This is a genomic window from Agrobacterium sp. O3.4, assembly GCF_041414895.1.
GTDB classification, from domain to species: domain Bacteria; phylum Pseudomonadota; class Alphaproteobacteria; order Rhizobiales; family Rhizobiaceae; genus Agrobacterium; species Agrobacterium cucumeris.
Map to the genome: position 1 here is coordinate 1,703,683 of NZ_JALPZP010000001.1, position 54,182 is coordinate 1,757,864.

Genomic DNA, 54,182 nt, shown 5'->3' on the forward strand with positions numbered 1-54,182 from the left:
TTCGATGTGCGAAGGCGGCGATGTCTTCTTCATCCTCACCAATGACGGCGATGCCAAGGATTTCCGCATTGTGGAAGCGCCGGTCACGGCACCGGGCAAAGAGAACTGGAAAGAGATCGTCCCGCATGAGCCGGGCCGTCTCATTCTTTCCGTCGATGCTTATGCCCGCCACCTGATCTGGCTTGAGCGCCGCGACGGCCTGCCGCGCATCGTCATCCGCGATCGTCGCACGGGCGAGGAACATTCCATCGCCTTTGCCGAAGAGGCCTATTCGCTCGGCCTGCATGGCGCGGCGGAATATGACACCGACGTCATCCGCTTTTCCTATTCCTCGATGACGACGCCGAGCCAGCTGTTCGATTACGACATGGTGACGCGCGAGCGTACGCTTCTGAAGACGCAGGAAGTACCCTCGGGCCACAATCCTGATGATTACATCACGCGCCGCATCATGGCGCCCGCCCATGATGGCGAACTGGTGCCGGTCTCGCTGCTTTACCGCAAGGATGTGGCGCTTAACGGTTCCGCCCCCTGCCTGCTCTATGGATACGGCGCTTACGGCATCACCATTCCCGCCTCCTTCTCCACCACCACACTGTCGCTCGCCGACCGTGGTTTCATCTATGCCATCGCCCATATTCGCGGCGGCAAGGACAAGGGTTTCGAATGGTACGAAACCGGCAAGATGGAAGACAAGCAGAACACCTTCAAGGACTTCATCGCCGCTGCCGATCATCTGGTTCAGGAGAGTTTCACCTCGTATGAGGGCATCATCGCCGAAGGCGGCTCGGCCGGCGGCATGCTGATGGGGGCTGTCGCCAACATGGCGCCGGAAAAATTCGCCGGCATCATCGCCGCTGTTCCCTTCGTGGACGTGCTGACCACCATGCTTGACGACACGCTGCCGCTGACCCCGCCGGAATGGCCGGAATGGGGCAATCCGCTGGAATCGGCAGAGGAATATGGCTGGATCGCCGCCTATAGTCCCTATGACAATGTCAGCGAAAAACCCTATCCGCCGCTGCTGGCGCTTTCCGGCCTCACTGACCCGCGTGTGACCTATTGGGAGCCGACCAAATGGGTGGCGAAGTTGCGCGAAAAGACGACGGGGGAAGCGCCGATCCTGCTCAAGACCAACATGGCCGCCGGCCATGGCGGCAAGTCCGGCCGTTTCCAGCGGCTGGAAGAAATCGCCTTCGAATATGCCTTCGCGCTGAAGGTGGCCGGCAAGGACGCCGTGTGAGACCTTGATTGCGAAACGGGCGGCGACGGAGCCGCCGCCCGATCCAAAACAGTACGAAAATACCTTCAAAAAACCTCTTTCTGAATATTTTTTCCACAAAAATGCACCGTTTTCTTTTCCTTTAACTTCACTTTGCAGCTTCGTGGATTTTTATTTCGAATTACTGAAAATCATAATAGACTTGAGTAAATCTCAAATATATTTCATGTATTACACCACCTGAAAAAATGTTCCGAAAATCGAACGCATGGCTGCGATGCGCCATTTTGCGTTGCAATATCACTTTTTGGCCGTATTATGCCGGTCGTTGACATATTCATGCGCCTTTCCGCCGCGTTTTTCGCGGCAATCCTGCAGCACGTCTTGCGGATATTCTTGACGCCGGTTTTTTCGGCTTTTCCATGCGCCATGTCAGTTCGCCCTTGGCAATCCGGGCTTTGCAGTGCTCCCGCTTTGCCAATTGAAAACACTGCATCAGACTTGGGGGTCTTACACATGAAGAAACTCCTCGCCTCGACCATTCTCGTAACGGGCTTTATCATCGCTGCCGGTGCAGCAAATTCCGCCAATGCCGCCGAAGAATGCGGCAGCATCTCCATCGCCGAAATGAACTGGGCATCCGCCGGTGTCGCGGCTTACGTCGACAAGTTCATCATGGAAAACGGCTATGACTGCACGGTCAATGTCGTCAGCGGCGATACCATGCCGACCTTCGCCTCCATGAACGAAAAGGGCCAGCCGGACATGGCGCCCGAATTGTGGGTGAATGCCGTGCGCGAGCCGCTCGACGCCGCCGTCAAGGACGGTCGCATGATCGAAGCATCGAAAATTCTTTCCGAAGGCGGTATCGAAGGCTGGTGGATCCCGAAATTCATCGCCGATGAACATCCCGACATCAAGACCGTCGAGGATGCGCTGAAACATCCCGAGCTCTTCCCCGCCCCGGAGGACGCCAGCAAGGGCGCCGTGCACAATTGCCCCTCCGGCTGGAACTGCCAGGTGACCACCACCAATCTCTACAAGGCACGCGAAGGCGACAAAAAGGGCTTCACGCTGGTCGACACCGGCTCCGCCGCCGGCCTCGACGGTTCGATCGCCAATGCATTCGAAAAGAAGCAGGGCTGGCTCGGCTATTACTGGTCGCCCACCGCCATTCTCGGCAAATACGAGATGGTGAAGCTGGATGACGGCGTCGAACTCGACCGCGCCCATTTCGACGAGTGCACCGCCAAGGTCGATTGCGCCGATCCCAAGGTCAACGCCTATCCGGTGGCCGATGTCTTTACCGTCATCACCAAGGACTTCGAAGGCAAGGCCGGCGTGACGCTGGACTACATCAAGGCCCGCAACTGGGACAACAAGATGGTCGCCGAAATCCTTGCCTGGATGGATGAGAACCAGGGCACCAACGAGGATGGCGCGGAATATTTCCTCGAGAACCATGAGGAAATCTGGACGAAGTGGGTTCCGGCCGAGGTGGCGGAGAAGATCAAGGCTTCGATGTGATTGGTTGATGGGGAGTCGGCGCAAGCCGCTTACCCCCCTCTGCCCTGCCGGGCATCTCCCCCACAAGGAGGGAGATCGGCTGGGCGCACCCTTCTCACAAATCCGCAACGTGTTTGATGGGCGAGACCTTTCCGCAGGTCGATCTCCCCCCTTGTGGGGGAGATGTCCGGCAGGACAGAGGGGGGTGCCCGCGCACTCCAACCTCCAACCACCCATCCCTCAATAAACCAAAGGGAAAACAACAATAATGGCCCTCTGCAATTACCTGCCGGACCTGCTCTGCAAGTTCCCGGCAATCGACAACTCCACGATGCGTGTGGCACGCAAGACCATCGACGATGGTTTTCGCGACATCGTGCGCAATTACGGCGATGCGATCGATGTCGTCGTGCATCCGCTGCAGCTCTTCCTCAATTCCTCGGAGCGGCTGTTCATCCAGACGCCGTGGATCATCACGATGCTGGTCATTCTCGCCATCGTGCATCTGGCCGGGCGCAGCTTCAAGATCACCGGCGGCACCGCCATTTCCCTGCTGATGATCGGCGCGGTCGGCCTCTGGCGAGACGCCATGACGACACTGTCCATCGTCGCCATCGCCACCCTGATCGCCATCGTCATCGGCCTGCCGCTCGGCATCCTGATGGGCCGTTCCGAACGCCTGCAACGCCTCATCAATCCCGTGCTCGACGTGATGCAGACCCTGCCCAGCTTCGTTTATCTCATCCCCGTGGTGGTGATTTTCGGCATCGGCAAGGTTCCGGGCCTGATCGCAGTGGTGATCTATGCCATTCCGCCCGTCATCCGCCTGACCAGCCTCGGCATTCGCCTGGTGGACCGCGAAGTGCTTGAGGCGGCCGATGCCTTCGGCTCCTCCAATGGCCAGAAGCTGTTCAACGTGCAGCTGCCGCTGGCGCTGCCCACCATCATGACCGGCATCAACCAGACCATCATGATGGCGCTCGCCATGGTCGTTGTCGCCTCCATGGTCGGTGTCGGCGGGCTCGGCAAGAACGTGCTGCAGGCCATCAACAACCAGTTCTTCACGGTGGGCTTCCTGAACGGTTTCGCTCTGGTCGCCATCGCCATCATGTTCGACCGGGCGAGCCAGGCTTTTGGCAAGCGCCTGCAGAAATACCGCGAGGTCTCCCATGGCTAAAAGCATCGAAATCCGCAACCTCTACAAGATCTTCGGCAAGCATCCCGAGAAATATCTCGAAGCGGTGCGGTCGGGCATGGGCAAGGTGGAGCTGAACGACAAACACAACCACGTGCTTGGCCTCAACAACATCAATATCACCATGCCGGGCGGCAAGATCACCGTCGTCATGGGGCTTTCCGGCTCCGGCAAGTCGACGCTCATCCGCCACATCAACCGGCTGATCGACCCGACAGCCGGCGAGGTTCTTTATGACGGCGAGGATATCTGCGGCATGAGCACCTCGGCGCTCAGGAAATTCCGCCGTCACAAGACGGCAATGGTGTTCCAGAAATTCGGGCTGCTGCCGCATCGCACCGTTCTGGAAAACAGCGTCTACGGTCTCGACATCCAGGGCGTACCGCGCAAGGAAAGCGAAGAAAAGGGCCGCTACTGGCTGGAGCGTGTCGGCCTCGCCGGTTACGAGGATTATTATCCGAACCAGCTCTCAGGCGGCATGCAGCAGCGTGTGGGCCTTGCCCGGGCGCTTGCCAATGACGCCGATATCCTCCTGATGGATGAAGCCTATTCGGCGCTTGATCCACTGATCCGCGTCGATATGCAGACCATGCTGCTCGATCTGCAGCAGGAGCTGAAGAAGACCGTGGTGTTCATCACCCACGATCTGGACGAGGCTTTGCGGCTCGGCGACCACATCGCCATTCTGAAGGACGGCGAAGTGGTGCAGCAGGGCGACGGCCAGAGCATCATCCTGTCTCCCGCCGATGGCTACGTCACCGACTTCGTGCGCGACGTCAATCGCGGCCGCGTGCTTCAGGCCACCACGGTCATGGAGCCGCTGGACAGCAAGCCGCAGGGCATGTCCGTGCCGGAAAGCGCGACGCTGGAGACCATTGCCCGCGATATGTCGGAAGCCAACGAGACACAGGCGCATGTGGTGGATGAGGACGGCAAAGCTGTCGGCTCGATCGGCCTCGATACGCTGGTGGCGGCCATGGTGACGCCCGCCCCGCAGGAGGCGGAGGCAACGGTTGAGGTGATGACGCCTGCGCTGCAGAAGACCGAGATGGTGGAGGAGCCTGCGAAGGTGCGGGAAGCGGTTTTGCCGGTGGAGAAGGAAACGGCATAGTCTGATAAGTTCCGGGGTTCACCCCTTATCTCGCACTGGTCATCCGCCATCCCTTACCCCCACCCTCCGCGTCATCCTCGCCTCAAGGGCGAGGATGACGCGGAGGGTGGGGCGAGGCCTGTAACAGTGTCGGCATGATGTGACCTTATTCGTCTTCGTTGCGCGATCACGGAGGATCGCCTCCCCTTATTCGCCTCTTCCCGCAAAAACGAAGCACCACTTCACCGCCTGTCAAGCCGGGACAGTCGTTGCAACGCAACAAGCGCAAGTTTCAGACAAGTCGCCGCCGTTAACCCTTCGTTAACTTTTGAACGCGGAATCACCGACATGCAGATCGAAAGCAATATCGGCGGATACAATTATCAGGGACGTATCCGCGAGATCGAAAAAACCGGCAGCGCGCAGAGCACGCCGGAGGAGCAGGCCGTCAAACGCGGCCCCGGCAACCCGACCGTTTCCAGCACCATTCTTTCACATTCGCTGGCCAACGTGTTGTGGGCCGTGGGCAATGGCAGCGCGCCGGCCTATCAGGATACGCCCGCATTGGCTTCCGCCGAGGACAAGGCGGAAGCACAGGCCGAGTGGGTGCGCAGCGCCTATTCCGAATACGAATAGGCGATTCTTCTCAGGCCCTTGCCGGGCTGACCTCCACCGTCACATGCGACAGTTCTTGTATGGCCGCAAGTTTCCGCTTGTAGAAATCGGGCGCCTTCGGTGCCTGCGACTGGATCGCCACAATAGCGGCGTGATGCCCCGGCCCCACCTGCCAGACATGCAGGTCGGTGATGCGATCCTCTTCCGTCTCGACGCTTTCACGAATTTCCTGCGGCAGGTCTTCCGTCTGCGGCACGGCATCGAGCAGGGTTGTCGCCGTCGAGCGAACCAGACCCCATGACCAGCGGGCGATGACCAGACCGCCGACAATGCCCATCAGCGGGTCTAGAAAGGACCAGCCGTTCCATTTGCCGAGCAGCAGCGCGACGATGGCGAGAACCGAGGTCAACGCATCCGCCAGCACATGCAGATAGGCGGCGCGCAGATTATTGTCCCTGCCACCCTTTGCTGCGCCATGGTCTCCATGATGCGCGTGGCTGCCATGGCCGTGATGGGCATGCGAGCCGTGCCCATGCCCGTGATCATGATGATGGTCATCCTTCAAAAGCACAGCGCTGACGAGATTGACGGCAAGCCCGATGACGGCGACGAGGATCGCCTGGTTGAAGTCGATTTCAACCGGATTGACGAGGCGCATGGCACTTTCGACGGCAATCAGCAGTGCCACCACCGCCAGCACGATGGCGCTGGCAAAACCTGCGAGATCACCGAACTTGCCGGTGCCGAAAGTGAAGCGCGGGTTGCGCGCCTCGCGCCGGGCATAAAGATAGGCGAGCGCCGAAATCAGCATGGCGCCCGCATGGGTGGACATGTGCCATCCGTCCGCTGTCAGCGCCATGGAGCCGAACCAGTGGCCGGCGACAATCTCTGCCACCATCATCACGGTGGTCAGCGCGATGACCATCCACACGCGCTTTTCATTGCGCTCATGGTTCTGGCCGAGAAAAACATGGTCGTGGCCGGTCGCGGCGGGGAATTCGGATGTCGTCGTCATGTCGCTAATCCTGTTCGATCTTCAAGCTAGTCTTTCCACGCATGGCCTTTCCCAAAGTCGCGGACAGTTTGGAGGGCCTGCTAGCGGATGTAGGTCTTCAGCACCTGGGCCAGCTCTTCCGCTGCCCGCGCCCGCTCGTCTTCATTTTCGGCATGCACCACATGTTCGTGCAGATGCTCCTGCATCACCTCCCCCGTCAGGCCGGAAAGCGCGCCGCGCACCGAAGCCAGCAATTGCAGCACCTCGCCGCAGGGCTTGGCATCATCAAGCGCCCGCTCCACCGCTTCCATCTGCCCTTTCAGGCGGCGGATGCGGGCGAGCAGCTTGTCCTTGTTGCGGATCGTATGGGACATAAGCACCTCATATAGTATAGGGGGGTATACTATATTACGTCAATTTTTCGTTCAAGTCCTGCGCGACGCAATCCTCGCGAATGTTTCGGCCCCTAAAAATACCCCATCAGAACTTGGGGACTCAGTCATGACGACTATCGCAGCAACCACCACCAGCTATTATGCATCTCCGGTCCGGACCCTTGAGCCGACGAAAAACAAGGAAACCCACTCCACCACCGAAGCCCTGCTGGAGTTGACCCGCGCCGCACACCGCGCCATCTCGAGCGCCGAGAGCGTCGCCACCGCGGTCGCGCCGGCTGCCGCCAGCGTATCGGCCGGCCTTGCCGCCGCATTGTGGAATCTCGACAGCGGCGTCTCCGATGCGGCCAAGCCGGCCTTTGAAATGGCGACCGCCGCCCAGCCTGAAGCCGCAGCCAATATTGAGAACGAAGTTCTGAAGGCATTGGCTGAGGCGCTGGGTGTGAACGAAGCGGCCTGACCCCATTGAACAGCAGGCAAAAAAGCCATATCTCTAGAGACTAGAGCATCGGATGATGAGCGGCGGAAGCACTCTGCCACGTCCGCGATATGGAGAAAGCCATGCTGTCCATTGGTGAACTGTCGAAACGCACCGGCGTCAAGGTGCCGACGATCCGTTATTACGAGCAGATGGGCCTCATCCGCGAGGCGGATCGTTCCGATGGCAACCAGCGCCGTTATGAAAAATCCGACCTCGAAAGGCTGGCCTTCATCCGCCACGCGCGCGATCTCGGGCTGAACATCGATGCCATCCGCGAGCTGATCGCGCTCAGCCAGCACCGGCAGATGCCGTGCGAGGGAGCGGATCGCATCGCCGCCGAACATCTGGCCGATGTGCGCGAAAAAATCGCCAAGCTCAGGAAACTGGAGCACGAGCTGGAACGCATCGTCGCCCATTGCGATGGCCATTCGATCGAGGATTGCTACGTTATCCGTGCGCTCTCCGACCACGGCATGTGCGGCGGCGAACACTAGGGCCGACCCGGAACAGGGCTGACATTCCACTGTCATCCGCGCCCTGTATGCGCTCTCTCCTGCTTGAAGAAGGGATGCCGGATGGCCGAAATATTTCCCGAAATCACTCCGTTCGAGACTGTTTTTCTTGAGGTTTCAGAAGGCCACCGGCTGCATGTGACGATTGCCGGCAATCCGGCGGGAAGGCCGGCGATCCTGCTGCATGGCGGCCCCGGCTCGGGGCTTTCGGCGACGGCCAGACGCTATTTCGATCCCGCCCATTACCGCATCATCCAGTTCGACCAGCGCGGCTGTGGCAAAAGCACGCCGAATGCTAGTGAGAGCCTGGCGCATAACACCACGCATCACCTGATCGACGACATGGAGGCCGTCCGCTGCGCGCTTTCGTTGGATGACTGGCTGGTTTATGGCAGCTCCTGGGGTGCCACACTCGCGCTGGCCTATGCGCAGTGCCACCCGGAGCGGGTGCGCGCGATGGTGCTGGCCGGCGTCACTACCACACGGCAAAAGGAGATCGACTGGCTTTACAAGGGGCTGGCGATGTTTCTGCCGCAACAGTGGCAGCGTTTCATCACAGCTATCCCGGATCATCTGCCGAAGGAAGATCCCGTCGGCGCGTATCTGCAGCTTTTAAACGATCCTGACCCCGCCATCCGCCGGATGGCGGCGCTTGAATGGCATTTGTGGGAGGCGGGCTCGATCAGTGCGGAGGCCAGCTCGGCCTTTCCGGAAAAATGGCGCGACGGCGATTATATCCTGACCCGCGCCCGTCTATGCGCCCATTATTTCCACCATGCGGCCTGGCTGGAGGACGGTGTGCTTCTACGCAATGCCGGCCTGCTCGCCGGCATTCCCGGCATGCTCATCCAGGGCATGCGCGACCTGCAGGGACCGCCCGTCACCGCTTACGAACTTGCCGCCGCATGGCCGGGAAGCGAACTGATTGCCATAGGTGGAGCGGGGCATTCCACCGGTGATGCCGGGATGGAAGATGCGATTGTTTCAGCAATCGCACGATTGCAAATTGAAGCCGCTTGACAGATTACGGATTCGGGCGCATTGCAATGACATGATCAACGAACGCGCACCCATCTCCTGCTCGTACTTTTGGGCCTACCTTTAAGGGCGGCTCGACAGATCATATTGTCAACAAGCCGCCGTCAGGCGGCTTTGTTGTTTTCAAACGTCCTGACGGCACAGATAAGACCAAAGGACCGAAAAAATGACCGAAGATAGCTCCCTTACACTGGAAAGACCGCCCGTCGTCATCATTCGCGGCGCCCGCAAAACGGATTTGCCCGAGCTTAACGAGATGATCACGCTGCTTGCCTCCTACCACGGCGATGCGGCGGCGATCACGCCGGCCAAGCTTGAGCGCGACCTGTTCGGCCCCCTGCCCTGGGTGCATGGTCTTGTCGCCGAAGCCGATGGCGCGCTGATCGGCTACGCGCTGCTTCTGCCGCTCTACAGGGCGCAGGAAGGCCGGCGCGGGCTTGAACTGCACCATCTCTTCGTGCGTGACGGCCATCGCGGCCACGGCACGGGCCAGCATCTGGTTTCCCGCGCCCGCGATATCGCCAAGCGGCTGGGTTGCGATTATCTTTCCGTCAGCGCCACGACCGGCAATGTGGCGGCACATCGTTTCTACGAAAACATGGATTTCGCGCCGCGTCCGGTCACCGGCATGCGCTACATGCAGTCCATCGCCTGATCACAACCGACGGAGACGGCCATGACACGGATCGCCATTGCGCTGGCGCAGGATTTTGCGGACTGGGAACCGGCGCTGCTTGCGGCGGCGGCACGCAGCTATCTCGGCGTCGAGATCGTTCATGCCACCCCGGACGGGCGGCCGGTAACGTCGATGGGCGGGCTAAATGTAACGCCCGAAACCTCCTATGACGCGCTTGATCCTGATAACATCGATGCGCTCGTCATTCCCGGCGGTCTCAGCTGGGAAAAGGGCACGGCCGCCGATCTTGGCGGGCTGGTGCAGCGCTTTCGCGAAAAGGACCGGCTGGTTGCCGGTATCTGTGCGGCGGCAAGTGCGCTGGCGGGCACGGGTATCCTGAACCATGTCGCCCATACCGGCAATTCGCTCGCCTCGCACAAGACCTATCCGGCCTATCGTGGCGACGGTCTTTATCGCGACCAGCCAAAGGCGGTCAGCGATGGCGGCGTCATCACGGCCGCCGGCAGCGCACCGGTCAGCTTTGCGGTGGAAATTCTGAAAAACCTCGGCCTCTTTGGTCCGGAAGCCGAGGCGGAACTTGGAATTTTCGCGGCGGAGCACCGGTAAGGCGCAGAGCCTTATTCCGCCCTCTCTCCGTGATACCGGCCCTGAGCCGGTATCCAGCCAGCCCAAGTCCTTGGGCTGAAAGGATTTCTCCCGCCGCGCAGACGCGCGTCGGCTGGATGCCGGATCAAGTCCGGCATGACGGTCGAGGAGAAGATGCCTCTCGCAAATCATCCTGCGCTATTCTCGATCAAGCACCCGGCACACACGCGCCGCAAACTCCAGCCCCTCGCCGGCAATCGCGCGGCGGATATCGCGGCTGTTCAAATGCAGGCTGCGGCCGGCGGGCAAGTTTGAGCGTTTGATCTTGGCGAGTGCCGCAGCGGCAAAGGCAGCTTCGTGGTCTTGAAAATAGGCAAGCGCCGCATCACGATCGGGACTTTTACCCAGAGCGGCCTTGAAGGCAAGGCGGTGCACGGCGCAGAAAGCGCCGTGACCGGGAACGGCAAAACGCAGCGCATCGAGTTCGTCACTCCACTCCGCTGCGTCCTGCATGGTTTCAAGCCGACTGGAAGCGTTTCAGGAAAAACGCGCTCAATGTTCCAAGCAGCGCCCAGAAAACGAAGCTGGTGATGGTGGCGGCAACAATGAACTGCCGTTCCAGCGGCAGCGGCGCCAGCGCATGTTCGCCTTCCGGCGGCAGCGGTGCGCCCACCACATGCGGTGCGACGATCAGCACCAGAGCCAGAACGATGGCCCAGGGCTCGCGGCGAAACGCGATCAGCGCAATGCCGCCCGCGGTTGCGATAACCGTCGAGAGCCACCAGATCTGCCGTGCCTCAAGTGCTGCGGCCGGGCTTCCCGGCAATTCCGGCGGCAGGCCGATCATCGGTGCGAGCATGACGGCGGCAAAACCGGCAACGCCCCACAGAAGACCTTCGCGCCAGCCGGCATCGGTGCCACGCAGCGAGATGAGACCGGTCAGAACAAGCGCGTAACCGATGGCCGTCAGCACATTGGCGGCAACGGTATAGGCGGTGCGCTCGAAACCATCGGCCGGAGCCCAGGCCTCGTCATTATGCTCATGGGCGGGAACCGCAGCGCCGGGTGCTGCCGCATCATGGCTGTGGGTTGCTTCGCCGCCGGCACTTTCAAAGGTTTCCGCCTGAAGGATGAGCGGCGTGGTGCCGAAAGCCTGCATGGCCGAGACGGCCAAACCGCCAACGATACCGACGAGAACGGCGGTAAAAACGATATTGCGAAAAAATGACATGCCGTTTCCCCTCAATGGCAGGGGAAGGCATTGGCATGACGTGTGTCATGCGCGGCATTGTGAACGGCTTCCACATGCGAAAAGCCGACAAAACCGACTACGAACAGGCCAAGCACGATCGCCGTCAGCGATTGCGCGAAGCTGCCCGTTTTTGCGGAAACGGCAGCATTCGCCGTATTCTGCTGGATGGACATGGTGACCCCTCTCCCGGCGCGACCCCGCGCCATAAGATACAGCCGAACGGCAAATAGCCGCGCAGCTGCATATGATACACTTCACCACGGGGATACGAGACTGAAACAGGGGTACCGAACCGACGACCCTGACATTCCGCTCTTCCGGACACCCCGCCGGCATGGACATTTCCGCGATGGCAGGTCTCCTGGCTTGCGGGTCAAAACCTGAAACACCTTCCCGGCATCGCCCTCGCCTTGAATGGGGGCGAGATGGCTTGCCAGTGGCATTTCGTTTCAGGCTCTCCGCTCACAGTTGCGGGGGCAGCCACGAATGAGGATTTCTCCCTATCGTGTTCCCTTTTCACCTTCCGGAACGCCCGGAAGGAACCATCACGCAGATGTTATCTGCCGGGTGGGTGCGGGAGTCAATGGCAGCGAGATCTTGGCATCGCCGGCAGCATCTCACTCGACGTCATCGTGGAGTTTAGCCCATTGCTGTGGGTTTTAGATTGGGAAGAGAAACCGGAACGAAAAAACACTCTCCCGTCATTCCGGCCCTGAGCCGGAATCCAGCCGACGTGCGTCTGAACGGCGAAAAAGCTCCCTCAGCCCAAGGACTTGGGCTGGCTGCATACCCGCTCAAGGCCGGTATGACGGAGGGGAGCTTCAAACTCCCTACCGAGACGGGATCGCCTTCAGATAGGCGGCAATCGCATTGCGGTCTTCGGCGGTCAGATGCGCCATGTTCTGCTGCACCTTGACCATGGAGCCGCCGACGCTGTCGAATTCCGGGGTGAAGCCGGTTTCCAGGTAGCCGGCAATATCGGCCGCCGTCCAGGCACCGATGCTCTCGGAGCCGGGCGTGATATCGGGGATACGGCCCTCACCTTCGGGATTGGGGCCGCCGGCCAGCCATTTGTCTTTCAGGAAACCGCCGAGAGCATCGCGCGGGGTGTGGCATTCGCCGCAATGGCCCGGCCCTTCGACCAGATATTGGCCGCGCAGCAATTCGGCATTGGCATTGGCAAGCTCGACACGCGGCGGGGCGGAGGTGTCGAAATACAGGAACTTCCAGCCGCCGAGCGCCATGCGCAGGTTGAAGGGAAACGGCAGGTCGTGATCCGGCGCATCATTCTGGCTGGCCGGCAGGGTTTTCAGATAACCGAAGAGGTCGTTCACATCCTTCTGCGTCATGCGCGCATAGGAGGCGTAGGGGAAGGACGGGTACAGATGTTCGCCGTTCTTTCCCACCCCGCGCGTCATGGCATCGCCGAATTCCGCCAGCGTCCAGCCGCCGATACCGTGCTGCGGATCAGAGGAAATATTGGGAACGTGGAAGGTGCCGAAGGGGCTTTTCAGCGGCTGCCCGCCGGCAAGCGTCCGCAGCGCGTCACCCGTGGTATCCGGTGCGGCATGACAGCTTGCGCAGCCACCCGCCCAGAACAGCGTTTCGCCATTGGCCAGATCCGGCTCGCCGAGGCTGACCCAATGGCTGGGCGCCTGACGCTGCGGCGCGGTAACCCAGGCGAAAATGCCGTAGCCGGCAACGGCTGCGATCACGGCCCCGCCCACAAGCTTCGTCCAAATGGAAGACATACCCCTCTCCCCATTCTCACCCGAGCTGATCAGGTGTCTTTCAAAGTGAAAAAACGCCGCCGGGAAGCGGCGTTTTGAAATTCGGGATTATTTCTTCAGACGATAGGTCTGGTGGCAGGTGCCGCAATCTGCGCCGAGCGTCTGCATGGCGGTGGTGACGCCCGCCTGATCGGTGGGGAGATTGGCAAGAACCGTGTCGGCATCAGCACCGAGCTTGGCAGCCTTGGCCTTGAAGTCTTCGAAGTTTTCCCAGATGGCGGGAGCAGCCGCACTGCCGGTCTCGGTGCCAGCGGGGAACTGTTCGGGGAAAGCCTTGGCATTGGTGCTGATGGTCGTCACGGCAGCCTTGACGGCCTCGGCGTCGAAGGGCTTCTGGCCCTTGGAGATGGCAGCCAATGCCCCCATGGAGCCGCCGATCTGCTTCATCATGCCTTCGCGTTTTTCGACTTCGCCGGCAGCGAAGACCGCTCCGGCGCAAAGACAGCCGAAAAGCATGGCCGCCGCGATGGTTTTCAGTTTCATACACTCTCTCCTTGATTCCGGCCGGGTGCCGGACGCTTGATGGAACGGCGCGAGGATGCCCTTTCCGCATGGCGAAAAGAAGTCACATTGCGGTGAATTCCGCCGTGAAAACAGAAGTCTAGAGTATCAGGCCGAAAAGTATCCGGCGGTTTTCCCGCAGGAACCCGTGACAAAACAACGGGGCTGAGGAGAGCATTCGGCGGCTTGCCGAGGAATGGTCTCCCTCAAGCGGCGGGGCCTGTTCCTCTTATTCACCGAGGCTCCAGGACAGAGCTTCCCAAAATGTCAGCAGGGCTGCGGCAACCAGCATGAAACCGGCAGCGCGACCGATGAAGATCGTGGCACCGGGTGAAGAAACCAGCCATTGCCGGCTTTTATCCGCCGTCAGCGCCAGCGCGCCATAAACGGTAAACTGCGTTACCGCCACCATCACCCCCATCACCAGCCCCTGCATCCAGATCGGACCATAGGCCGGTTTTAGAAATTGCGGATAGACGGCCATCATGAACAGATAGGCTTTCGGGTTGGAAAGGCAGGTCAGCACCGCCCGCCAGAACGCTTTTTTCGACGAGGCGCTCGCCTGCGCCTCATCGCCATTCACGACAATTGCGCTGCGCATCAGGCCGATGCCGATCCAGACCATATAGGCAGCGCCGACAATGAGAAGCGGCAGGAACAGCCCCGGCATCCAGGTGGCGAGCAGGCCAACGCCGGCCGCACCATAAAGCGAATGCACGATGCCGCCGGCGCTCATGCCGCTTGCGGCCGAGAGGCCGGTTTTCCTGCCGCCCGTCAGCGCGCTTGCCAGCACGAACAGCATGTCCATGCCCGGCAGGATGATGATGCCGAACAGGACCAGAAAGAATAGCCAGAGATTTTCGGCATAACTCATGTCAGTATCTCCCCAGACGGTTCATGGCACATTTAGGAATATGCATGTTTCTCAATGTGTTTTGCCGTTTATAGAAAAAACCAACTGACAGCATTATGTCAGTTGTCTTGAAAAAACGCCGGGGAAATGTCAATGCGCAAGGCCTCGAGACTGTTCGAGATCATTCAGATCCTGCGGCTGGCCCGCCGGCCCGTTACCGCCCAGATGATTGCCGAAAAGCTGGAAGTGACGGCGCGCTCGGTCTATCGCGATATAGCCGCCCTCCAGACCATGCGGGTGCCCATCGAAGGCGAGCGCGGCGTCGGTTATATTCTGCGCCCCGGCTTCAGCCTGCCACCGCTGATGTTTTCCATCGAAGAGACCGAGGCGATCGTGCTGGCGCTCGCCATGGTTGGCCGTTCCAGTGATACCGAATTGCGGCAGGCGGCGAAAAAGGCGAGCGACAAGATTGCCGCTTCCCTGCCTGAACCCCTGTCCAAAACCCTGTCGGCCAATGCCCTGCATGCCTGGGGCAGCATCGCGCCCGCACCTGCCGGCATCGATCTCGCCACCGTGCGGCGGGCGGTGCGCGATGAAGAGCGGCTGGAGATCAGCTATCGCGATGAAACCGGCACAGAGACCCGGCGGCAGATCCGCCCCATTGCCGTGATCTATTATTCGGAGACGGTGAATATCGTCGGCTGGTGCGAATTGCGGCAGGCGATCCGCAACTTCCGCTCTGACCGGGTTTTGACCTGCGAAAGCACCGGCAGTTTTTTCAAGCTGGAAGGTGAAAAGCTGCGGCAATTGTGGATGAGCGGCTGGCAGAGCAACCAGCCGGGCAGTCCATCCTCACAGCCGTAAGAGGCGATTCTCCTCGCGGCCGAAACCGCGAATGACGATCCGGTCTTCGAAAACATCGGCGATGGCAAAGGTGTTCTGGTCGGGCGTGTCCACCATGCCCTTGAAATTAACGAAGTGGGTGTTGCCCAGCACACCGTAATTGCCTTCGTGATTATGGCCATTGAACCATGCGACGGCCGAAGCATGGGCGCCGAGAAGATCGAGAATGCGCGGCGCATCCCACATGTTGTGAGCGTTTTCCGGATAAAGCGGATAGTGGCACAACACGACCACTTTTTCGCCGGCTGCATCCGATTTTTGCAGGACGCTTTGCAGCCATTCAAACTGCTCGTCGCTGAGTGAGGCGTTCCAGTCCTGTGCATTGATCGCGCCCGCTTCCTGCAGGTGCTTCAGCCGCTCCTGCGCAAGTGCACGACGCGGATCGCCGGGCGGCGGGGCGAAGAGACTGACCTCGTTGCCATCAAGCACGGCGAAGCGGACATTGCCGATGGCGAAGTCATGCCAGGGGGCCGGCATGCCAAGGCGGGCATGGATGGCGGTCAGATGTTCAGGCGCAACTGAAAAATCATGATTACCCGGCAACAGGACCGAGGGATGGCGAAGCCCGTCATAAACGCTGAGGATCGCATCGAAATTCTCGAAACCACGGTCGATGATGTCGCCGAGCGTCACCACAAAGGCGAGGTCCTCTTCGTTGAAGGCGGCCACCGCTTCGGAAAGCTTTTTCGGGCTTTCGGCGTAATAGCGCCCCATGTCCGGACGGGGATCGGCATTGGCATATTGGGGATCGGCGACGATGCCGAAGGAGAAGAGAGGCTTGCTTTTTTCAGTCATGATGCGCCGCGATAAACCCGGCTGATGACAGGCTTGTGACAAATGGCCGGAACGGCATGCCCCAAAAGCAGAACACCCGGCACAAAGGCCGGGTGTTCAAAAAATCCCGTTCGCCAAGCCTTACTTGGCAGCGGCTTCGTAACGCTCCAGGACGTAGTCCCAGTTGATGAGGTTATCAACGAAGGCTTCGAGGTACTTCGGACGCAGGTTGCGGTAGTCGATGTAGTAGGAATGTTCCCAGACGTCGACGCCGAGGATCGGCTCTGCACCGTGAACCAGCGGGTTTTCGCCGTTCGGGGTCTTGGAGATTTCGAGCTTGCCGTTCTTGACGGAGAGCCATGCCCAGCCGGAGCCGAACTGCGTGGTGCCGGCAGCGATGAAATCAGCCTTGAACTTGTCGTAGCCGCCGAGATCGGAAGCAATCGCCTGCTCCAGCTTGCCCGGCAGCTTGTTGCCGCCGCCGTCCTTCTTCATCCACTTCCAGAAATGAACGTGGTTGTAGTGCTGGGCAGCGTTGTTGAAGAGGCCGGCATTGGTGCCAAAGGACTTCTTCACGACTTCCTCGAGCGACAGGTCGGAAAGACCGGCTTCGGCAGCCAGCTTGTTACCGTTGTCGACATATGCCTTGTGGTGCTTGTCGTGATGGAACTCGAGCGTCTCGCGCGACATGTAAGGTGCAAGCGCGTCGTAGTCGTAGGGGAGTTCGGGAAGTTCGAAGGCCATGGTTTTTACTCCTTTTTGCAGCGGGTTACCGCTCCTAGAAACCGTGTGAGCGGACCATAGGAGCGAACCTCTGTTTGGGCAACCTGCGAAATATCAAAATGTTCCGACAAAAGAGAAAATTCGTCTCTGGCCAGCCGCCACCACATTTGTTTCACAACCCTGGCGTACCGTTTTCCACCCTATCGGTTCGCTTTTGCCGAAAATGCAGGAAGGAAATTCCATGACGCGCTTCATCACCCGAAACATTCTCTTCGTCGCCGCCTTCGCATCGCTGACACTGCCTGCCGCTGCATCTTCTGATGATGCGTGGAAGGAATTCGTGGCGGATGTGCAGACCGCCTGCCTTGCGGGCGCCAAGGACATGATCGAGGATGCCAAGGCGGTGGTCGATCCCGTCGGCAGCGAGAATTACGGCCTTGCCATCCTCACCGGCAAGGCGAAGGGCGCGGATGCGACGGTCAGCCATATCTGCGTCTATGACAAGAAGACCAAGGCCGTGGAGCTGGGCAGCGAACTTGCCGGCGATACGCTGAAGGTGGAAATTCCCGGCTCCACCAAACCCTGATCGGTCAGAAACGGGGCGTGGTGTCACCCTCGCCCAGTGATCGTTGCATCAGCACCGTATCGAGCCATTGGCCATGTTTCCAGCCGATGGATTTGAAAGTGCCGACATGCTCGAAACCGGCAGCGCGATGCACGCCGATCGAGGCGGCATTGGCGCTGTCACCGATGACGGCGATCATCTGGCGGAAGCCGCGCCCAGTCGCCTCCTTAATCAGCGCATCGAGAAGCTTGCGGCCGATGCCCATGCCTTTCATGGCCGGATCGATATAGACGGAATTCTCAACCGCCGCGCCATAGGCCGGGCGCGCACGATATGCGCCGGCATAGGCATATCCGGCTACCTTTCCGCCGACTTCGGCGACGAGATAGGGATAATTGCCTTCCACCAGAAGGCGGCGGCGCTCGGCCATCGTCTCGGCGGTCGGCGGATCGATCTCGAAGCTGGCGCGACCATGGAGCACGGCATCCCGGTAAATTTCGGTAATGGCTGGAATATCCGCCTCTTCACAGGGGCGGATCAAAAGGCTGGAAACGGTGGAAGGGGTCATTCTTGCTGTCCTGCGGATCATTCACGCCATCATTGTGCATTGCGGCGCAATCAAAATAAAGATTATCTATCTTATACAAACGATAAGGTTTTCTTTGATGATGGACCTCGATCTGCGGCAGGTGCGCAGCTTCATGGATGTGGCCGATCTCGGCAGCTTTTCCGCCGCCGCCGACAAGGCGGGGCTGACGCAGCCGGCCATCAGCCTGCATATAAGGTTGCTGGAAAAGCAGCTCGGCGTACGACTGATCGAAAGGGTCGGCAGGCGGGCGCAGCCGACGGCTGCGGGCCGGGATTTTCTCATCCATGCAAGACGGATCGCGGAAGAGGTGGCGCATGCCATCGAGACGGTTGCGCCGCATCGCAGCGGGGTGACGGGGCGGCTGCGCATCGGCACGGGCGCCACCGCCTGCATCTACCTGCTGCCGCCAGTGCTGGGCAAAATCCGCCAGGCCATGCCGGGTATCGACATCGTCGTGCAGACCGGCAATACCCACGATATTTTGCGGCTGCTGGAGGCCAATACCATCGACGCCGCCGTGGTGGCCCTGCCCGCCAGCGGCCGCAGCCTTGATATCAGCGACATCCATCTCGACGAACTGGTCGCAGTTTTTCCACGGGGCACCGGCGAAAAGACACTGAATGCCGAAACATTATCGAGGCAGCCGCTGCTGCTTTATGAGGGCGGCAATACGCGCAGGCTGGTGGATCAATGGTTTGCAGCGAGCGGCCGCACCGTGCAGCCAGCCATGGAACTCGGCAGTGTCGAGGCCATCAAGAAACTGGCGGGTGCAGGTCTCGGCCTTGCCATCGTGCCACGCATGGCCATGGAGCATGAAAGTGCGGCATCCGGGCTTGAGTGGCGCTCGCTCGACCCGCCGCTGGAGCGGCGGATCGCGCTGGCGCTCAGGCGCGACAAACATATGACCGCGCCGTTGCGGGCGCTTGCCGCTGCCCTGCCGGATGTGCGGAAACGGTGAGACCGCTCAGGCACGCAGTTCAAAATAAAAGCCGCGACAAGGACGCCCCGTCGCGGCTTCTGAAAACAGGGTTATTGAAGGCTCAGACGTCCGCGCCGAGACGCGCCCAATCCATGTAGAGATCCAGCGCCTTGCGCGCCACGGGACCGGCCTGCAGCTCGCGGTCATCGAGCTTCACGACCGGCGATACTTTCGAATAATTGCCCGAGCAGAAGATTTCATCGGCCTCACGGAAATCCTCGACCGACAAGGTCGCCTCGCGAACCTCGAAGCCGGCCTGGCGCAGCAGGCCGATCACCCGCGAACGGGTGATGCCGGCAAGGAAGGTGCGGTTCGGCACCGGGGTGAGGACGACACCGTCCTTGACCATGAAGATGTTGGCGGAGGCCGATTCGGCGACATTGCCGTTCATGTCGCGCATCAGGGCGTTGTCGAAACCGCGCGAACGGGCTTCCAGAATGGCGCGGCCGCTATTGGGGTAAAGGCTGCCGGCCTTGGCGTCGGTCATCGCGGTTTCCGGCGAAGGACGGCGCAGCGGCGAAACGGTAAGTGTTAGCGGCTTGCCGGCATCCATCGGCGCTTCGAACAGGCAGAGCGCAAAACGGGTGGAGCTGGCATCCGGTGCCACGACGCTGCCGGGCATGCCGTGTTCGGCCCAGTACATCGGCTTGATATAGATCGCCATCTTGCCGTCGAATTTCTTGACGCCTTCCAGCGCCAGGGCCTCGATCTCTTCCGCCGTCATGGTTGCTTTCATGCCCATATTAACGGCCGAGCGGTTGACGCGCTGGCAATGCAGATCGAGATCGGGCGCCACGCCATCGAACCAGCGCGCGCCGTCAAACACCGTCGAGGCCAGCCACATGGCATGCGAGGTCGGGCCGATGAGCGGCGGGTTGCCGGGCAGCCATTGACCGTCAACATAGGTCCAGGTGGTTGATCGGGGTGCGGTATCGACGCTCATGGCGGGCTCCTGTTTTCAAGCGTTTCCGTACGGCGAAAACGCTCCGTCTTTTTGTCTTGGCGCAATTCCCGGCGCAAAACGCTTTGCACTTTATTGGAAAAGCTCTGGAAATCGGCCGGAGTGAATGCCTGTCGCCCGAGGAGGTCAAGTTTTAATTGCCGCGATCTCAGATTTTGATGGAAAATAACAAAGCGACGCCCCGATAAAGATGTTTTATGAGGCGAAACAAAAGGTTGTTGAATAGGTTCATCACAATAATTCATGCATCGGATGATGGCGGCGTCATTTCGCCCGTGCGATGCTCCCGGTCTTACAGCTCTCTGGCAGGAGGAAATCATGGCATGGTCCGCCCAGCAATATCTGAAATTCGAAGATGAGCGGACACGTCCCGCCCGGGACCTTCTGGCGCAGGTGCCGCTGGAGCGGGTGCTGAACGGCTATGATCTCGGCTGCGGGCCGGGCAATTCCACCGAGCTTCTGACCGACCGCTACGGCGTCAATGTCATCACCGGCATCGACAGCGATGACGACATGCTGGAAAAGGCCGCCGACCGGCTGCCGAATACCCGTTTCGGCAAGGCCGATCTTTCGCAGTGGCGACCGACCCAGAAGGCGGACCTGCTTTATGCGAACGCGGTTTTCCAGTGGGTGCCCGATCATCTTGCCGTTCTTTCGCAATTGATGGATCAGCTGGAAAGCGGCGGGGTTCTGGCGGTGCAGATGCCGGACAATCTGCAGGAACCGACACATCGCGCCATGGAGGACACCGGCGCCAACGGCTCCTGGAAGGATACCTTTGTCGATGGCAGGCTGCGGCGCAAACCCCTGCCCGCGCCATCCGACTATTTCAATGCACTGGCGCCGAAATCCGCCCGCGTGGATGTGTGGCACACCATCTACAATCACCCGATGAAGGATGCGGAAAGCATCGTCGAATGGGTGAAGGGCACGGGGCTGCGCCCCTATCTCGCCGCCGCCGGTGAGGAAAACCGCGAAGCCTTCCTCAGCGATTATACGCAGCGTATCAAGGCGGCCTATCCGCCGATGACGGACGGCCGCCTGCTGCTGCGCTTTCCACGGCTGTTTGTGGTGGCGGTGAAGAAGTAGCGTCAGCCCGCGAAGGCATAGACCCTGAGACGGTGGTTGTCGGGGTCTGTGGCCGTGAAAGTGTAGCCGAATTCCATTTTCGCGGGCTGCTGCAGCATGGGGACACCTTTTGCCCGCCATCCGGCGAAAGTCTCATCCACCTGTGCATCGTTTTCGACACGGAAGGCAAGCTCGCCGCCACCGCCCGTCACCGATGCCTTCGGCTCCACCGTGTGGCGCGACCAGAGGCCGAGCTTCATGCCGTTCTGAAGAACGAAGAGCGAGAATGTTGGCGAAGATTCGACCGGCTCCGTACCCAGCAGGGCCTTGTAAAACTGCGTGCTGGCGGGTGGATTGTCGACGTAAAGGATGGTGAAATCGGGGTGGGTCATGGTCGTTCTCCTGTGTTGCGGATGAACGATGTCTAGACCCGCCTGTTGTCAGTTTTTGTCAGCATGATCCGGCCGTCGCCGCTGTTTTTCGCGCTCGCGCCATTCTTTCAGCAAGGCCTGCCGGCGGCGGGGATAACGGCTGCCCATCAGCCGGAAAGTTTCGATGCGATCGGCCCGGAAACTGCGAAAATCCTGCCGCGTTTCGCACCATGCCAGCACCACCCGCACCAGATCGAAAAAGGCGAGCGCGAAGGGCCAGATCACCCGCTCCGTCAACTCTGCCTTTTCGTCACGATAAGTCATCACGACCTTGCTCTCCTTGCGGATCGTATCGCGAATTTCGGCGAGATCGATGCGGATGGTTGCCACGGCTTGCCCGGGGCCGATGAGAAGCGTGGAATTGTCGAGTTCTTCGCGCAGGGCATCGGGAAGCACGGCGGCGATCTTGACGAGCGCGGCGCGGGCGGCCTCGGCCAGCCCCGCATCGGCACGGCCTGCTACCCAGCGCGAACCCAGCACCAGCGCCTCGATTTCCTGCCCGGAAAACATCAGCGGCGGCAAAAGGAAGCCGGGGCGCAGCACATAACCCACGCCCGCCTCACCCTCGATATCCGCGCCCTGCGCCTGAAGCGTCGCTATATCGCGGTAGAGCGTGCGCAGGCTGACGCCGGTCTGGGCGGCAAGGGCCGCACCGCTGACCGGCATGCGGTGGGAGCGCAGGATCTGCAACAGATCAAGCAACCGTTGTGAGCGTGACATGCGACATTTCCTTCCATCCGCATATTCAAATCCATACCGCGATATGATCTTCTGCCGCCGACTGTTATCGCCGCGCTTCTCCGCCCGCAATGGCGCGGATGAGTGACCGTGTCAAAACGGTTGAAACCGATTGCGCCGATACCAGTTAATGAAAGACGGCTTCCCGCCCGGCGTCCGCCGCCGGCCATGTTTTCAGCAAACAGGAGAGACATCCCATGTATGACGTCAGCGCGAATGGCGCGAATATTCCCGCCCTCGGTTTCGGCACCTTCCGTATTCCGGAAGACGATATCAGGCGCATTCTGCCGGAGGCGCTGAAGCTCGGCTTCCGCCATGTCGATACCGCCCAAATCTACAAGAACGAAGGCGCGGTCGGTGAGGTCATCGCTCAGTCAGGCATTTCCCGCCACGATATTTTCCTGACCACCAAGGTCTGGGTGGACCGTTACCGTCACGACGATTTTCTTGCCTCGGTTGATGAAAGCCTAGCGAAACTGAAGACCGACTATGTCGATCTGCTGCTGCTGCACTGGCCGAAAAGCGACGTGCCGCTTGCCGAGCGCATGGGCGCGCTGAATGCGGTGCGCAAGGCCGGCAAGGCGCGCAATATCGGCATTTCCAACTTCAATGTAGCGCTGACTGACGAGGCGGTGAAACTGTCCGATACGCCGCTTGCCACCAACCAGATCGAATATCACCCCTATCTCGACCAGACGAAGGTGATTTCGGCCGCACGCAAGCACGGAATGTCGGTGACGGCCTATTATCTGATGGCCGATGGCAAGGTGCCGAACGATCCCGTTCTGAAGGATATCGGCGCGAAACACGGCAAGACCGCCGCGCAGGTGACCCTGCGCTGGGCGGTGCAGCAGCCGGATATCGTGGCGCTTTCCAAAACGGCGACGGAAAGCCGCCTGAAAGAGAATTTCGATATTTTCGATTTCGCGCTGTCGGAAGAGGAAATGCGGGCGATCCACGCGCTTGCCAGGCCGAATGGCCGCATCGTCAGCCCCGGCCACCTCGCGCCCGACTGGGACGACTGAGGCGACGGGGCCATTCGGTCCCGTCTTATCGCTCGGTCAGGGCCAGCTTCGCACCCAGCGCCACGAAAGCGGCCGCGAAGCTGCGCCTCAGCCAGGCGAGGACCGCCGGGCGTGATATCACCTGACGCCTTACAGAGGCGGCAAAGCAGCCATAAAGCGCAAAGACCAGAAATGTCATCGCCATGAAGATCAGCCCGAGATCGACCATGCGCCATGTCGGCAAAGCCTCATCCGGCGAGATGAATTGCGGCAGGAAGGCGAAAAAGAAGATCGACAGTTTCGGGTTCAGCAGATTGATGAGGATCGCCTCGCCGATGACACGGGTGGCCTTCTGGGGCTCCCTCGTATCGTCGATCTTCAGCGCACCATCTTCCCGCAGCGTGTTCCACGCCATGTAGAGGAGATAGGCAACCCCCAGATATTTGACGATGCCGAAGGCCAGCGCACTGGTGTGCAGAATGGCGGCAAGCCCGGTGATGGCGGCAAGCAGATGCGGCACGATGCCAAGCGTGCAGCCGAAAGCCGCGATGATGCTCGCCCTTGCCCCTTGCGAAAGACCGGCGGCCAGCGTGTAGACCACCCCGGTTCCGGGAGACGCGGCGACGATGAAGGATGTGATGAGGAATTCGGGAGTCATGGTGTGGGTGTGTCCTCTTGCGGTGGAGGACGGGAGCATGATGGTGCGGGGGGTGGGTGTCTTGGATGAAATTGCAGGGTTGATGTCCGGAGGCTCCTTCCCCCTCATTCCTGTGCTTGTCACAGGAATCCAGTCGACGCGCGTCTGCGCGGCGGGGGAGCCCTTTCAGCCCAAAGACTTGGGCTGGCTGGATTCCTGTGACAGGCACAGGAATGAGGAAGAGGGGTGCGTCCTGCGCTCCCCTGAAACCCAAGACATGCCGCACAGAACCTTTCGCTTTTGGAGTAACCTGCCCTACGAAAGCGCCGCCCGGTAAACCGCAGGCGTAACCCCGAATTGCCGCACGAAGAACCGGTTCAGATGGCTCTGGTCGGCAAAACCGGCGATGAAGGCCGCCTCGGCGGGCGGTGTGCCTCTGGCCAGTGAATGGCGTGCCACATGCACGCGCCGCTGGAGAAGATAGCTGTGCGGTGTCAGGCCGGTTGCTTTGGCGAAGGCCCGCAGGAAGCGGAACTGGCTCATGCCGGCCTCCCCGGCCAGATCGGCAAGGCGGAACGGACGGGCAGGATCGTCATCGATGCTGCTTTTTGCGCGCTTTATATTCTCGGGTGCGGCGATTTCACCCGGCTTCGCCGCCGTTTCCATCGCGCCCGCCAGAAGCATCAGCAAGGTTTCATCGCCACGAAGGGTTTCGCCCGGCCGTTCCCTTGCCGTCATGGCTGCAAAGACAGCGTTGAACCGCTCCGCCAGCGGCCTGATATCGACGGGATAGGCGAATTCGAACGCGCCGCGATCCTTCTCGCCGATATCGGCAACGGCATCGCGAACGATATCGATGTCGAGATAGAGCATCCGCCAGGCACGGCCGCCCTCTCCAAGCGGAATGCCGTCATGCACCTCGCCGGGATTGACGGTGATGACATGGCCGGCGCCCGCCTCCACCATGCCACGGCCGGAGAGCGATTTCTGCGCGCCGCGCTCGATGAGGCCGATGCCGAACTGATCATGCATATGGCGCGGAAAGGAACGATCGCTATCCGCCGCCACGGCGGCGACACCAGGCATGCTGGTTTTCGGCATCAGAAACTGGCCTTGGGCCATGAAAGCGCGCGCTCCACGGGAAAGAGCGCGACGCTATCACAGGATGTCCTTGTGCGACAGACGCCGACACTCAAGGATGCATATGGTTGATCATGGCGAAGACCTGATCGAAATTGCCGTTCTGCGCGGCAAAACGCAAAGGCTTGCAGCGTTCCACCACAACTTCCTTCTCATCCGGGCGGTTCTTGAGAATATCCATCACTTCGGAAATGAACGCCTCAAGCGGCATGGCCCTTTCGTCAACGGCCTGCCCCTCGCCCATCAGCGTCGTCTGCACATAGGGCGGCACGATTTCGATGACCTCCACCGGCGTCTCCTTCAGCTGCTCGCGCAGTGCGACCGAATAGGCGTGGATGGCCGATTTGGTGGCGCTGTAGGTGGGGGTCAGCACCATGGGCACGAAGGCCAAGCCGGAGGACACCGTGAGCACGGTGGCGGCGGGCTGCTTGAGGAAATGCGGCAAAAGCGCCGCCGTCAGGCGGATGGGCGCGAGAAGATTGGTGGCAATGGTTTCTTCGGCCGTATCCAGATAATCCGGCGCGGCGGCGATGTCTTCCGGCCGCATGATGCCGGCATTGTTGATGACGGCGTTGAGGCTTGGATGGGCCTTCACCAGAGCTTCGGCAAACGCGCGGATGCCTGCGGCGTCCGTCGCGTCCATGACCATCGAGGCCATGCCGGGATTGGCAGCCGTCACCTCATCAAGCACGGCCTTACGGCGGCCGGAAATGATGACCCTGTTGCCAGCCTGATGAAACGCTTCCGCCAGCGCCCGGCCGATGCCGGAACCGCCGCCGGTGATGAGAATGGTGTTGCCGGTGATTTTCATTGCAGCATCCTTTGCTTGTTGGCTGAAAGGAAGTTAGCTATGATACTCTCCAATCGAAAGTAGGCACCCAAAAGATTTATACTTACCCAAAGGAGAGTGTAAGATGAAACGGCACGCCGCCGACCCGGCCATCGAGAGCCGGCGCAAGATTCCGCCGCCCACGGATACCGATCCGGTCATCGAGGCGCTGGTTCAGGATATCATCGCCAAGGTGGCGGACAAATGGACGATGCTCATTCTGGAGGTGCTGGAAGAGCATGGCACGCTGCGTTTCACGCAGATCGGCAAACATGTGGGCAGCATCAGCCAGAAGATGCTGACAAAAACGCTGAGACAGATGGAAAGCGACGGGCTGGTGCGCCGCACCGTGCATCCCGTCATCCCGCCGCATGTGGATTATGATCTCACCCATCTCGGCCGCACGCTCGGCAGCGCTTTTTGCGGCGTGTGGATCTGGGCGGAAACGCACCATGCGGACATAGAAGAGGCGCGGCGGCGGTTCAAAGAACAGCCACCGCGCCCCGCAATGGATTAATGTCGCCTTACGCGAACTGGCTGAGGCCCGGAACCGAGGCGATCACCTGGTCAACGGTCTCGTCACCGGCGTGCTGACGGGCAACGGCGATGGTTTCCTTGGCGAGCGTGGAAATCTCGCTCATGCCGATGCCCTGGCTCATCAACTGCTGGCCAAGACCCATGATGCCGCCGCCGCCGATCGCGCTCATCAGTCCGCCCAGCAGACCGCCGCCGCCATTACCGGTACCCTCACCGTTATATTGCGCCACGAGATCGCTGGCGCCCGGAATGGCTTCGATCATCTTGGCGATCGGGCCGTCGGCCGCCTCGCGCTGGAGAAAACCGAGAATCATGCCAACGGCCTTTTCGGCCAGCTGAGGGTCGATACCCGCCTTCGCGGCGATCTGATCAACGATTTCGTTCATTCTTGCCTCCTGTTGAAAAACGACGCCAACATCGAATAACTGACGTTAACGTCAACGTAAAACAATCTCATGCCGCATTCAAGCGGCCACGGATAGGTGCGGCAACTTTCATCAAGCGCTTTTTATTCATCGCCATCAAGCAGTTGTTGCGCCTTGAAACTGTCCTTATAAGATCATCACAACCAAACTATGAAAAGGCCGCGTTTACCATCAGCGGTCAAGGCACGCTCGTTACGCTTTTAATTCGGACATGACTTTTGTGAAATCCAGGGTGATTTTAAGGGTCATGCATCAGCCGCAGGAGAAATTGGTCGATGTTGCAGGACGGACAGCTCTATATCGGGACCAGCCGCAATCCGGATGACAGCCTGAACAAGGGCGAATATCTGGAACTGAAATTCGGCAACCGCCATGGCCTCATCACCGGCGCGACGGGAACGGGCAAGACCGTGACGTTGCAGGTTCTTGCCGAAGGCTATTCCAAGGCCGGCGTTCCGGTGTTCTGCGCCGATATCAAGGGTGACCTTTCCGGCATCGCGGCCGAGGGCGAGGCGAAAGACTGGGTGCAGAAACGCGCCGAGCAGATCGGCTTTACCGATTTCTCCTATGGCAAATCGCCTGTCATCTTCTGGGATCTCTACGGTGAAAAAGGCCATCGCGTGCGCGCCACCATCGCCGAGATGGGGCCACTGCTGCTTGCCCGGCTGATGGATGCATCGGAAGCGCAGGAAGGCGTGCTCAACATCGCCTTCAAGATCGCCGATCAGGGTGGGCTGCCGCTGCTCGATCTGAAAGACCTGCAATCGCTCTTGAACTATATGGGCGAAAACGCGTCGGCGCTTTCCAGCCAGTTCGGCCTGATTTCCAAGGCCTCGGTCGGTTCGCTGCAACGTGGGCTGCTGGTTCTCGAACAGCAGGGTGCCGCCAATTTCTTCGGCGAACCGGCGCTGAAGATTGCCGACATCATGCGCGTCGGCGCGGATGGACGCGGCACGGTTTCGGTTCTTGCTGCTGACCGGCTGATGATGAACCCGCGCCTTTACGCCACCTTCCTGCTCTGGATGCTCTCGGAACTGTTTGAAGAACTGCCTGAAGTGGGCGATCCGGAAAAGCCGCGTCTGGTGTTCTTCTTCGATGAAGCACATCTGCTGTTCAACGATGCGCCGAAGGTGCTGGTCGAGCGCGTGGAACAGGTGGTGCGCCTCATCCGCTCCAAGGGCGTGGGTGTTTATTTCGTGACGCAGAACCCGCTCGACGTGCCGGAAACCGTTCTCGCCCAGCTCGGCAACCGCGTGCAGCATGCGCTGCGCGCCTATACGCCGCGCGAACAGAAGGCCGTGCGCACCGCCGCCGACACCTTCCGCCAGAACCCGGCCTTCAACACCGCCGACACCATCACCACGCTCGGCACGGGTGAGGCGCTAATTTCCACCCTGCATGACAAGGGCGCGCCTTCCATCGTCGAACGCACCCTCGTGCGCCCGCCCTCCGGCCGCGTCGGGCCGCTCACCGATGCGGAGCGGAAGTCGCTGATCGATCTCAGCCCCGTCGCCGGCCAATATGACAAGGATATCGACCGGGAATCCGCCTTCGAAATCCTCGCCGCCCGGGCCCAGAAGGCAGCGGAAGCCGAAGCCGCCAAGCGCGCGGAAGAGGAAAATGCCGCCAATCAATCCGACAACGCTTCCGGACGCTGGCGCCTGCCCGGCTTCGGCGACGAGGAGCCCGCACCGGCCTCCACCGGCTCGCGCAATGGCGGCACGCGCAAGACCGGCTATCAGCGCGAAACGGTGATCGAGGCGGCGATGAAAAGTGCCGCCCGCTCGGTGGCGACCTCGGTGGGACGGGCGATCGTGCGCGGGATTTTGGGTAGTTTGAAGCGGTAAATATGGGTTGAAGCACCTATGGGGCCGGGCGCGTGCTGCTTGTTTCTTCTCCCCGCCGGGGAGAAGTCCCGCGGCAGCGGGATGAGGGGGCAAACTCTCCGCATATCGCTAGCGTAGCCCCCTCATCCGACCCTTCGGGCCACCTTCTCCCCGGCGGGGAGAAGAAATATGCCGCACCGTGGCGCCATCCTGTAACGGCCGCACCTGCGCAAAACCCATTGCCTCCCGTCACCAGCGCTGCTAATCATCAAACCGTTCAACTCGTATCAAGAAAGGAGGCTTCGCATGGATATTTCCTGCTTCTGGCGTTACCGCCAGATCCGCCACCTTTCTGCCCTGCAGATGCGTTTGCAGGGCTGACCGGAACTTCCAAAACTCTGGTTTGCCCAAAAGGCCGCGCGGAACGCAGTTCGTCTGCCATTACGCATGTTTTCATGACGGATCATCGCGACCGAACAACCCTGCCCGCATGTGGCAGCCAGCTTCGTCGTTGATCCGTTTCGCCAGAGATACATCATGACCCTTATCACGCTTCGAAACCTCGGAATCATTCTGGGCAAGCCGCTTTTTTCCGGTCTCAGCCTCACCATCCATGCGGGAGACCGCATCGGCATCGTCGCCGCGAATGGCTGCGGCAAATCCACCCTGCTCAATTGCCTTGCCGGCGAACTGGATGCCAGCAGCGGCGATATCACCCGGTTGCGCGGGTTGACGCAGTCCATCGTCCACCAGCATCTGCCCCCGGCCCTTCTCCCACGGACAATGCGGGATGCGGTATTATCCGCCCTGCCGGCGGATGTGATCGACAGCGACAGCTGGCGGGCCGACATCATCCTCGACGAGATGGCCGTGCCGGAAAGTTATCGCCATCGCCCGCTGCAGGCGCTGAGCGGTGGCTGGCAGCGGCTTGCCATGCTGGCGCGGGCGTGGATCACCGAGCCGGACCTGTTGCTGCTCGATGAGCCGACCAACCATCTCGACCTTGAAAAAATCAAGGTGCTGGAGGGTTTTCTTCAACAATTGCCACGCGATACGGCGGTGGTCATCGTCAGCCATGACCGCGCCTTTCTCGACAATGTCACCAAAACCACGCTGTTCCTGCGGCCGGAAAATTCCTCGCTCTTCCGGTTGCCCTATGGCCATGCGCGAAGGGCGCTGGAAGAGGAGGATGCCGCCGATGAACGGCGTTTCGAGCGTGACATGAAGACCGTGCAGCAGTTGCGCCGGCAGGCGGCGAAGCTCAACAATATCGGCATCAATTCGGGCAGCGATCTTCTGACCATCAAGACCAAGCAATTGCGCGAGCGCGCCGAGAAGCTGGAGGAAAAAGCCCGGCCCGCCCATCAGGATCGATCTGCCGGAAAGATCCAGCTCGCCAATCGCGGCACACACGCCAAGGTACTGGTGACGCTTGAGGATATTCCCGTCTCGACACCGGATGGCACCCTGCTGTTCCGCACCGGCCAGCAATTCATCCGCCAGGGCGACCGCATCGTCATTCTCGGCCATAATGGCGTCGGCAAGACACGGCTGGTTTCACTTCTGAAGGCGGCAATAAGAGCTGACGAGCCGGTGGCGGAGGGCATCAAGGCCACCCCTTCGCTGGTGGCGGGATATGTCGACCAGTCGCTCGCCGAAATCGATGATGCCAGCACGCCGCTGACACTCATCACACATCGGTTCGACATAGGTGACCAGCGCGCGCACGGGTTGCTGGCCGGTGCTGGCATCGACATGGAAATGCAGAAACGTCGCATCGCAACGCTTTCCGGCGGGCAGAAGGCGCGGCTTGCCATGCTGGCGCTGCGCCTGACCGAGCCTAATTTCTATCTGCTGGACGAGCCGACCAACCATCTCGACATTGAGGGACAGGAAGCGCTGGAGGCGGAAATCACCGGCCGTCAGGCCAGCTGCGTGCTCGTCTCGCACGACCGGAGTTTCGTGCGGGCGGTTGGAACACGGTTCTGGCTGATCGACAAACGCCGGCTGGTGGAAGTCGACGATGCGGAAGCGTTTTTCGCTTCGACATGACTGTTCTCAAAACGAAGGCCCCTCCCGCCAATTCAGTGGCGGGAGGGGCCTGCATCATTATTTCTTCTGCGACAGAAGTGAGAAGAAAGCGCCCTGCGGGTCTTCGCAGTTGACGATCCAGCTTTCGCCGGGAACCTCCATCGGACCGTTGACGACCTTGCCGCCGCCGGTGCTGACACGGGTGATGGCGTCATCAATACCGTCGACATTGAAGTAATAACCCCAATAACAGCCGGGCGCCTGCGGCATACGCTTCATCATGCCGCCTATGGCCTTGCCGTGCTCAGCGAAGATGCGATACGGCCCCATTTCGCCCATGTCGAAATCATGGTCCTTGGTCCAGCCGAAGACCTCGCCATAAAAGGCGGTCGCGCCATCCACATCGCCCGTCATCAGTTCATGCCAGCCGACATGGCCGAGCAGGCTTTGTGCGTCTTCGGGAAAACCGCCGCTTTCCATCGGCAGTGGCGTCATGATGCATAGAACCGCACCATAGGGGTCTGTCACCACCGCAAACCGACCGATTTCAGGAATGTCCTGCGGTTGGCGCATGACGGAGCCGCCCTTTTCCTCGAACTGCCTGGCCGAGGCATCGACATCGTCAACGGCGACATAAGCGGTCCAGTTCGGCGGAATGCCCTGCCCCTTGAGTTCCTCGGTCAGCTCCATGACGCCGCCCATGCCTTTGCCATTGGCTTCCAGCACCAGATAGGGCATTTCCGGCGAACCGAAATCCTTGGTCTGCCAGCCGACGACATGGCCATAAAAGCGGGCGGCCGCCTCCATATCAGGCGTCATCAGTTCAACCCAGATGAATTTTCCATGTGTATCGGACATCTTCGTCTCCTCAGGAGGTTTGGGTGTCTATATTTGGGATCGCCCGCCGCAGGACGCGGCGGCGCTTGTCGTTGCGGCAAGTTCCGGCAGGGCCTTACCCCTTGCGGCGGAATTCCGATGTCATGAAGGTCTTGAATGTGCCATCCGGCTGGCGGACGCTGCCGGAAAAGCTGCGATGATTGTCGTCATGCAGCACCAGCACGTCGTGATAGGTATCGATGCGGCCGGAACCGTCAAAGGCGGGGCCTTCGGCTTCCAGCGTCAGGGTCTTGCCGTCATCTTCCAGCCAGCCCTTGTAGACCCAGAGATGGGTCATCATCGAGCCTACCCAGGTGCCGACGAAATTGCCCTTTGCCGGGTCAAAACCGACCGTTATCACCGCTGTCATCTGGTCGCCGTCGGGCATCCTGCCGGTGCCCTCGCCGATGATCCACAGTCCGCCGATGGAGCGCACGGTTTCGGTGAAACGCTGGTTCGGATCATCAGGATTATATCCCTCATGGCCGGCAACCATCACCCAGTCGCCGACCAACCTCGACAGGAATTCATGTTCCTTCTGCGGCTTTACGCTTTCCATTTCCATTGTTGTCTCCTCCTAGTCTTCCCGTTTCAGTGGCAGCAGGCTGCCGCTTTCGGCGCGTCCTCATACTGATCGTGCCGGCGCACCCAATCCATTACCTCCTCTTCGTTACGGCCTTTTGGCACCAGATCGAGCAGCATCAGCGTGCCGAGCGTCTGTTCCGCGCCGCGGGCATAAGTGGAATAGGTGTGGTAGATCCTGCCGTCCTCGCCCCTGGCGAAAACGCTGATGCCGTGCAAATCCTTCAGGTCGCCATAGGGCGCCATTTCGCGATAGTTATAGGTAATTTCGCCGCTGGCCATATCCTCGTCGCGGAAGGAGGCCTGATAATCATAGTTGAAATCAGTGCCTTCGGCGGAAACCCAGGGGAATTTCCAGCCCATGCGGTGTTTGTAGCCTTCGATCTTTTCAAGCGGCGCGCGCGAGACCGCGACGAAGCTCGCATCGCCATGCCTGAGATGGACGAGCGCGCCATCGACGTGATCGGCAAAGAAGGAACAGCCAACGCAGCCCTCCTCCCAGTCAGGCGCCAGCATGAAGTGATAAACGATGAGCTGGCTGCAATCGCCGAACAATTCCTTCAGCGATTTCGGGCCGGAAGGCGCATCGAAAATATAGTCTTTCGTCACCTCTTCCCAGGGCAATGCGCGCCGCGCCTCGTTCAGCCGATCACGGGCGCGGGTCAGTTCCTTTTCCTTCACCAGCAGATCGCGGCGGGCCGCAAGCCACTCTTCATTCGAAACAACAGGATGAGACATGATCTTTCCTCCTTGGATCCGTCTTTCACCACGGCACCACTCCGCTCCTCCGGAGGGCACCGCCTATTTCTGCATTGAAAGTCATTTAAACCATCAGCGGAGCATCAAGTTCCGCTTGACTAATTAGGTTGATATCAACATATTTATCGCATGTCAAACGCCAGCGTGATTCCTTTTTCGACAACTCTTTTCGTGCGGGACGCCTGCCTTTGCCTGCATGCGCAACGCGCTGCACGGGCTTTGGCGCGACTGTTCGACAATGCGCTGAAGCCTGTTGGCATCAATAACGGCCAGTTTTCCCTGCTGATGTCGCTCAACCGGCCGGAGCCGCCGCCGATGGGGCCGGTCGCCCATCTTCTGGCCATGGACCGCACGACGCTGACGGCGGCGCTGAAGCCCCTGGAGCGGCGCGGGCTGGTCAGCATCGAACAGGACCCGAAAGACAGGCGCGGCAAACGGCTGCGGCTGACGGCGGATGGCATGGCAGTGCTGGCGGCAGCCTTTCCCATCTGGGAACAGACCCATGCGGAAATCGAAGCAAGGATTGGCAGCGGCGACCCCGACCGGCTGCGCCGCGATCTTATCGATCTAGGCTGACCGCACGACGGCATAACGCCACTTTTATCGGCCAGAATGTCATCGCGCCGTCGTGCTGGAAAACCAGACTAAGGACCCGACAACCCGGAAAATACAATCGAGGAGGAAAGATCATGCGTGCAATCGTTTTTGTAAAAGCCACCAAGAGCAGCGAAGATGGCGTCATGCCCACGACTGAACTCATGGAGGCAATGGGAAAATTCAACGAGGAGCTGGTCAATGCCGGCATCATGCAATCCGGCGACGGGCTGCACCCCTCCTCCAAGGGCAAGAGGGTTGTTTTTGATGGCGACAGCCGCACCGTGGTTGATGGCCCCTTCCCGCATACCAACGAGCTGGTTGCCGGCTTCTGGCTGTGGAATGTCAAGGACATGGATGAGGCGGTGGCCTGGGTGAAGCGCTGCCCCAACCCGATGCTGGAGCGCAGCGAAATCGAAATCCGTCCGCTGTTCGAAATGGAAGACTTTGGCGATGTCGTAACGCCGGAAATCGCTGCGCATGTGGAAGAGCTGCGCGCCCGTGTGGGCAAGCAGTAGCGGGGCTCAGGCTTACCATCGGGCCTGAACGCTGCCGCTTGTTTCTTCTCCCCGCCGGGGAGAAGTCCGCGGCAGCGGGATGAGGGGGCAAGCTCTCCGTAAATCTCTACCGTTGCCCCCTCATCCGGCCCTTCGGGCCACTTTCTCCCCGGCGGGGAGAAGAAAGAAGCGGCAGCGTCTGCTCAACCAGCGGCCGTCACCCCAAGAGGCCGGCCAGACGCGGGTCATTGGCAAAATCCGAGGCCAAAAACCCCGTGCGGCGCATCGGGAATTCGCACAGGGCCTGCACCCCGGTTTTAGACAGGTGAATGCGCCAGCTCATCCGCTCTACCGGCGTTTTGGCCGCAAAGGCCCTTGGCGACAAAATTGCGATGTTGAGGCCACCTGCGGGATCGCGCACCGAGCGGTAAAGGATGGCTTCAACCTTTGCCTCGCGCGCCTGCTCTGCCAATGCCTGGCACGGCTCGTAATTCGTGAGATCGGTCCACAGCGCCTCGTTACGGCTCAGCTCCGGTTTCGTCAGATCAAGTGCGGCATCGGTGGCAACGCGGGCGGCGAAGGCGGAATATTCGGCGGGATTGGCGGGCAGCGGTGTACCCGGCGATTCGGCATAAAACAACAGCCGGTAAAAGGCCATTTCGGCAAGCGCCGTCTCCACCCTGGCGGCGGCGTAATAAACACCCTCGGTGAAACCCGCCCGGCGAAAACGCGAGCCATAGGGATAAGCGGCGCCATAACGGAAAGGCGTGGCGAGAAGATAATCAAGACCGGCGCATTCGGGCGGAAACGGCCGCTTGCTCGTCTCGAGAATATCTTCCAGCAGCGATTGCTCCTCCACCGTATCCACCAGCTTCATGGTGGAAACCTGATGCTGTGCTTCCACCAGCCGCCAGTATTTTCCCGATGTGGCGCGTTTTTCAGACAGGAGCGCGTCGGGCGTCCAGATAGGAGAGGACATCGATCAATCCGGTAATGGTGGTCAGCTTTTCGGCAGGTACGGCGTTCAGCGCAACATTGTGATTGCGCAGCCAGTTTTTCGCAACGGCCTCATCACCGCCGGCAATCGCATCCAACGAGCGGAAAACCCGGATCAACAGCACCGCCAGCTCGAACGATTTGGCGCCCGGCTCCAGCAGGAAATCCAGTCTTTTCATGCGCGAGACGGTGGGGGCGGAAACGCCGAGAATATCCGCCATGCGGGCGGCATTCAGGCCCAGCCGTTCGGCAGCGGCGATAACGGCCTTGGTGACGACCCTGCCCTGCGCTGCAGGATCCATGGCAGTCTTGGCGTGAATATTCATGGCACACATCCTTTCCTTGGAAAGAATATAGCATATTTATTTCTACAGACAAGAAGGCCGGGGATAAACCCCGGCCCTGCTTTTCATGACTGCAATATCAGGCCACAGAAACCGGTACTTCCGTGGAGGTGCGCATGGCGTGGCTATAAGGGCAAACAATATGAGCGGCAGCAACCAGTTCCTCTGCCTTTTCGCGCTCCAGGCCGGGAATGTTGACCTTCAGCGACACTTCGATGCCAAAGCCGGTGCCATCTTCGCGCGGGCCGATACCGACGGTTGCCGTCACAGTGGTGTCTTCGGGGATCTTTACCTTCTGCTTGCCGGCAACCGCCTTCAGCGCGCCGAGGAAGCAGGCGGAATAACCGGCGGCGAAAAGCTGCTCCGGGTTGGTGCCGCGGGCACCGTCACCGCCCAGTTCCTTCGGAACGGTCAGCGTTACGTCGAGAACGCCGTCTTCCGACTTGGCGTTACCTGCACGGCCACCGGTGGCGGATGCTTTGGTCGTGTAGAGAATAGGCATGGCATTTACTCCCTTCGGGTTGGTGTTGAGTGTTTTATAGCGAACAATTAAATTGTGCGCAATATGATTTTGCACGTTGAATGAAATTTTGTTTTTTGCGATAGTTTTCACGAAATTTCGCCGCACATCCATGTGGCAGGAACCGAAAGCGGGGGCCGATTGTTCCCTCCCCGGTTTTATTTGGAGCAGGACTATGGGCGCAGAGGGCAACGACACGAAGATGGAAAGCCTGTTGAGGCTGGACCAGCAGATATGCTTTGCCCTTTATGGCGCAGCGCACGCTTTCACACGTGCCTATAAACCGCTGCTTGACCCGATCGGACTGACCTATCCGCAATATCTGGTCATGATGGCGCTGTGGGAAAAACAGACCTCCACGGTCAAGGCGCTTGGCGAAATGCTGGGGCTGGATTCCGGCACGCTGTCACCGCTGCTGAAAAGGCTCGAACATGCGGGCCTGATCACCCGCAAGCGCGGCACGGTGGATGAGCGGCAGGTGCTGGTGGCCTTAACGCCAAAAGGCGCCGACCTCAAAAAAGAGGGCGTGAAGATCATGGCGGCCATCGGCGGCGCCACCGGCTGCGGGCTGGAGGAGCTGGCACAGCTGCGGGATCGGGTGAACGCGTTGAAGGACGGTCTTTCGAAGTCTTAATACCCCTCAAAATCTGGGGTGTCGAAAGTATTTATTTACCAATTCCCGATAAAGTTGTATTTATATTTTATGCAGCTAAAATGACTTTTAGCAGCGTTTCCAGCCTCAAAAGCCGGTGAAGGCCTTTTGCGGCAGATTTCAAAAGGCATAGCTATGACTTTGATCTCTGCAAATTCAATGGCGCTGACCATTCTCAATCAAACTTTTTCGGTCCCCAAAATATCAGGCAACGACGCCGCGACCCCGATCCTCGGAATGGTAGCCGGAGGTCAGCAAAAAACTGCGCAAGCCATCGAAACGATTTTGACGCTCGCTTCGCAGGCTACCAAAGCAAAGCTGGAAACCGCCGCAAAAAAAGAGACCGTCTCCGCCGCCATTCCGCAAGCGACGATGAGCGCCATGAACGCCGCGGCCACGAATATGATGTCGTCCTATTACGTCAATCCGATCGAGCGCACCGCGGAAAACGCGGAGTTCATCGTAACCAACCTGATCACAAGAGCTGCGCGGGCAAGCCCCCGTTATGTACCTGAAATTATTGTGCCGCCGCGTGACGAATATAATGCGCAGTATGCTGAATGGGGCGCAAAACGCATCGCGAATGGTGAAGACGAAGCTCTGGTTAACAAGCAAGTCGAATATTTCACCAGCGATCGCGCCTATCAGGCCCGGCTGGATTTAGCTGCCCTGAGAACAGCGAACAACGGCTATTACAGCGAAGCATCACGCAGCGATATGTATTATAGCGAGAAAGCTCTAAAAGAATTTTTCGGCTCTGCCATAGCCCTCAAATTTGGGGAAAACGGACAAGTATCCGTAACTCCAGGTATTATTTACTATAATAACGGGCAGAAAATGGTTGATTATAAAGAAAACGGTGAGCTGGAAATATTTGATGAAAATGGAATTATGACAAAAAATTATAGAAAATCAGAACTTCAACCTTACTAGCGTGCTTGCTGCAACAAGTGTGAGCTGTATGTTCTCAGTCTACATGTTCGACGTTTATTCCAAACACAAAACCGATGCTACTTCTGCAGCATTTGATAAAAATTCAGTCAGGCTCCGCCGCCGGTGACGGAGGAGCCTGGTAGTTTATGCGTACACGCCAAACTCGAACATCGAATTGTTCAACGAGGCTGATGAAACCCCGTTCAAAATAACTTCGACATCGGCGACAGTTATACTCGCATATCCGGCAGAGTTATCGATAATCGTCAAGTCGCTGAAGTCATCGGCGATTGCGTTATGAAAACGTAACTTGTCGATCCCGAATTCAAAGTCTTCAACCAAAGTCACGGCAGCTTGCGTCACAAATTGGAAAGTGTCCGCGCCCACACCGCCCCAAAGAATGTCTCTACCCGCTCCCCCATCAAGAAGATCATCATTATCTCCACCAAATAGCTCATCGTTTCCAGACCCACCGCGCACCTGGTCATTTCCGGCTTCACCAAACAACTTGTCTGAGCCGTCTCCGCCGTTAAGCTGGTCGCTTCCGGGTCCGCCGTAAAGATTGTCATCGCCCGCATCACCGGACAGATTGTCGTTACCGCCCTGACCATCCAGATAGTCATTGCCGGTGCCGCCGAACAGCCAGTCATTGCCAGCGGCATTCAATTGCGCCGGCCAAGGATTTACATCGGTGGTATCGCCGTACAGCCTATCGTCGCCGGCATTGCCAAAGAGCAGATCGTCACCGCCGTCGCCTTCGACCCTCTCCCCAAGCTGACTACCGACGAATATATTGCTGTTCTCACGACCATAGATCGTCACGCCGGGCGACATATATGTCACGCTCGAAAAATCTGCCATTCCAGCGAAGTAAACTGGTTTTACAGGCCAGGAGGTAGCGCCGTTAAACTCAATACGCTCGACACCATCCAAACCGTTGTGATCAATCATCACAGCAGTCCAAGAATAGTAGTACTTCGGAGCGACGTATATCGTGTCTATACCCGCGCCACCGATAAATTTTTCCCAACCGTTTCGAATGCCGCCCAGAGTTCCGGTCTCGCTGCCGCCAAGCTGAAATACGTCGTTTCTCGCTACGCCATAGCGATCACCGTAAAAGATTTCGTAGGGACGTGTACCTACCTGCCAACTATAATCATGAACAACCCGTGTTTATTATAATAAAAAACCAACAAGAGTCACGTTATTTATAAATATACTATAGAACTGATTATCAGCACTAAAAACAATATTGATATATTAGAAATAAATAATGGCCACAACACGCTTCGTGTTGCAGCCATTATTCGTCAATTCATTTACCGGATGCCTTATTAAAGCGTCCAGTTAGACCTACTGCCAAACCACCACACGTGCCTTCTGCGGCACGCGGTCGTAGAGGTCTATGACGTCCTGGTTCATCAGGCGCACGCAGCCGGAAGAGACGGCCTTGCCGATGGAGTTCCATTCTGGCGAGCCGTGCAGGCGGTAGAGCGTGTCCTTGCCGTTCTGGAAGATATAAAGAGCGCGTGCGCCGAGCGGGTTCTTCAGGCCCGGCGGCATGCCGCCATTCTTGGACGAATATTTGGTGAGTTCCGGCTGGCGGGCGACCATTTCGTCCGGTGGGGTCCATTTCGGCCATTTCTGACGCCACTGGATGACGCCTTCGCCCGACCAGGCGAAACCATCGCGGCCGATGCCGACGCCGTAACGCATGGCGCTGCCGCCCTGCTCCACAACATAGAGGAAGCGCGAGCGCGTATCGACAACGACGGTGCCGGGGCGTTCGCCGGTCGGGTCGACGACCCGCTGGCGATAATAACGCCGGTCGATTTTCTGATAGGGTACGGCGGGAATGACGTAACCGCCATCTTCAACCGAGCCGTACATGACGGCCAGTTCCGCATCGCTGACGCCGGGCGAGAACATCTGGCGGAAATCGCTGCCGATGGCGCTCGCCTGCTGGCGGATGGCGTCTCCCGTGCCGGATGAAGCGCAGCCCGCCAGAAGCGAAGCGGAAGAGATGCCGAGAAGGGAAAGAAAGGTGCGTCTGGAAAGATCTGTGTCGGTGCTTGTCATAAGGCCGGTTTGTCCCACATTTCGAACGGCTATATCGCCGTTGTACGTCATTTGTTCCGTATCATGCGTATTGCGAAAATAGTTAACCGACCGCTAAAAGCCAGTCACAAGGCGCCGGTGGATTGGAGCTCGCATCTCTTTCTTTTAGAACGTGGTCAGATAACCACAATCTGCGCCCCTTTGGGCACACGCTCGTAAAGATCAATGACGTCCTGATTGAGCATGCGCACGCAGCCGGAGGACGTCGCCTTGCCGACGGACTGCCAGTCCGGCGTGCCGTGCACGCGGTAAAGCGTGTCCTTGCCGTCCTTGAAAATATAAAGCGCACGCGCGCCGAGCGGATTGTTGAGACCCGGGGTCATGCCGCCATTGGCCGCCGAGATGGAGGTAAGCTCCGGCTGGCGCTTGACCATTTCGTCCGGCGGCGTCCAGCGCGGCCATTTCGCCTTCCACTGGATCTTACCGCGGCCCGACCATGCATAACCATCGCGCCCGAGACCGACGCCGTAACGGATCGCCTTGCCGCCCGGCTGCACCAGATAAAGGAAATGCTGTTTGGTATCGACGATGATGGTGCCGGGCGCTTCCGCCGTCTGATAGCTTACTTCCTGCCGCAGATAACGCGGGTCGATGCGACCATAGGGAATAGCCGGCAGCGAACGGTCCTCGTCGCGGATCGGGCCATACATGACCCGATGCAGCGGATTGGAAACCGGCAGGCCATAGGTCACCATACGATCCGGGGCGAGCGGTGCGGCCTGACCCTGCACCTGCGGCGCGCTCAGGCCCTGCCCGCGCACCGGCGGGCCGTATTCCTGATGGAAGCGGGTTCTGAACAGATCCGGCGGACGCGTTGAAAGCTGGCCCGGCTGCGGCGGCAGTTCCGGCTGGCGGTTCGAGCTGACGGAATTGAAGTTGAAGACCGGCGCCGTTTCCCGCACGAAGACATCCGGGTCCATCCGGGTCGTATCCGTCACGAAAAGGCAGCCGCTGAGGAGCGGCAGAGCCACAAGACCCGCCAGAGAGGCCGCCCGGCGGCAGTGTTTCATAAAGAGTGCTGTCATCTGAACCGCTTCATGGAATCCAATATGGCTGCATGATGAACCGCGCGGCTGGCGCGAAGCTGGTGTGCACTTTTCAAAAAAAATCGGAAAATCGCATTTTTGCCCTTGAACCTCTAGTTGCTAGAGGTGCCAGATTGGCTGTCGACTGGAATTCAGGAGCGAAAACCATGAATATTTCGACACGCGGCAATCTGAACGGGGAATCGGGAGACCTGACCTTCACGGTCGGCGGCATGGATTGCGGCAGCTGTGCGGCGAAGATCGAAACCGCGCTCTCCCGCCTGCCCGGCGTTGCCGACGTCAAGGTGTCCGTTGCACGCGAAAGGTTGAACCTGTCGCTGGCGGAAGACAAGACATCGGTCGCAAAGATCGAGGATACGCTGCGCAAGCTCGGTTTCAAGCCTGCTTTGCTGCCGCAGGAGAAGGCTCCGCGCGAAAAGATCGCAGCGGAACCTCACGACCATGAACATGACCACGACCATTCATCGTGCGGAGGTCACCACCCTGCGGAAGCCGCCCCCAGCGTTGAGCAGAACAATGCCCTGACCTTTTCGGTCGGCGGCATGGATTGCGGCAGCTGCGCCGCGAAGATCGAAACCGCGCTCTCCCGCCTGCCCGGCGTGGCCGACGTCAAGGTATCGGTTGCGCGAGAAAGACTGAACCTTTCGCTTGTCGAAAACACGACCCCGACCGCAAAAATCGAGGATACGCTGCGCAAGCTCGGCTTCAAACCCGCCTTGCTGGCGCAAGACAAATCGGCGCGGGGCAAGGCGGAAGATAACGGGCACGACCACGGGTCCTGCAACGGTGATCATGATCATTCAGGCCACGATCACTCGGGCCATGACCACTCGGGCCATGATCATTCCGGGCACGATCATGCGGACCATGACCACGCCAATTGCGGCGGCCACGACCATGATCACGCCGGGCATTCGCATGCAAAGGCACAGCCCGCGACAGTCACGCCAAGCGCCGAGGTGGGACACGCCCATGGCGCCGATGAGAAGGGTGCATGGTGGCGCACGGCCAAGGCCCGCAACACCTTCACCGGCACCATTCTGGTCGCGGCCGCCTATGCGGCGGAACTCACCTTTCCGGCCTGGGGCGGTTATGCCTTCATCGTCGCCACGCTGGTGACGCTGTTTCCGATTGCACGCAATGCCTTCAACGCCGCCCGTTTCGGCGCGGTCTTCACCATCGAGATGCTGATGACCATTGCCGCCATCGGCGCGATCTTCATCGGCGAGGCGGAGGAAGCCGCCATCGTCGTGCTGCTCTTCTCGATCGGCGAACTGCTTGAAGGCTTTGCGGCCGCACGCGCCCGTTCCGGCATCAAGGCGCTTGGTTCATTGCTGCCGAAAACGGCGCTGGTCGAGGAAAACGGCACGCTCCGTCAGGTCGCTGCCGATCAGGTCCGCATCGGCCAGGTGGTCGTGGCCCGTCCCGGTGACCGTATCGCCGCCGACGGCGTGGTGATGGAGGGCGAATCGAGCGTCGATGAATCGCCGATGACCGGCGAGAGCATCCCGGTTGCCAAGGAAAAAGGCGCCCGCGTCTTTGCCGGTTCGATCAACCATGACGGTTCGTTGCGCATCCGTGTCGACCGCGCGCCGGAAGACAACACCATTGCCCGCATCATCACGCTTGTCGAGGAAGCGCAGGATGCGCGCGCGCCGACCGAACGCTTCATCCAGAATTTCTCGCGTTATTACATGCCGCTGATCGTGGCGATTTCGGCTCTGACCATCGTCGTGCCGCCGCTTGCCGGTCTCGGTGACTGGGATACCTGGATTTACCGTGGTCTCGCTTTGCTGCTGATCGGTTGCCCCTGCGCGCTGGTCATCTCCGTTCCCGCGGCAATAGCCTCCAGCCTTTCGGCTGCGGCACGCCACGGCATGCTGGTGAAGGGCGGCGCCGTCATCGAAATGCTGGCGCGCACCGAAACCGTCGCCTTCGACAAAACGGGCACGCTGACGCTCGGCGAACCTGTGGTGACCGACGTGGTGGCGCTTGACGGCAACGAGGCAGGGCTGATCGCCGAAGCCGCCACCATCGAGCATGAATCGAGCCATCCGCTTGCCAGAGCCATCGTCAACCACGCCGAAAAGGCCGGCGTGAAGCCGCTGCCCGGTTCCGACATCAAGGCGATTTCCGGTCGCGGCATGCAGGGCACCGTTGGCGGAAAGCGCCTGTTCATCGGCGCACCGCGCTTTGCAACCGAAGTCGGCACACTCTCGAAGGAGCTGGCCGACCGCATCACGGCACTTGAAAGCGAAGGCAAGACGGTGGCTGTGGTCATGGCCGGCGGTGCAGCGAGCGGTCTCTTCGCCATGCGCGACGAACCGCGCAAGGATGCGGCCGAAGGCATCAAGGCGCTGAAGGAGATGGGCATTTCCTCGCTGATGCTGTCGGGCGACAATGCCCGCACGGCGCGTGCCATCGGCAACAAGCTGGGTCTTGAAGCACGCGGCGAACTGCTGCCGCAGAACAAGGTCGAGGAAATCCGCAAGCTCGCCGCAAAGAAGACCGTGGTGATGGTGGGTGACGGCATCAACGATGCGCCGGCGCTTGCCGCCGCCAGCGTCGGCGTCGCCATCGGCTCCGGCACGGACGTGGCAATGGAAGCGGCGGATGCGGCGCTGATGCGCAACAATGTCGGCGATGCCGCCCGCCTCATCGGCCTCTCACGCGCCACCATGAGCAACATCCGCCAGAACGTGGCGATTTCTCTCGGCCTCAAGGCAGTGTTTCTGGTCACGACCGTCACCGGCCTTTCCGGCCTGTGGCTCGCCGTCTTTGCCGACACAGGTGCCACGGTGCTGGTGACCGCCAATGCCATGCGGCTGCTCGGTTATTTCAATCGCAGCAAAGCCTGACCACAGCCAAGTTCAAACCGGCCGAGCCTCCTCATTCGGGCTCGGCCGGTCCAACTTTCAGCATATTGACAAACTAATTGCGTACAATAAATACGGCGTACCGCCGTTCCCACGCGCGTGATAGTCGATTCCACACGCAGGAGCGCTGAACTTGTCAAAGCATGGCTATAACCGCATTGCTTATCGTGCGATCAAGATCGGCGGAAATATCGTCAAGGTTATCTTTTCCATCGATTTGTTTCTCCGGCCGGGCAGAAGAAAAACACTTCCCGATCATCGGCCTGCGCGACGCCAGCCAAAATCGGAAAAAGCCATTCCGCGCATCATCTGGCAGACGAATTACTCCAACCGCGTCACAACGCCGATCTATGCGAATTTCCTGTTCAATCGTTTGCTGACCCCGGAATTCGAATATCGTTACCATGATGACGAGGCGTGCCAGGCCTATATCGACCGCCATTTTCCCGGACGTTACGCCGATGCCTTCCGCCGGTTGCAAGTCGGCGCTGCAAAGGCGGATTTCTGGCGTGTTCTGGTCCTTTTACAGGACGGCGGCATCTATCTTGATATCGATTCCAATTTCGCGGCGCGCCCGGAAGATGCGATCAGCCCAGACGAAGAAGCCGTTTTCATCGCCATGAAAGACGGCGAAGTGACGAATTACTTCATGGCCTCCAGACCGGGTCATCCGGCGCTTAAACTAATTGCCGATCGTATTGCCCAGAATATCGAAGAAGGCACCCTCGTCAGCGTCTATGACATGACCGGCCCGACGGTGGTGCATGCCGTGGTCAAGGAACTCGGAGTGCCTGTTCGCAATTACCGGGAAATGTGTACCCAAGGGCAATTCACCAACAAGCGTGCCCAATATGCCGATAAAAAAGATGGCGCATGGTGGAAAGAGCAGGCCAAGACGTCGATCGTCAAAAATCAGGGCGCGCTGCCCCCGGCGGCAGAATAACGCGTTTTAGGCGAAGCCGTTAAAAAAGCGGATGCTTTCCACCACTGCGCCCGGAACCACGCCATTGTGGGTGCCGGGCAGCAGTTTTTTGTCCACCTTGAACCCGGACATCAGGGCACGATCCACGAACAGCTGGTGATCGGCATCGAAAGGCCGCTCTTCATCGCCGCGCAGCAACAGGGCCGGACATTTGAGGCTGGGGCCGAAACAGACCGAGGAGCGCATGATGAATTCGCGCTCGTCGGTTTCGTCGAAACAGATCTCGTCCGAATAGCGGTTGAAATAACGCCATGAATTGACGCCCGCCGACATGGGGGCCGCCGCACGGAATTTGCGGCTCATGGCGGCGAGCAATGTCAGCGTGCCGCCATTGGAATGGCCGGCGATGAAAAAGCGCTTTTTGTCTATGCCGGGCAGGTTTTCCAGATAGGTAGCTGCCGCCAGCGCATCCGCCGTTTCATTGTAGAAACCGGAATAATTGCCACTCTGGCCGTTCTCGCCCCGGAAAGACGGCAGCAGCACGACAAAACCAGCCTCCCAATAGGGCTTCATCAGCGCCCAGTGGCCGTCTCCCGTGGCATTGCCGCCGTGCAGGAAAAGCACTGCCGGCTTCGGTGTTTTGGACGGCTGATAGTGGGAGAGCCAGGCGACAAGCTCGATGGAACCATCCGGCCCGCCGGGATAGGTGACGCGTTCCGCGCCGGGCGGTGTGCCAAGCGCCGAGGATTTTTCCGGCGCGGCCATCTTGCGCAGCAAGCGGGTATGAAAATGTTGGCGGGCCTCCGCGTAATCCTGCCGTTCCAGCGGCGGAACCTCGGGGGCGACAATGCCGGCTTTCGCACCCTGCGGCAGAAGCGCTGCCACCGACAGGCCCATGGCGCCGGCAAGCAGGCCGCGCCGCGTCAGGCCCTGGCATATCACGCCGCTCTCTTCCTGTCCGAAGGCTGAGGAAAGAAAGCATTTATCGGCCATGGGTGCACTCTGAGTACGGGGATGGAAATGTTAGCAGTTCAGCACTGCGGCGGGAGACTGTCCAATCACGGATTCGCGAATGACAACAATGTATTCGCAGCCATCGTGGCAATTTCTGGACGGTGCAATGTTTCCTGCCTGATAACCGGCTCCCTCTCCGTCATACCGGCCTCAAGCCGGTATCCAGCCAGCCCAAGTCCTTGGGCGTACCCCCTTCTCGCCGCGCCGACGCGCGGCGGCTGGATACTGGCTCGGGACCGGAATGACGGAACTAGAGGCAGGGCGAGCTACAGTGAATTTCGAGACTGGCGCAGACCATCACACCGATCCCTCGACACCGTCAATCATCGCCACCAGCGTCGAAAGCCGGTCCGCTTCGGCCGGCAGCTTGTCGGCGCGCAGCCGCGCAATGCGCGGAAACCGCATGGCGACGCCGGATTTGTGGCGGGTGGAGCGATTGATGCCCTCGAAGGCCACTTCCAGCACGAAGCCGAAATCCGGCGTGGCCCGCACCGCCCGCACCGGGCCGAACCGCTCGACGGTGTTGTCGCGCACGAACTTGTCCAGCACTTCGAGTTCCGCATCGGTAAAACCGAAATAGGCCTTGCCGACCGGCACGAGCTGTTCGCCACCCTCGCCTTCCGCCCACACACCAAAGGTGAAATCGGAATAATAGCTCGATCGTTTGCCATGGCCGCGCTGCGCATACATCATGACGGCATCGATATTATAGGGATCACGCTTCCATTTGAACCATGGCCCCTTGGCGCGGCCTGCCTGATAGGCGCTGTCGCGGCGCTTGATCATCACGCCTTCGATCACCGGATCGGGCGGAGCGGCGCGCAACGTGTCCAGTTCCGGCCATGTGGAGAAGCCGATCAGCGGCGACAGGTCGAAACGGTCATGTGGTGCATGCTCGATGATATCGGACAACCGCCTACGACGTTCCAGATAGGTTTGTCCGCGGATGTCGTTCTCGCCATCGAACAGCAGGTCGTAAGCGCGGATGAAGGCGGGGTAATCGTCCATCATCTTTGCCGTCACCGTCTTGCGGTTCAGCCGCTGCTGCAGGTCGGAAAAAGTGCGCGTGAGATTGTTGGAGCGCACTGTCCCGCCAATCAGCAATTCACCATCCATCACGCCTTCGAAATCGAGGGCATCGAGCACATCCGGGAATGCCCCGGAAATATCGTCGCCGGAGCGGGAGTAAAGCTTTCGCGTCTCCCCGGCGCGGGAGAGCTGCACGCGAATGCCGTCCCATTTCCATTCGGCGGCATAATCGGCCGGGTCTAAGCCATCGAGATCGCCTTCGGCCACCGGTGTGGCCAGCATGACAGAATGAAAAATGGCGGGCGTGGCCAGCACCGGCCGGTCGGACTTGCCCTCCAGCCATGCAAAAAGCGTGGTGTAGGGCGGCGTCAGACCGTGCCAGAGGGTTTCGATTTCGGTGATATCCTTGCCCGCAAAATCCGCCAGCGCCTGCCGCGCCAACCGCGCCGAAACGCCGATGCGCAGGCTGCCGGTGGCGAGTTTGAGGAAAGCGAAGCGTGAAGAAGTATCGAGCCGGTCGAGCAGATCGCGCACCGCGCCGCGCACTTCGGTGCGGCCAAGCGAATTCATCAGCGTCACGACGTCGCCGAGACGCGGGTCCTGCGCCTCCGAATCATCAGCACCGCCGATATTGCCCCAGACCAGCGAGATGGTCTCGGCGAGATCGCCGACATAATCATAGGAATAACGAAACAGCACCTCGTCCATGCGCTCCAGCACCAGCTCGCGCAGCATGGCGGGCTTGACGCTTTTGAGGTCCAGCGTGCCGGCAATCGCCGCCAGACCGTAACCCCGGTCGGGATCGGGCGTATCGCGGAAATAATCGGTGAGAAGCTTCAGCTTGCCGTTGCGCGACGGAGTGAGGACAAGGCGGTCGAGAAGGGTGGCGAAGGCTTTCATCTCAATCCCCCTCGTCTTCGTAACCGACAAGATGCAGCGGCTTGGCGGCAATGCCCTGCAATTGACACCAGCGCACCAGCGCCTCTTCGCGGCCATGGGTGACCCAGACGGCCTGCGGGCCGATTTCCCTGATGGTCTCCAGCAATTCAGGCCAGTCGCAATGGTCTGATATGACCAAAGGCAGTTCCACGCCGCCCTGCTTGGCGCGTTGCCGCACCATCATCCAGCCGGATGCGAAGGCGATCAGCGGCTCGTTGAAGCGCCGCGCCCAGCGTTCCTGAAAGGCCGAGGGCGGGCCGACGACGATCGCGCCCTTGAAGGCGGCTGGATTGCTTTTTTCCAGCGTGGCGGGCCTCAGGTCGCCGAGATCGATGCCCTGCGAGACATAATAATCGCAAAGCCGCGCCAGCGCGCCGTGGATGTAGATCGGCTCGGCATAACCATTATCGCGCAATAGCCGGATGACACGTTGTGCCTTGCCGAGCGAATAAGCGCCGACCAGATGGGTGCGTTCGGGAAATTGTTTGATGGAAGTGAGCAGCTTGCCGATTTCCACGCGCGGCAGCGGATGGTGAAACACCGGCAGGCCGAAGGTAGCCTCGGTGATGAAGACGTCACAGGGCACCGTCTCGAACGGCGCGCAGGTGGGATCGATGCCGCGCTTGTAATCCCCCGATGCGACAATGCGCATGCCGTTCATCTCGACGGAGATTTGCGCCGAACCCAGCACATGGCCGGCCGGATGGAACCCGACGGTGACGCCGTTCACCTCCACCCTCTCGCCGAATGCCACCGCCTGCTCGCTGCCACAGAAATCCTCGCCATAACGAATGCGCATGATATCGAGCGTCTGGCGCGTGGCCAGCACCGAGCCATGGCCGGCACGGGCGTGATCGGAATGGCCATGGGTGATGAGCGCCCGCGCCACCGGGCGCACGGGATCGATATAAAAATCGCCCGCCGGGCAATAAAGGCCTTTGGGCGTGGAGTTCAGGAGCTGTTCCGGCTTCATATTCATTAAGATAGGGCCGCCCGCGCGAATGTAAAGTGCTGCGAGCATAACGCGGAACGGGCGTTAAATTTCCCGCAGGGGTGTTTTTGTTTTGCCGTCACCTCCCGGTCATTGCGGCTTTGAGCCGGGGCTGTATCGAGTTGCGGCCGTAGTTCGCACGCAACACCAGCGTAAGGCCGGCTTAGAGGACGACCATGAGTTTTGAGCTTGCGAAAATGTATCTATTTGGATACATTACATGATAAACAGTTTCGAGAAATCGGCAGAGTTCGACGAGTGGCTGAAGGCTTTGAAAGATCGCACCGGCAAGGTGCGGATTCTTCATCGCCTCACGGCAGCCGAGCACGGGAATTTCGGCGATTGTCAGCCGGTGGGTGAAGGCGTTTCAGAAATGCGTATCCACTTCGGTCCGGGTTATCGGGTTTATTTCACGCGTGTCGGCAAGAGGATTTATTTCCTCCTGATCGGCGGGAATAAGTCGTCTCAGAGGCGGGACATAAAGCGCGCAATCGCGATGGCGCAAGCAATAGGAGGGGATGGCCGTGACGGAATTTAGCAAATTTGATGTGTCGGACTATCTGGATAACGATGAAACCATGATCGAATATCTGGCAGTGGCGATGGAAGACGAAAACCCCGATGTGTTCATCGCCGCCCTTGGCGCAGTCGCCAGAGCTCGCGGAATGTCGCATGTCGCGGATGTATCGGGTCTCGGCCGGGAAAGTCTCTATAAAGCGCTTAAACCCGGTTCGAAGCTCCGCTACGAGACCGTGCAGAAAGTCCTGCATGCGCTCGGCTTCCGGCTGGCCGTTGAAAAATCATTAAACGCCGCGTAAGGCCGGCGTTTACACGCCCGCCCTCTCCATCTTATTCCCCCGCCGCTTCCGCCGGCTTCGCCTCAACCGCGGCCGGCAGGCGCACCGGTTTCAACATCAGCGCCGCCGCAAGGCCGATGGCAGCGGTTGCGGCGGCCGCGAAGAATAGCGGCGTAAAGGCGTCCGAATAGAGCGAAGCGACTGCGGCCTGCGAGGCCGCGGGCAGTTCGGCGAGCATTTTCGGCGTCAGTTCCTCTATTCTGCCGACGCCGGGGATATCCACCGCCACGCCCTTGAGGCTGGAGGTGACGATGGCGCCATAGACCGAGATGGCGATGGCAGCACCGCCCATGCGGGTCAGCGTCACCGCGCCACTCGCCGCACCGATATCCGCCTTAGGCGCGGAGTTCTGCACACCGATGATCGGCGCCTGCTGGCCGAGACCAACGGCGAAACCCTGCACCAGCATCAGCGCGGCGATCAGTGCCAACGGCGTGCCCGCGTGCATTTGCGTGAACAGCAGCATGGCGACGAGGTTGATGGTGAGCCCCGCCACCGAGAACGGCTTGTAGACACCGGTAATCGAAATCAGCCGGCCGGCCGATAGCGAGCCCATGACGATGCCGCCGGTAACGGCGATGAAGAACAGGCCGGCATGGGAGGGGGAAAGGCCGGTCGTGGTCTGCAGGAACAGGGCGTAATAATTGACCATGCCGATGCCGATGCCGCCGCTGGTCAGCGACACGATCATCAAGAGCGGAAAGGTCGAATCCTTGAACAGCCTGAGCGGTACGACGGGTTCCGGCGCACGGCGCTCCACCTGCACCCAGAGGAAGGCGGCGATGACGGCGAAGGCGATGATGCCGAGGCTTGGGGCGGCGATCAGCGAGCCGAACAATTCGCTGCTATCGGCCCAGAACACCACGCTGGCAATGGTGGCCGCCAGCAGCACCGCACCGAGATAGTCGATCTTCGGCTGGCGCGCCGGACGACGGTAAGGCAACATCAGCGCCAGGCCCGCAATGACGATGATGCCGAGCGGCAGGTTGATGAGGAAGATCGACCGCCAGCCGAACAGGTCGCTCATCGTGCCGCCGAGGATCGGGCCGACACTGCCTGACGCCATGATGGTGAGGCTGGAATAGCTCTGGTAACGGGCGCGTTCGCGCGGTTCGAACAGATCCGCATTGACGGAAAAGATCGACACCATGATGCCGCCGCCGCCAAGCCCCTGCAACACACGGGCAGCAATCAGGCTATCCATCGACCAGGCCAGACCGCAGGCGAGCGAGCCCAGCGTGAAGATGACCACCGCCGCGATCATCACATATTTGCGCCCGAACAGATCGCCGAGCTTGCCATAAACAGGCATGACCGCGCTGGTTGCCAGAAGATAGGCGGAGCCGATCCAGCCGAAGCGTTCCAGCGCGCCGAACTCACCGACGATGGTGGGCAGTGCTGTCGATACGATCTGGTTGTCGAGGGTGGCCATGAACATGGCCAGCATCAGAAATAGGAAAACGATGAGCCTGCGCCGATGATCCGACACAAGCGGCGCCACGGGGGCTGCGGACATATCCATGAAAAATCTCGTTGAGTTCCGGCATATTTGCTGCGACAATTTGTGTGCTATCAGCATATATATGTCAATGGCAAGTTTTTGACATCCATGCTATTCGCGCTAAATGTGATCGCGAACGCGCAAGAAAAGGAACGACCGAGAGTGGCGAGTGAGGAAAACTGGAACGAAGATCTGCCCGAGGACATCAAGCGGATCGGCAATACGATGACGCGCATGCGCATCATGATCGGTCGCCGCATCATCGGCCGCATGGCGCTTGCCAAGCTCGCTCCGGGTCTCGAACTCTCGCACATCGACGTTCTGGATATTCTGCGGCGCGCCGAAGGTGATGTCACCGTGGGTGCGATTGCCGAGGGCATGCGCATTGATCCCTCACGCGGTAGCCGCGTGGTGGCGGACATGGTGGGGCGCGGCCTGCTGAAACGTGGCGTTTCGCAGGAAGACGGCCGCCGCAGCATCGTCGAGATCACGCCGCTCGGCACCAGCCTGCTGCAGGAAATGCGCCGCACCAAGATGAGCGTCATCGAAGATGTGATGGATGGATGGCCGGCCGACGATGTGGAGACTTTCGCCCGCCTGTTCGAGCGGTTCATCGACCGTTTCGAATACCGGCTATCGCCGGATACGGACTTCCTGACGGATCAGAAAAAATCATAGTTGCCCCTGATATCTGCAACTTCACTTTAAAGCGGCGAGACCGTAACGTGCCGCCATCGAACAGGTTCAAGGGGTAATTTCGATGTTGACGATTTACGGTGTCTACCGGTCCCGCGCCACGCGCACACTTTGGCTGGCAGGCGAACTCGGCATAGAATTCAAGCATGTGCCTGTCATACAGGCCCGCCGTCTTGCCGATCCGCTCGCCACTGACGCGCCGCTCAACACGCTGTCGCCCGCGTTTCTCGCCGTCAATCCGATGGGCACCATTCCCTGCATCGAGGATGACGGCATGGTGCTTTACGAATCCATGGCCATCAATCTCTATCTGGTGCGCAAATATGGCGGGCCGCTCGCCCCGGTCGATCTGAAGGAAGATGCGGCGATGCTGCAATGGTCTTTCTTTGCCGCAACCGAAATCGAGACCAATTCGCTGAAAATTTCCTCCGCCATCGCCGAAGGCCTGTCGGAGAGCGACAGCGGCAAAGCGGTGATCGATGTTGCCGCACGGCTGCTGAAGCGCCCGTTCCGGGTGCTGGAGCAGCATCTTGTCCAACATGACTATCTGGTGGGGGATCGTTTCACCGTCGCCGATCTCAATGCGGCGGAAATCGTTCGTTATGCGCAGGGTCACCAGCCGCTGTTTGATGCCCATCCGGCGGTAAAGGCCTGGCTCACCCGCTGCCAGGCGCGCACGGCATTCAAGACCATGTGGGATACGCGCGCGGCCGAGGCGGCTTGACACGAGCTTTGCTTTGGGCGCGGACTGGAGACGTCCCTCCGTACTCAACGTCATCCTCGGGCTTGTCCCGAGGATCCAACCACGTCAAATAAAATCAATACGTTGCAGATCCTCGGGACAAGCCCGAGGATGACGGCAGTAACTATTGACCCCTCTCGCTCGCCAGCGCCCGCTGCACCGCCGGGCGGTCGTTCATGCGGCGGAAGTGGTCGTGGACTTTCGGGAAACGGGCAATATCCACACCGTCGCTTTCCAGCCAGCCGGACATGACGAAGAGATAGGGATCGGCCACCGAATAGGCCGTGCCCAGAACCCAGGGGCCATGCAAGAGGCCGTGCTCGATCAGTTCGAAGCACTCGCCCATGGTCTGCGGCACCTTCGCCTTCATATCCGCCAGCGAACTATCGTCGCTCGCCCAGCGGCTGCCACGCCGGCCATGGGCGTGGGCGACATGCACGGTGGAGGAAATGAAGGCGTTGAAGGACTGCATGACGGCGAATTCGAAGGGATCGTCAAGCGGTGCGAGCTTCTTCTCCGGCGCCATCTGGGCAATGAAGGCGAGAATGGCGGGCGTCTCGGTCAGCACGCCGCTTGCGGTGGCGAGCGCCGGCACGCGGCCTTTCGGATTGATCTTCAAAAATGTCTCGGAGCGCTGTTCGCCCTCGGCGAAATTGACGCGGTGGGCCGTGTAAGGCAGGCCGGATTCCTCAAGCACGATATGGCTGGCGCGGGAGCAGGAACCGGGGGAGAAAAACAGGGTAAACATGGATATGCGACCTCCAGGACAATGAAGGCGTCCACTTCCTCTTGCTGCGGACGCCGGGCCTTGCCGGCGGCCGGGGTTCGGCCGTCACGCGCAGGGCAAGCCATCATCGTGCCGGCAACCGGCGGCGTCAAAGGTTTTATCGTGTTTTTTAACGCCTGATTTTATAGCCCGACGACTCTGATATCACCGACATGGATGCCATTCCAATTGCGCATCTGCCGGTTGGCCATGCCTGTCAGAGCCTGCTGCTCGGCGCTGCCCTCATCAAAATAGCGGGCGAGCAGTGCCGAGACCATGGCTTCGGCCGCGCGCGTCGTGCCGTCCTCGCATTTCACCGCCATGGCTATGCCCTTTTCCGGCAGGGCCGCCACGAAGACACCTTCAGCGCCGGTCTTGGCGAAAATCTTGCCCGGTGCGATCTGCATCAGCCTGGTGCAGGCGCGGCCAGTGCCTGCCACGTAAAACGGTTCCGCCATGCAGGCCTCGATGAGACGATGCGAGGCTTTGGCGCGACCCGCTTCCAGCCCCCTGCCCGTCGCCATCCTGGCGAAACCATGCGCCAGCCCCGTGAGCGGCACCGCATAGGTGGGGATGGAGCAACCATCGACGCCGCAATTATCATCGCCGAGCGCCGCGCCCGTCAGGCTCGCCATCGTGGCGCGGATTTGCTTCTGCAGCGGGTGATCATAACCGACATAGCCCTTGGGGTCGGTACCCGTGTGGCAGCAGGCGCAGATGAAGCCGGAGTGTTTGCCGGAGCAATTATTGTGTAGCGCCGTCGGTTTTTCCAGCGTGCGGGCCTGATGGATGATGGTTTTCTGGTCGGATGACCAGTGCGCACCGCATTCCAGCGTATCGACATCCCTGCCGGCCTTCGCAAGCATGGCGGCGGCAAGTTCCACATGCGCGTCCTCGCCGGAATGGGAGGAGCAGGCAAGCGCCAGTTCACGATCGCCGAAACCATAGGCATCCGCCGCCCCGCTTTCCACCAGCGGCAGCGCCTGCATGGCCTTGCAGGCGGAACGCGGGAAGATGCCGCGCTCTACATCACCTGCGGAAAACACAATGCCGCCATCACCATCCACCACCACGGCAAGACCCTGATGGCGGCTTTCGACGAGGCT

General features: G+C 59.9%; 62 protein-coding genes and 1 riboswitch (2 of these 63 only partly in view). Of the genes, 28 read left to right on the forward strand and 34 right to left on the reverse strand.

All coding sequences use genetic code 11. The features are described from left to right. The 5 genes from M0412_RS08275 to M0412_RS08295 all read left to right on the forward strand — a co-directional run. Positions 1 to 1,243: the 3' portion of a S9 family peptidase gene (locus tag M0412_RS08275; protein WP_269698480.1), read on the forward strand. It extends 857 nt beyond the left edge of the window; only the last 1,243 of its 2,100 coding nucleotides appear in the window; the start codon falls outside the window, past its left edge; the stop codon is at positions 1,241 to 1,243. Between the two features lie 495 nt (positions 1,244 to 1,738). Further along, positions 1,739 to 2,749, forward strand: coding sequence for an ABC transporter substrate-binding protein (locus M0412_RS08280; protein WP_080817415.1), 1,011 nt, complete (start codon positions 1,739 to 1,741; stop codon positions 2,747 to 2,749). 247 nt (positions 2,750 to 2,996) lie between these two features. Continuing rightward, a complete protein-coding gene (locus M0412_RS08285) occupies positions 2,997 to 3,905 on the forward strand; it encodes a proline/glycine betaine ABC transporter permease (protein WP_065115145.1) in 909 nt (302 codons plus the stop codon). Continuing rightward, positions 3,898 to 5,034, forward strand: a complete 1,137-nt coding sequence (locus M0412_RS08290) for a glycine betaine/L-proline ABC transporter ATP-binding protein (RefSeq protein ID WP_269698481.1) — start codon at positions 3,898 to 3,900, stop codon at positions 5,032 to 5,034. Before M0412_RS08285 ends, M0412_RS08290 begins: the two co-directional genes overlap by 8 nt. Before the next feature lie 327 nt (positions 5,035 to 5,361). Beyond that, positions 5,362 to 5,649, forward strand: coding sequence for a hypothetical protein (locus M0412_RS08295; protein ID WP_269698482.1), 288 nt, complete (start codon positions 5,362 to 5,364; stop codon positions 5,647 to 5,649). A gap of 10 nt (positions 5,650 to 5,659) precedes the next feature. Here M0412_RS08295 and dmeF read toward each other — a convergent pair whose 3' ends face one another. Both dmeF and dmeR read right to left on the reverse strand, forming a co-directional pair. After that, positions 5,660 to 6,643 carry a CDF family Co(II)/Ni(II) efflux transporter DmeF gene (dmeF, locus tag M0412_RS08300; RefSeq protein ID WP_269698483.1) on the reverse strand — a complete coding sequence of 328 codons (984 nt, stop codon included), beginning with the start codon at positions 6,641 to 6,643 and terminating at the stop codon, positions 5,660 to 5,662. 80 nt (positions 6,644 to 6,723) lie between these two features. After that, positions 6,724 to 6,996 carry a Ni(II)/Co(II)-sensing transcriptional repressor DmeR gene (gene dmeR / locus M0412_RS08305; RefSeq protein ID WP_006312183.1) on the reverse strand — a complete coding sequence of 91 codons (273 nt, stop codon included), beginning with the start codon at positions 6,994 to 6,996 and terminating at the stop codon, positions 6,724 to 6,726. A 127-nt stretch (positions 6,997 to 7,123) separates the two neighbouring features. Between dmeR and M0412_RS08310 the strand changes: the two genes are divergently transcribed. The 5 genes from M0412_RS08310 to M0412_RS08330 all read left to right on the forward strand — a co-directional run bounded on the left by M0412_RS08310 (position 7,124) and on the right by M0412_RS08330 (position 10,291). Then, a complete protein-coding gene (locus M0412_RS08310) occupies positions 7,124 to 7,477 on the forward strand; it encodes a hypothetical protein (RefSeq protein ID WP_142839341.1) in 354 nt (117 codons plus the stop codon). A gap of 101 nt (positions 7,478 to 7,578) precedes the next feature. Then, positions 7,579 to 7,992, forward strand: a complete 414-nt coding sequence (locus tag M0412_RS08315) for a helix-turn-helix domain-containing protein (protein ID WP_046798602.1) — start codon at positions 7,579 to 7,581, stop codon at positions 7,990 to 7,992. An 81-nt stretch (positions 7,993 to 8,073) separates the two neighbouring features. Then, positions 8,074 to 9,030 carry a prolyl aminopeptidase gene (pip, locus tag M0412_RS08320; RefSeq protein ID WP_269698484.1) on the forward strand — a complete coding sequence of 319 codons (957 nt, stop codon included), beginning with the start codon at positions 8,074 to 8,076 and terminating at the stop codon, positions 9,028 to 9,030. Between the two features lie 184 nt (positions 9,031 to 9,214). Further along, positions 9,215 to 9,703: a GNAT family N-acetyltransferase gene (locus M0412_RS08325; RefSeq protein WP_003509304.1), complete on the forward strand. Its 489-nt coding sequence runs from the start codon at positions 9,215 to 9,217 to the stop codon at positions 9,701 to 9,703. A 21-nt stretch (positions 9,704 to 9,724) separates the two neighbouring features. After that, positions 9,725 to 10,291, forward strand: coding sequence for a type 1 glutamine amidotransferase family protein (locus tag M0412_RS08330; protein WP_269698485.1), 567 nt, complete (start codon positions 9,725 to 9,727; stop codon positions 10,289 to 10,291). Positions 10,292 to 10,468: 177 nt separating this feature from the next. Here the strand turns inward: M0412_RS08330 and M0412_RS08335 are convergent, their stop codons facing one another. The 6 genes from M0412_RS08335 to M0412_RS08360 all read right to left on the reverse strand — a co-directional run bounded on the left by M0412_RS08335 (position 10,469) and on the right by M0412_RS08360 (position 14,687). Further along, positions 10,469 to 10,783 carry a hypothetical protein gene (locus M0412_RS08335; protein WP_269698486.1) on the reverse strand — a complete coding sequence of 105 codons (315 nt, stop codon included), beginning with the start codon at positions 10,781 to 10,783 and terminating at the stop codon, positions 10,469 to 10,471. 4 nt (positions 10,784 to 10,787) lie between these two features. Further along, the gene (locus tag M0412_RS08340) at positions 10,788 to 11,501 is read right to left on the reverse strand and encodes a CbtA family protein (RefSeq protein ID WP_269698487.1); all 714 of its coding nucleotides are present in this window, start codon (positions 11,499 to 11,501) and stop codon (positions 10,788 to 10,790) included. A gap of 11 nt (positions 11,502 to 11,512) precedes the next feature. After that, positions 11,513 to 11,695 (reverse strand): CbtB domain-containing protein, encoded by a 183-nt coding sequence (locus M0412_RS08345; RefSeq protein ID WP_046798597.1) that lies wholly within the window; start codon positions 11,693 to 11,695, stop codon positions 11,513 to 11,515. Positions 11,696 to 11,855: 160 nt separating this feature from the next. Then, positions 11,856 to 12,084, reverse strand: a riboswitch (cobalamin riboswitch). A 268-nt stretch (positions 12,085 to 12,352) separates the two neighbouring features. Further along, the gene (locus M0412_RS08350) at positions 12,353 to 13,273 is read right to left on the reverse strand and encodes a cytochrome c (protein WP_269698488.1); all 921 of its coding nucleotides are present in this window, start codon (positions 13,271 to 13,273) and stop codon (positions 12,353 to 12,355) included. Between the two features lie 87 nt (positions 13,274 to 13,360). Beyond that, positions 13,361 to 13,795 carry a cytochrome c gene (locus M0412_RS08355; RefSeq protein WP_161991153.1) on the reverse strand — a complete coding sequence of 145 codons (435 nt, stop codon included), beginning with the start codon at positions 13,793 to 13,795 and terminating at the stop codon, positions 13,361 to 13,363. Positions 13,796 to 14,042: 247 nt separating this feature from the next. After that, a complete protein-coding gene (locus M0412_RS08360; protein WP_269698489.1) occupies positions 14,043 to 14,687 on the reverse strand; it encodes a LysE family translocator in 645 nt (214 codons plus the stop codon). 132 nt (positions 14,688 to 14,819) lie between these two features. Here M0412_RS08360 and M0412_RS08365 point away from each other — a divergent pair, with 132 nt between their 5' ends. Next, positions 14,820 to 15,530, forward strand: coding sequence for a YafY family protein (locus M0412_RS08365; protein ID WP_269698490.1), 711 nt, complete (start codon positions 14,820 to 14,822; stop codon positions 15,528 to 15,530). Here the strand turns inward: M0412_RS08365 and M0412_RS08370 are convergent. Continuing rightward, entirely contained in the window at positions 15,519 to 16,364 is an 846-nt protein-coding gene (locus M0412_RS08370) for a metallophosphoesterase (RefSeq protein ID WP_269698491.1), read from the reverse strand. The genes M0412_RS08365 and M0412_RS08370 overlap by 12 nt on opposite strands. A 120-nt stretch (positions 16,365 to 16,484) precedes the next feature. After that, positions 16,485 to 17,087: a superoxide dismutase gene (locus M0412_RS08375; RefSeq protein ID WP_003494380.1), complete on the reverse strand. Its 603-nt coding sequence runs from the start codon at positions 17,085 to 17,087 to the stop codon at positions 16,485 to 16,487. Positions 17,088 to 17,307: 220 nt separating this feature from the next. Between M0412_RS08375 and M0412_RS08380 the strand changes: the two genes are divergently transcribed. After that, positions 17,308 to 17,652, forward strand: coding sequence for a hypothetical protein (locus tag M0412_RS08380; protein WP_161991152.1), 345 nt, complete (start codon positions 17,308 to 17,310; stop codon positions 17,650 to 17,652). A 4-nt stretch (positions 17,653 to 17,656) separates the two neighbouring features. On the opposite strand, the gene M0412_RS08385 is transcribed toward M0412_RS08380, so the two are convergent. Then, the gene (locus M0412_RS08385; protein WP_269698492.1) at positions 17,657 to 18,199 is read right to left on the reverse strand and encodes a GNAT family N-acetyltransferase; all 543 of its coding nucleotides are present in this window, start codon (positions 18,197 to 18,199) and stop codon (positions 17,657 to 17,659) included. 97 nt (positions 18,200 to 18,296) lie between these two features. On the opposite strand from M0412_RS08385, the gene M0412_RS08390 reads away from it, so the two are divergent. Beyond that, a complete protein-coding gene (locus M0412_RS08390) occupies positions 18,297 to 19,178 on the forward strand; it encodes a LysR family transcriptional regulator (RefSeq protein ID WP_269698493.1) in 882 nt (293 codons plus the stop codon). Positions 19,179 to 19,260: 82 nt separating this feature from the next. On the opposite strand, the gene M0412_RS08395 is transcribed toward M0412_RS08390, so the two are convergent. Both M0412_RS08395 and M0412_RS08400 read right to left on the reverse strand, forming a co-directional pair. Beyond that, positions 19,261 to 20,142, reverse strand: coding sequence for a branched-chain amino acid aminotransferase (locus M0412_RS08395; RefSeq protein WP_269698494.1), 882 nt, complete (start codon positions 20,140 to 20,142; stop codon positions 19,261 to 19,263). Further along, positions 20,139 to 20,480, reverse strand: coding sequence for a hypothetical protein (locus M0412_RS08400; RefSeq protein WP_269698495.1), 342 nt, complete (start codon positions 20,478 to 20,480; stop codon positions 20,139 to 20,141). The genes M0412_RS08395 and M0412_RS08400 overlap by 4 nt, the downstream gene beginning before the upstream one ends. On the opposite strand from M0412_RS08400, the gene tam reads away from it, so the two are divergent. After that, on the forward strand, positions 20,479 to 21,249 hold the full coding sequence (gene tam / locus M0412_RS08405) for a trans-aconitate 2-methyltransferase (protein WP_269698496.1): 771 nt from the start codon (positions 20,479 to 20,481) through the stop codon (positions 21,247 to 21,249). The genes M0412_RS08400 and tam overlap by 2 nt on opposite strands. A 2-nt stretch (positions 21,250 to 21,251) precedes the next feature. Here the strand turns inward: tam and M0412_RS08410 are convergent, their stop codons facing one another. Together M0412_RS08410 and M0412_RS08415 are read right to left on the reverse strand one after the other, a co-directional pair. Beyond that, the gene (locus M0412_RS08410; RefSeq protein ID WP_269698497.1) at positions 21,252 to 21,620 is read right to left on the reverse strand and encodes a VOC family protein; all 369 of its coding nucleotides are present in this window, start codon (positions 21,618 to 21,620) and stop codon (positions 21,252 to 21,254) included. Positions 21,621 to 21,668: 48 nt separating this feature from the next. Then, positions 21,669 to 22,379, reverse strand: a complete 711-nt coding sequence (locus M0412_RS08415; protein WP_269698498.1) for a YafY family protein — start codon at positions 22,377 to 22,379, stop codon at positions 21,669 to 21,671. Positions 22,380 to 22,594: 215 nt separating this feature from the next. Here M0412_RS08415 and M0412_RS08420 point away from each other — a divergent pair, with 215 nt between their 5' ends. Then, the gene (locus M0412_RS08420) at positions 22,595 to 23,422 is read left to right on the forward strand and encodes an aldo/keto reductase (protein WP_142839324.1); all 828 of its coding nucleotides are present in this window, start codon (positions 22,595 to 22,597) and stop codon (positions 23,420 to 23,422) included. Between the two features lie 25 nt (positions 23,423 to 23,447). Here M0412_RS08420 and M0412_RS08425 read toward each other — a convergent pair whose 3' ends face one another. The 3 genes from M0412_RS08425 to M0412_RS08435 form a co-directional block, all read right to left on the reverse strand. Beyond that, positions 23,448 to 24,059, reverse strand: a complete 612-nt coding sequence (locus tag M0412_RS08425) for a LysE family translocator (protein WP_142839323.1) — start codon at positions 24,057 to 24,059, stop codon at positions 23,448 to 23,450. 294 nt (positions 24,060 to 24,353) lie between these two features. Further along, entirely contained in the window at positions 24,354 to 25,160 is an 807-nt protein-coding gene (locus tag M0412_RS08430; RefSeq protein WP_269698499.1) for an AraC family transcriptional regulator, read from the reverse strand. A 70-nt stretch (positions 25,161 to 25,230) separates the two neighbouring features. Then, positions 25,231 to 25,989, reverse strand: coding sequence for an SDR family oxidoreductase (locus tag M0412_RS08435; protein WP_269698500.1), 759 nt, complete (start codon positions 25,987 to 25,989; stop codon positions 25,231 to 25,233). Positions 25,990 to 26,092: 103 nt separating this feature from the next. On the opposite strand from M0412_RS08435, the gene M0412_RS08440 reads away from it, so the two are divergent. Then, complete coding sequence (locus M0412_RS08440; RefSeq protein WP_269698501.1) at positions 26,093 to 26,524, forward strand: helix-turn-helix domain-containing protein; 432 nt, start codon at positions 26,093 to 26,095, stop codon at positions 26,522 to 26,524. A 7-nt stretch (positions 26,525 to 26,531) separates the two neighbouring features. Here M0412_RS08440 and M0412_RS08445 read toward each other — a convergent pair whose 3' ends face one another. After that, positions 26,532 to 26,930: a DUF937 domain-containing protein gene (locus tag M0412_RS08445; RefSeq protein WP_046798576.1), complete on the reverse strand. Its 399-nt coding sequence runs from the start codon at positions 26,928 to 26,930 to the stop codon at positions 26,532 to 26,534. Positions 26,931 to 27,244: 314 nt separating this feature from the next. Here M0412_RS08445 and M0412_RS08450 point away from each other — a divergent pair, with 314 nt between their 5' ends. Both M0412_RS08450 and M0412_RS08455 read left to right on the forward strand, forming a co-directional pair. Further along, positions 27,245 to 28,816 carry a helicase HerA-like C-terminal domain-containing protein gene (locus tag M0412_RS08450; protein WP_269698502.1) on the forward strand — a complete coding sequence of 524 codons (1,572 nt, stop codon included), beginning with the start codon at positions 27,245 to 27,247 and terminating at the stop codon, positions 28,814 to 28,816. A gap of 516 nt (positions 28,817 to 29,332) precedes the next feature. Further along, positions 29,333 to 30,847 carry an ABC-F family ATP-binding cassette domain-containing protein gene (locus tag M0412_RS08455; RefSeq protein ID WP_269698503.1) on the forward strand — a complete coding sequence of 505 codons (1,515 nt, stop codon included), beginning with the start codon at positions 29,333 to 29,335 and terminating at the stop codon, positions 30,845 to 30,847. Between the two features lie 57 nt (positions 30,848 to 30,904). Here the strand turns inward: M0412_RS08455 and M0412_RS08460 are convergent, their stop codons facing one another. From M0412_RS08460 to M0412_RS08470, 3 genes are all read right to left on the reverse strand, one after another. Next, positions 30,905 to 31,684, reverse strand: coding sequence for a VOC family protein (locus M0412_RS08460; RefSeq protein WP_269698504.1), 780 nt, complete (start codon positions 31,682 to 31,684; stop codon positions 30,905 to 30,907). Between the two features lie 94 nt (positions 31,685 to 31,778). After that, entirely contained in the window at positions 31,779 to 32,267 is a 489-nt protein-coding gene (locus M0412_RS08465) for a DUF1579 domain-containing protein (protein WP_269698505.1), read from the reverse strand. A gap of 26 nt (positions 32,268 to 32,293) precedes the next feature. Continuing rightward, positions 32,294 to 33,022 (reverse strand): thioredoxin family protein, encoded by a 729-nt coding sequence (locus M0412_RS08470; RefSeq protein ID WP_142839315.1) that lies wholly within the window; start codon positions 33,020 to 33,022, stop codon positions 32,294 to 32,296. A gap of 150 nt (positions 33,023 to 33,172) precedes the next feature. On the opposite strand from M0412_RS08470, the gene M0412_RS08475 reads away from it, so the two are divergent. Continuing rightward, positions 33,173 to 33,619 (forward strand): MarR family winged helix-turn-helix transcriptional regulator, encoded by a 447-nt coding sequence (locus tag M0412_RS08475; protein ID WP_142839314.1) that lies wholly within the window; start codon positions 33,173 to 33,175, stop codon positions 33,617 to 33,619. Positions 33,620 to 33,732: 113 nt separating this feature from the next. After that, positions 33,733 to 34,155: a YciI family protein gene (locus M0412_RS08480; RefSeq protein WP_269698506.1), complete on the forward strand. Its 423-nt coding sequence runs from the start codon at positions 33,733 to 33,735 to the stop codon at positions 34,153 to 34,155. A gap of 196 nt (positions 34,156 to 34,351) precedes the next feature. Here the strand turns inward: M0412_RS08480 and M0412_RS08485 are convergent, their stop codons facing one another. The 3 genes from M0412_RS08485 to M0412_RS08495 all read right to left on the reverse strand — a co-directional run bounded on the left by M0412_RS08485 (position 34,352) and on the right by M0412_RS08495 (position 35,976). Next, positions 34,352 to 35,113 (reverse strand): RES family NAD+ phosphorylase, encoded by a 762-nt coding sequence (locus M0412_RS08485; protein WP_269698507.1) that lies wholly within the window; start codon positions 35,111 to 35,113, stop codon positions 34,352 to 34,354. After that, positions 35,073 to 35,456, reverse strand: a complete 384-nt coding sequence (locus tag M0412_RS08490; RefSeq protein WP_269698508.1) for an MbcA/ParS/Xre antitoxin family protein — start codon at positions 35,454 to 35,456, stop codon at positions 35,073 to 35,075. The genes M0412_RS08485 and M0412_RS08490 overlap by 41 nt, the downstream gene beginning before the upstream one ends. 97 nt (positions 35,457 to 35,553) lie before the next feature. Continuing rightward, complete coding sequence (locus M0412_RS08495) at positions 35,554 to 35,976, reverse strand: organic hydroperoxide resistance protein (protein ID WP_003511906.1); 423 nt, start codon at positions 35,974 to 35,976, stop codon at positions 35,554 to 35,556. A gap of 193 nt (positions 35,977 to 36,169) precedes the next feature. Between M0412_RS08495 and M0412_RS08500 the strand changes: the two genes are divergently transcribed. Then, entirely contained in the window at positions 36,170 to 36,628 is a 459-nt protein-coding gene (locus M0412_RS08500; protein WP_142839311.1) for a MarR family winged helix-turn-helix transcriptional regulator, read from the forward strand. Between the two features lie 177 nt (positions 36,629 to 36,805). Then, the gene (locus tag M0412_RS08505; RefSeq protein ID WP_269698509.1) at positions 36,806 to 37,579 is read left to right on the forward strand and encodes a hypothetical protein; all 774 of its coding nucleotides are present in this window, start codon (positions 36,806 to 36,808) and stop codon (positions 37,577 to 37,579) included. A gap of 144 nt (positions 37,580 to 37,723) precedes the next feature. Here the strand turns inward: M0412_RS08505 and M0412_RS08510 are convergent, their stop codons facing one another. The 3 genes from M0412_RS08510 to M0412_RS08520 form a co-directional block, all read right to left on the reverse strand. Further along, a complete protein-coding gene (locus M0412_RS08510; protein ID WP_269698510.1) occupies positions 37,724 to 38,530 on the reverse strand; it encodes a calcium-binding protein in 807 nt (268 codons plus the stop codon). Positions 38,531 to 38,932: 402 nt separating this feature from the next. Next, on the reverse strand, positions 38,933 to 39,658 hold the full coding sequence (locus tag M0412_RS08515) for a L,D-transpeptidase (protein WP_065115105.1): 726 nt from the start codon (positions 39,656 to 39,658) through the stop codon (positions 38,933 to 38,935). 155 nt (positions 39,659 to 39,813) lie between these two features. Continuing rightward, positions 39,814 to 40,722 (reverse strand): L,D-transpeptidase, encoded by a 909-nt coding sequence (locus M0412_RS08520; protein WP_142839308.1) that lies wholly within the window; start codon positions 40,720 to 40,722, stop codon positions 39,814 to 39,816. Positions 40,723 to 40,889: 167 nt separating this feature from the next. Here M0412_RS08520 and M0412_RS08525 point away from each other — a divergent pair, with 167 nt between their 5' ends. After that, positions 40,890 to 43,601, forward strand: a complete 2,712-nt coding sequence (locus tag M0412_RS08525) for a heavy metal translocating P-type ATPase (protein WP_269698511.1) — start codon at positions 40,890 to 40,892, stop codon at positions 43,599 to 43,601. Between the two features lie 151 nt (positions 43,602 to 43,752). Next, positions 43,753 to 44,562, forward strand: a complete 810-nt coding sequence (locus M0412_RS08530; protein WP_269698512.1) for a glycosyltransferase family 32 protein — start codon at positions 43,753 to 43,755, stop codon at positions 44,560 to 44,562. Between the two features lie 6 nt (positions 44,563 to 44,568). On the opposite strand, the gene M0412_RS08535 is transcribed toward M0412_RS08530, so the two are convergent. From M0412_RS08535 to M0412_RS08545, 3 genes are all read right to left on the reverse strand, one after another. Then, on the reverse strand, positions 44,569 to 45,534 hold the full coding sequence (locus M0412_RS08535) for a S9 family peptidase (protein WP_269698513.1): 966 nt from the start codon (positions 45,532 to 45,534) through the stop codon (positions 44,569 to 44,571). Positions 45,535 to 45,852: 318 nt separating this feature from the next. Next, positions 45,853 to 47,484 (reverse strand): cisplatin damage response ATP-dependent DNA ligase, encoded by a 1,632-nt coding sequence (locus tag M0412_RS08540; protein WP_269698514.1) that lies wholly within the window; start codon positions 47,482 to 47,484, stop codon positions 45,853 to 45,855. A 1-nt stretch (position 47,485) separates the two neighbouring features. Then, positions 47,486 to 48,496, reverse strand: a complete 1,011-nt coding sequence (locus M0412_RS08545; protein WP_269698847.1) for a ligase-associated DNA damage response exonuclease — start codon at positions 48,494 to 48,496, stop codon at positions 47,486 to 47,488. Between the two features lie 241 nt (positions 48,497 to 48,737). Here M0412_RS08545 and M0412_RS08550 point away from each other — a divergent pair, with 241 nt between their 5' ends. Together M0412_RS08550 and M0412_RS08555 are read left to right on the forward strand one after the other, a co-directional pair. Further along, positions 48,738 to 49,052: a type II toxin-antitoxin system RelE/ParE family toxin gene (locus tag M0412_RS08550; RefSeq protein ID WP_269698848.1), complete on the forward strand. Its 315-nt coding sequence runs from the start codon at positions 48,738 to 48,740 to the stop codon at positions 49,050 to 49,052. Then, positions 49,033 to 49,332, forward strand: coding sequence for an addiction module antidote protein (locus M0412_RS08555; RefSeq protein WP_269698515.1), 300 nt, complete (start codon positions 49,033 to 49,035; stop codon positions 49,330 to 49,332). Before M0412_RS08550 ends, M0412_RS08555 begins: the two co-directional genes overlap by 20 nt. A gap of 31 nt (positions 49,333 to 49,363) precedes the next feature. On the opposite strand, the gene M0412_RS08560 is transcribed toward M0412_RS08555, so the two are convergent. Then, complete coding sequence (locus M0412_RS08560) at positions 49,364 to 50,893, reverse strand: MDR family MFS transporter (RefSeq protein WP_269698516.1); 1,530 nt, start codon at positions 50,891 to 50,893, stop codon at positions 49,364 to 49,366. A gap of 141 nt (positions 50,894 to 51,034) precedes the next feature. Between M0412_RS08560 and M0412_RS08565 the strand changes: the two genes are divergently transcribed. Both M0412_RS08565 and M0412_RS08570 read left to right on the forward strand, forming a co-directional pair. After that, positions 51,035 to 51,550, forward strand: a complete 516-nt coding sequence (locus tag M0412_RS08565) for a MarR family winged helix-turn-helix transcriptional regulator (protein WP_142839304.1) — start codon at positions 51,035 to 51,037, stop codon at positions 51,548 to 51,550. Between the two features lie 82 nt (positions 51,551 to 51,632). Further along, positions 51,633 to 52,292 (forward strand): glutathione S-transferase family protein, encoded by a 660-nt coding sequence (locus tag M0412_RS08570; RefSeq protein ID WP_269698517.1) that lies wholly within the window; start codon positions 51,633 to 51,635, stop codon positions 52,290 to 52,292. Positions 52,293 to 52,434: 142 nt separating this feature from the next. Here the strand turns inward: M0412_RS08570 and M0412_RS08575 are convergent, their stop codons facing one another. Then, a complete protein-coding gene (locus M0412_RS08575; protein WP_142839302.1) occupies positions 52,435 to 53,058 on the reverse strand; it encodes a glutathione S-transferase family protein in 624 nt (207 codons plus the stop codon). Between the two features lie 161 nt (positions 53,059 to 53,219). After that, a protein-coding gene (locus M0412_RS08580) for an asparaginase (RefSeq protein ID WP_269698518.1) crosses the window boundary here: on the reverse strand, positions 53,220 to 54,182 show its 3' portion. It continues 36 nt past the right edge of the window; the window shows 963 of its 999 coding nt (coding positions 37-999); its start codon lies off the right edge, out of view; the stop codon is at positions 53,220 to 53,222.

Bases quoted from the DNA above. Each gene is read 5' to 3' on its own strand.
- M0412_RS08280 (WP_080817415.1), top strand. From the start codon at position 1,739: ATGAAGAAACTCCTCGCCTCGACCATTCTCGTAACGGGCTTTATCATC.
- M0412_RS08285 (WP_065115145.1), top strand. From the start codon at position 2,997: ATGGCCCTCTGCAATTACCTGCCGGACCTGCTCTGCAAGTTCCCGGCA.
- M0412_RS08290 (WP_269698481.1), top strand. From the start codon at position 3,898: ATGGCTAAAAGCATCGAAATCCGCAACCTCTACAAGATCTTCGGCAAG.
- M0412_RS08295 (WP_269698482.1), top strand. From the start codon at position 5,362: ATGCAGATCGAAAGCAATATCGGCGGATACAATTATCAGGGACGTATC.
- dmeF (WP_269698483.1), bottom strand. From the start codon at position 6,643: ATGACGACGACATCCGAATTCCCCGCCGCGACCGGCCACGACCATGTT.
- dmeR (WP_006312183.1), bottom strand. From the start codon at position 6,996: ATGTCCCATACGATCCGCAACAAGGACAAGCTGCTCGCCCGCATCCGC.
- M0412_RS08310 (WP_142839341.1), top strand. From the start codon at position 7,124: ATGACGACTATCGCAGCAACCACCACCAGCTATTATGCATCTCCGGTC.
- M0412_RS08315 (WP_046798602.1), top strand. From the start codon at position 7,579: ATGCTGTCCATTGGTGAACTGTCGAAACGCACCGGCGTCAAGGTGCCG.
- pip (WP_269698484.1), top strand. From the start codon at position 8,074: ATGGCCGAAATATTTCCCGAAATCACTCCGTTCGAGACTGTTTTTCTT.
- M0412_RS08325 (WP_003509304.1), top strand. From the start codon at position 9,215: ATGACCGAAGATAGCTCCCTTACACTGGAAAGACCGCCCGTCGTCATC.
- M0412_RS08330 (WP_269698485.1), top strand. From the start codon at position 9,725: ATGACACGGATCGCCATTGCGCTGGCGCAGGATTTTGCGGACTGGGAA.
- M0412_RS08335 (WP_269698486.1), bottom strand. From the start codon at position 10,783: ATGCAGGACGCAGCGGAGTGGAGTGACGAACTCGATGCGCTGCGTTTT.
- M0412_RS08340 (WP_269698487.1), bottom strand. From the start codon at position 11,501: ATGTCATTTTTTCGCAATATCGTTTTTACCGCCGTTCTCGTCGGTATC.
- M0412_RS08345 (WP_046798597.1), bottom strand. From the start codon at position 11,695: ATGTCCATCCAGCAGAATACGGCGAATGCTGCCGTTTCCGCAAAAACG.
- M0412_RS08350 (WP_269698488.1), bottom strand. From the start codon at position 13,273: ATGTCTTCCATTTGGACGAAGCTTGTGGGCGGGGCCGTGATCGCAGCC.
- M0412_RS08355 (WP_161991153.1), bottom strand. From the start codon at position 13,795: ATGAAACTGAAAACCATCGCGGCGGCCATGCTTTTCGGCTGTCTTTGC.
- M0412_RS08360 (WP_269698489.1), bottom strand. From the start codon at position 14,687: ATGAGTTATGCCGAAAATCTCTGGCTATTCTTTCTGGTCCTGTTCGGC.
- M0412_RS08365 (WP_269698490.1), top strand. From the start codon at position 14,820: ATGCGCAAGGCCTCGAGACTGTTCGAGATCATTCAGATCCTGCGGCTG.
- M0412_RS08370 (WP_269698491.1), bottom strand. From the start codon at position 16,364: ATGACTGAAAAAAGCAAGCCTCTCTTCTCCTTCGGCATCGTCGCCGAT.
- M0412_RS08375 (WP_003494380.1), bottom strand. From the start codon at position 17,087: ATGGCCTTCGAACTTCCCGAACTCCCCTACGACTACGACGCGCTTGCA.
- M0412_RS08380 (WP_161991152.1), top strand. From the start codon at position 17,308: ATGACGCGCTTCATCACCCGAAACATTCTCTTCGTCGCCGCCTTCGCA.
- M0412_RS08385 (WP_269698492.1), bottom strand. From the start codon at position 18,199: ATGACCCCTTCCACCGTTTCCAGCCTTTTGATCCGCCCCTGTGAAGAG.
- M0412_RS08390 (WP_269698493.1), top strand. From the start codon at position 18,297: ATGATGGACCTCGATCTGCGGCAGGTGCGCAGCTTCATGGATGTGGCC.
- M0412_RS08395 (WP_269698494.1), bottom strand. From the start codon at position 20,142: ATGAGCGTCGATACCGCACCCCGATCAACCACCTGGACCTATGTTGAC.
- tam (WP_269698496.1), top strand. From the start codon at position 20,479: ATGGCATGGTCCGCCCAGCAATATCTGAAATTCGAAGATGAGCGGACA.
- M0412_RS08400 (WP_269698495.1), bottom strand. From the start codon at position 20,480: ATGATTTCCTCCTGCCAGAGAGCTGTAAGACCGGGAGCATCGCACGGG.
- M0412_RS08410 (WP_269698497.1), bottom strand. From the start codon at position 21,620: ATGACCCACCCCGATTTCACCATCCTTTACGTCGACAATCCACCCGCC.
- M0412_RS08415 (WP_269698498.1), bottom strand. From the start codon at position 22,379: ATGTCACGCTCACAACGGTTGCTTGATCTGTTGCAGATCCTGCGCTCC.
- M0412_RS08420 (WP_142839324.1), top strand. From the start codon at position 22,595: ATGTATGACGTCAGCGCGAATGGCGCGAATATTCCCGCCCTCGGTTTC.
- M0412_RS08425 (WP_142839323.1), bottom strand. From the start codon at position 24,059: ATGACTCCCGAATTCCTCATCACATCCTTCATCGTCGCCGCGTCTCCC.
- M0412_RS08430 (WP_269698499.1), bottom strand. From the start codon at position 25,160: ATGGCCCAAGGCCAGTTTCTGATGCCGAAAACCAGCATGCCTGGTGTC.
- M0412_RS08435 (WP_269698500.1), bottom strand. From the start codon at position 25,989: ATGAAAATCACCGGCAACACCATTCTCATCACCGGCGGCGGTTCCGGC.
- M0412_RS08440 (WP_269698501.1), top strand. From the start codon at position 26,093: ATGAAACGGCACGCCGCCGACCCGGCCATCGAGAGCCGGCGCAAGATT.
- M0412_RS08445 (WP_046798576.1), bottom strand. From the start codon at position 26,930: ATGAACGAAATCGTTGATCAGATCGCCGCGAAGGCGGGTATCGACCCT.
- M0412_RS08450 (WP_269698502.1), top strand. From the start codon at position 27,245: ATGTTGCAGGACGGACAGCTCTATATCGGGACCAGCCGCAATCCGGAT.
- M0412_RS08455 (WP_269698503.1), top strand. From the start codon at position 29,333: ATGACCCTTATCACGCTTCGAAACCTCGGAATCATTCTGGGCAAGCCG.
- M0412_RS08460 (WP_269698504.1), bottom strand. From the start codon at position 31,684: ATGTCCGATACACATGGAAAATTCATCTGGGTTGAACTGATGACGCCT.
- M0412_RS08465 (WP_269698505.1), bottom strand. From the start codon at position 32,267: ATGGAAATGGAAAGCGTAAAGCCGCAGAAGGAACATGAATTCCTGTCG.
- M0412_RS08470 (WP_142839315.1), bottom strand. From the start codon at position 33,022: ATGTCTCATCCTGTTGTTTCGAATGAAGAGTGGCTTGCGGCCCGCCGC.
- M0412_RS08475 (WP_142839314.1), top strand. From the start codon at position 33,173: ATGTCAAACGCCAGCGTGATTCCTTTTTCGACAACTCTTTTCGTGCGG.
- M0412_RS08480 (WP_269698506.1), top strand. From the start codon at position 33,733: ATGCGTGCAATCGTTTTTGTAAAAGCCACCAAGAGCAGCGAAGATGGC.
- M0412_RS08485 (WP_269698507.1), bottom strand. From the start codon at position 35,113: ATGTCCTCTCCTATCTGGACGCCCGACGCGCTCCTGTCTGAAAAACGC.
- M0412_RS08490 (WP_269698508.1), bottom strand. From the start codon at position 35,456: ATGAATATTCACGCCAAGACTGCCATGGATCCTGCAGCGCAGGGCAGG.
- M0412_RS08495 (WP_003511906.1), bottom strand. From the start codon at position 35,976: ATGCCTATTCTCTACACGACCAAAGCATCCGCCACCGGTGGCCGTGCA.
- M0412_RS08500 (WP_142839311.1), top strand. From the start codon at position 36,170: ATGGGCGCAGAGGGCAACGACACGAAGATGGAAAGCCTGTTGAGGCTG.
- M0412_RS08505 (WP_269698509.1), top strand. From the start codon at position 36,806: ATGGCGCTGACCATTCTCAATCAAACTTTTTCGGTCCCCAAAATATCA.
- M0412_RS08510 (WP_269698510.1), bottom strand. From the start codon at position 38,530: ATGATTGATCACAACGGTTTGGATGGTGTCGAGCGTATTGAGTTTAAC.
- M0412_RS08515 (WP_065115105.1), bottom strand. From the start codon at position 39,658: ATGACAAGCACCGACACAGATCTTTCCAGACGCACCTTTCTTTCCCTT.
- M0412_RS08520 (WP_142839308.1), bottom strand. From the start codon at position 40,722: ATGACAGCACTCTTTATGAAACACTGCCGCCGGGCGGCCTCTCTGGCG.
- M0412_RS08525 (WP_269698511.1), top strand. From the start codon at position 40,890: ATGAATATTTCGACACGCGGCAATCTGAACGGGGAATCGGGAGACCTG.
- M0412_RS08535 (WP_269698513.1), bottom strand. From the start codon at position 45,534: ATGGCCGATAAATGCTTTCTTTCCTCAGCCTTCGGACAGGAAGAGAGC.
- M0412_RS08540 (WP_269698514.1), bottom strand. From the start codon at position 47,484: ATGAAAGCCTTCGCCACCCTTCTCGACCGCCTTGTCCTCACTCCGTCG.
- M0412_RS08545 (WP_269698847.1), bottom strand. From the start codon at position 48,496: ATGAAGCCGGAACAGCTCCTGAACTCCACGCCCAAAGGCCTTTATTGC.
- M0412_RS08555 (WP_269698515.1), top strand. From the start codon at position 49,033: ATGGCCGTGACGGAATTTAGCAAATTTGATGTGTCGGACTATCTGGAT.
- M0412_RS08560 (WP_269698516.1), bottom strand. From the start codon at position 50,893: ATGGATATGTCCGCAGCCCCCGTGGCGCCGCTTGTGTCGGATCATCGG.
- M0412_RS08570 (WP_269698517.1), top strand. From the start codon at position 51,633: ATGTTGACGATTTACGGTGTCTACCGGTCCCGCGCCACGCGCACACTT.
- M0412_RS08575 (WP_142839302.1), bottom strand. From the start codon at position 53,058: ATGTTTACCCTGTTTTTCTCCCCCGGTTCCTGCTCCCGCGCCAGCCAT.